General features: G+C 60.7%; 39 protein-coding genes (2 of these 39 cut by a window edge). 11 read left to right on the plus strand and 28 right to left on the minus strand.

The features are described 5' to 3' along the window. Window positions 1–38, plus strand: partial view of an AI-2E family transporter gene (locus P3G59_RS02975; protein ID WP_201230346.1) — the 3' portion only. It extends 976 nt beyond the left edge of the window; the window shows 38 of its 1014 coding nt (coding positions 977–1014); its start codon lies off the left edge, out of view; its stop codon occupies window positions 36–38. Window positions 39–151: 113 nt separating this feature from the next. Here the strand turns inward: P3G59_RS02975 and P3G59_RS02980 are convergent, their stop codons facing one another. Continuing rightward, window positions 152–1420, minus strand: a complete 1269-nt coding sequence (locus tag P3G59_RS02980) for an Hsp70 family protein (protein ID WP_277760399.1) — start codon at window positions 1418–1420, stop codon at window positions 152–154. Window positions 1421–1712: 292 nt separating this feature from the next. Here P3G59_RS02980 and P3G59_RS02985 point away from each other — a divergent pair, with 292 nt between their 5' ends. From P3G59_RS02985 to P3G59_RS02995, 3 genes are all read left to right on the plus strand, one after another. Next, window positions 1713–2663 (plus strand): DnaJ C-terminal domain-containing protein, encoded by a 951-nt coding sequence (locus P3G59_RS02985; protein ID WP_277760400.1) that lies wholly within the window; start codon window positions 1713–1715, stop codon window positions 2661–2663. Between the two features lie 23 nt (window positions 2664–2686). Continuing rightward, window positions 2687–2992: a chaperone modulator CbpM gene (locus P3G59_RS02990; protein ID WP_277760401.1), complete on the plus strand. Its 306-nt coding sequence runs from the start codon at window positions 2687–2689 to the stop codon at window positions 2990–2992. A gap of 198 nt (window positions 2993–3190) precedes the next feature. Then, complete coding sequence (locus P3G59_RS02995) at window positions 3191–4603, plus strand: hypothetical protein (RefSeq protein ID WP_277760402.1); 1413 nt, start codon at window positions 3191–3193, stop codon at window positions 4601–4603. Window positions 4604–4663: 60 nt separating this feature from the next. Here the strand turns inward: P3G59_RS02995 and ureC are convergent, their stop codons facing one another. The 11 genes from ureC to urtA all read right to left on the minus strand — a co-directional run bounded on the left by ureC (window position 4664) and on the right by urtA (window position 15166). Continuing rightward, window positions 4664–6364, minus strand: a complete 1701-nt coding sequence (gene ureC / locus P3G59_RS03000) for an urease subunit alpha (RefSeq protein WP_277760403.1) — start codon at window positions 6362–6364, stop codon at window positions 4664–4666. Between the two features lie 201 nt (window positions 6365–6565). Continuing rightward, the gene (locus P3G59_RS03005; RefSeq protein WP_277760404.1) at window positions 6566–6871 is read right to left on the minus strand and encodes an urease subunit beta; all 306 of its coding nucleotides are present in this window, start codon (window positions 6869–6871) and stop codon (window positions 6566–6568) included. Beyond that, window positions 6871–7404, minus strand: a complete 534-nt coding sequence (locus P3G59_RS03010; protein ID WP_277760405.1) for a GNAT family N-acetyltransferase — start codon at window positions 7402–7404, stop codon at window positions 6871–6873. Before P3G59_RS03010 ends, P3G59_RS03005 begins: the two co-directional genes overlap by 1 nt. A gap of 5 nt (window positions 7405–7409) precedes the next feature. Then, window positions 7410–7943 carry a GNAT family N-acetyltransferase gene (locus P3G59_RS03015; RefSeq protein WP_277760406.1) on the minus strand — a complete coding sequence of 178 codons (534 nt, stop codon included), beginning with the start codon at window positions 7941–7943 and terminating at the stop codon, window positions 7410–7412. Window positions 7944–7951: 8 nt separating this feature from the next. Continuing rightward, entirely contained in the window at window positions 7952–8254 is a 303-nt protein-coding gene (ureA, locus tag P3G59_RS03020; protein WP_007915951.1) for an urease subunit gamma, read from the minus strand. A gap of 228 nt (window positions 8255–8482) precedes the next feature. Further along, window positions 8483–9322: an urease accessory protein UreD gene (locus P3G59_RS03025; RefSeq protein ID WP_277760407.1), complete on the minus strand. Its 840-nt coding sequence runs from the start codon at window positions 9320–9322 to the stop codon at window positions 8483–8485. 43 nt (window positions 9323–9365) lie between these two features. Then, a complete protein-coding gene (urtE, locus tag P3G59_RS03030; RefSeq protein ID WP_277760408.1) occupies window positions 9366–10064 on the minus strand; it encodes an urea ABC transporter ATP-binding subunit UrtE in 699 nt (232 codons plus the stop codon). 57 nt (window positions 10065–10121) lie between these two features. Beyond that, complete coding sequence (gene urtD / locus P3G59_RS03035) at window positions 10122–10964, minus strand: urea ABC transporter ATP-binding protein UrtD (protein ID WP_277762106.1); 843 nt, start codon at window positions 10962–10964, stop codon at window positions 10122–10124. A 23-nt stretch (window positions 10965–10987) separates the two neighbouring features. Next, a complete protein-coding gene (gene urtC / locus P3G59_RS03040) occupies window positions 10988–12067 on the minus strand; it encodes an urea ABC transporter permease subunit UrtC (protein WP_277760409.1) in 1080 nt (359 codons plus the stop codon). Then, window positions 12067–13569, minus strand: coding sequence for an urea ABC transporter permease subunit UrtB (gene urtB / locus P3G59_RS03045; protein WP_277760410.1), 1503 nt, complete (start codon window positions 13567–13569; stop codon window positions 12067–12069). Before urtB ends, urtC begins: the two co-directional genes overlap by 1 nt. Before the next feature lie 331 nt (window positions 13570–13900). Then, the gene (gene urtA / locus P3G59_RS03050; protein ID WP_095047339.1) at window positions 13901–15166 is read right to left on the minus strand and encodes an urea ABC transporter substrate-binding protein; all 1266 of its coding nucleotides are present in this window, start codon (window positions 15164–15166) and stop codon (window positions 13901–13903) included. A gap of 308 nt (window positions 15167–15474) precedes the next feature. Here urtA and P3G59_RS03055 point away from each other — a divergent pair, with 308 nt between their 5' ends. Continuing rightward, window positions 15475–20169, plus strand: a complete 4695-nt coding sequence (locus P3G59_RS03055; protein WP_277760411.1) for a DUF4329 domain-containing protein — start codon at window positions 15475–15477, stop codon at window positions 20167–20169. A gap of 169 nt (window positions 20170–20338) precedes the next feature. Here the strand turns inward: P3G59_RS03055 and P3G59_RS03060 are convergent, their stop codons facing one another. The 9 genes from P3G59_RS03060 to cbiE form a co-directional block, all read right to left on the minus strand. Next, window positions 20339–21718, minus strand: a complete 1380-nt coding sequence (locus P3G59_RS03060; protein WP_277760412.1) for a PepSY domain-containing protein — start codon at window positions 21716–21718, stop codon at window positions 20339–20341. Between the two features lie 122 nt (window positions 21719–21840). Further along, the gene (locus P3G59_RS03065; RefSeq protein ID WP_277760413.1) at window positions 21841–23961 is read right to left on the minus strand and encodes a TonB-dependent copper receptor; all 2121 of its coding nucleotides are present in this window, start codon (window positions 23959–23961) and stop codon (window positions 21841–21843) included. 84 nt (window positions 23962–24045) lie between these two features. Then, entirely contained in the window at window positions 24046–24492 is a 447-nt protein-coding gene (locus P3G59_RS03070) for a DUF2946 domain-containing protein (RefSeq protein WP_277760414.1), read from the minus strand. Window positions 24493–24513: 21 nt separating this feature from the next. Then, window positions 24514–24993, minus strand: coding sequence for a copper chaperone PCu(A)C (locus tag P3G59_RS03075; RefSeq protein WP_277760415.1), 480 nt, complete (start codon window positions 24991–24993; stop codon window positions 24514–24516). A 48-nt stretch (window positions 24994–25041) separates the two neighbouring features. Then, window positions 25042–25440 carry a DUF2946 domain-containing protein gene (locus tag P3G59_RS03080; protein ID WP_277760416.1) on the minus strand — a complete coding sequence of 133 codons (399 nt, stop codon included), beginning with the start codon at window positions 25438–25440 and terminating at the stop codon, window positions 25042–25044. Between the two features lie 47 nt (window positions 25441–25487). Then, window positions 25488–25799, minus strand: coding sequence for a hypothetical protein (locus P3G59_RS03085; protein WP_277760417.1), 312 nt, complete (start codon window positions 25797–25799; stop codon window positions 25488–25490). Between the two features lie 303 nt (window positions 25800–26102). Then, window positions 26103–26831 (minus strand): cobalt-precorrin-6A reductase, encoded by a 729-nt coding sequence (locus P3G59_RS03090; RefSeq protein WP_277760418.1) that lies wholly within the window; start codon window positions 26829–26831, stop codon window positions 26103–26105. Continuing rightward, on the minus strand, window positions 26828–27925 hold the full coding sequence (locus P3G59_RS03095; RefSeq protein ID WP_277760419.1) for a cobalt-precorrin-5B (C(1))-methyltransferase: 1098 nt from the start codon (window positions 27923–27925) through the stop codon (window positions 26828–26830). Before P3G59_RS03095 ends, P3G59_RS03090 begins: the two co-directional genes overlap by 4 nt. After that, on the minus strand, window positions 27918–29129 hold the full coding sequence (gene cbiE, locus P3G59_RS03100; RefSeq protein ID WP_277760420.1) for a precorrin-6y C5,15-methyltransferase (decarboxylating) subunit CbiE: 1212 nt from the start codon (window positions 29127–29129) through the stop codon (window positions 27918–27920). Before cbiE ends, P3G59_RS03095 begins: the two co-directional genes overlap by 8 nt. Before the next feature lie 132 nt (window positions 29130–29261). Here cbiE and cobG point away from each other — a divergent pair, with 132 nt between their 5' ends. The 6 genes from cobG (at window position 29262) to P3G59_RS03130 (ending at window position 48383) form a co-directional block, all read left to right on the plus strand. Further along, a complete protein-coding gene (cobG, locus tag P3G59_RS03105; RefSeq protein WP_277760421.1) occupies window positions 29262–30557 on the plus strand; it encodes a precorrin-3B synthase in 1296 nt (431 codons plus the stop codon). Continuing rightward, a complete protein-coding gene (locus P3G59_RS03110; RefSeq protein WP_115985456.1) occupies window positions 30550–31176 on the plus strand; it encodes a precorrin-8X methylmutase in 627 nt (208 codons plus the stop codon). Before cobG ends, P3G59_RS03110 begins: the two co-directional genes overlap by 8 nt. Further along, entirely contained in the window at window positions 31176–31907 is a 732-nt protein-coding gene (locus P3G59_RS03115) for a precorrin-2 C(20)-methyltransferase (protein ID WP_277762107.1), read from the plus strand. The genes P3G59_RS03110 and P3G59_RS03115 overlap by 1 nt, the downstream gene beginning before the upstream one ends. Then, a complete protein-coding gene (cobJ, locus tag P3G59_RS03120; RefSeq protein ID WP_277760422.1) occupies window positions 31907–33595 on the plus strand; it encodes a precorrin-3B C(17)-methyltransferase in 1689 nt (562 codons plus the stop codon). The genes P3G59_RS03115 and cobJ overlap by 1 nt, the downstream gene beginning before the upstream one ends. Window positions 33596–33902: 307 nt before the next feature. Then, window positions 33903–41039, plus strand: coding sequence for a TcdA/TcdB pore-forming domain-containing protein (locus P3G59_RS03125; protein ID WP_277760423.1), 7137 nt, complete (start codon window positions 33903–33905; stop codon window positions 41037–41039). Between the two features lie 447 nt (window positions 41040–41486). Continuing rightward, entirely contained in the window at window positions 41487–48383 is a 6897-nt protein-coding gene (locus P3G59_RS03130) for a TcdA/TcdB pore-forming domain-containing protein (RefSeq protein ID WP_347276967.1), read from the plus strand. Window positions 48384–48464: 81 nt separating this feature from the next. Here the strand turns inward: P3G59_RS03130 and P3G59_RS03135 are convergent, their stop codons facing one another. The 7 genes from P3G59_RS03135 to P3G59_RS03165 form a co-directional block, all read right to left on the minus strand. Further along, window positions 48465–49061 (minus strand): MarC family protein, encoded by a 597-nt coding sequence (locus P3G59_RS03135; RefSeq protein ID WP_187678526.1) that lies wholly within the window; start codon window positions 49059–49061, stop codon window positions 48465–48467. A gap of 64 nt (window positions 49062–49125) precedes the next feature. After that, window positions 49126–51903 carry a hybrid sensor histidine kinase/response regulator gene (locus P3G59_RS03140; protein WP_277760425.1) on the minus strand — a complete coding sequence of 926 codons (2778 nt, stop codon included), beginning with the start codon at window positions 51901–51903 and terminating at the stop codon, window positions 49126–49128. Between the two features lie 99 nt (window positions 51904–52002). Then, entirely contained in the window at window positions 52003–53298 is a 1296-nt protein-coding gene (gene purD, locus P3G59_RS03145; protein WP_277760426.1) for a phosphoribosylamine--glycine ligase, read from the minus strand. Between the two features lie 190 nt (window positions 53299–53488). Continuing rightward, window positions 53489–55096: a bifunctional phosphoribosylaminoimidazolecarboxamide formyltransferase/IMP cyclohydrolase gene (gene purH / locus P3G59_RS03150; RefSeq protein ID WP_095047355.1), complete on the minus strand. Its 1608-nt coding sequence runs from the start codon at window positions 55094–55096 to the stop codon at window positions 53489–53491. Window positions 55097–55179: 83 nt separating this feature from the next. Further along, window positions 55180–55500, minus strand: coding sequence for a DNA-binding transcriptional regulator Fis (gene fis, locus P3G59_RS03155; RefSeq protein ID WP_003221275.1), 321 nt, complete (start codon window positions 55498–55500; stop codon window positions 55180–55182). Beyond that, the gene (dusB, locus tag P3G59_RS03160) at window positions 55497–56507 is read right to left on the minus strand and encodes a tRNA dihydrouridine synthase DusB (RefSeq protein WP_007914598.1); all 1011 of its coding nucleotides are present in this window, start codon (window positions 56505–56507) and stop codon (window positions 55497–55499) included. The genes fis and dusB overlap by 4 nt, the downstream gene beginning before the upstream one ends. Window positions 56508–56692: 185 nt before the next feature. Then, window positions 56693–57671, minus strand: partial view of a DUF3426 domain-containing protein gene (locus tag P3G59_RS03165; protein ID WP_277760427.1) — the 3' portion only. Its footprint extends 302 nt past the window's final position; only the last 979 of its 1281 coding nucleotides appear in the window; its start codon lies beyond the right edge, outside the window; its stop codon occupies window positions 56693–56695.

Raw genomic sequence — 57671 nt, forward strand, 5'->3', positions numbered from 1 at the left:
ATCTGAAGAGTGAGTTGAAGCTGGGCGGGATGGTTTAACAGCTGCTTCGAGTTGCAAGCTTCAAGCTGCAAGTGAAAGCAGAAGCGAGAGCCGCAGTGGCTCTTGCTTTTGCTCTTACTTGCCGCTTGCAGCTTAAAGCTTGCAGCTGCCGTTAAACGCCATAGCGTTTGCGGGCTTCAATCGCCAAACCGCTACCAATGCTGCCGAAGATATTCCCTTCAACATGCCGCGCATTCGGCAGCATCGCCGAGACGCTGTTGCGCAGCGCCGGAATCCCGCTCGAACCACCGGTGAAGAACACCGTATCCACCTGCTCCACCGACACGCCCGCATCGTTCAACAGTTGCGTGACACTGCCGCGCACTCGCTCCAGCAGGGCATCAATCGCCGACTCAAACAAAGCGCGGGTCAGCTCCACGCTCAGCCCGGCCTCGATGCGGTCCAGCGGCACATGGCGACTGTCGGTGTGGGTCAGCTGGATTTTGCTCTCTTCGACTTCCATCGCCAGCCAGTGCCCGGCACGCTGCTCGATCAATTTGAACAGACGATCGATGCCGCCAGTGTCTTCGATGTCGTAGCGCATGCTGCCCAGCGCCAGGCTGGATTTCTGCGAGTACACCGAGTTGATGGTGTGCCAGGTCGCCAGGTTCATGTGGTGGCTGGTCGGCATGTAGGCGCCGCTCTTCATGCGGCTGCCGTAGCCGAACAACGGCATCAGACCCTGCAGGCTCAGCTGTTTGTCGAAGTCGGTCCCGCCGATGTGCACGCCACCGGTGGCGAGGATGTCGTCGTGACGGTTGTCCAGACCACGGCGCTCTGGCGACAGGCGCACCAGCGAGAAGTCAGACGTACCACCGCCGATGTCGACGATCAGTACCAGCTCTTCTTTCTCGATAGTCGACTCGTAGTCGAAGGCCGCCGCAATCGGCTCGTACTGGAAGGAGACTTCCTTGAAGCCAATCTTCTTGGCCACATCGACCAAAGTGTCTTCAGCTTCCTGGTCGGCCAGCGGATCGTCATCGACGAAGAACACCGGGCGGCCAAGCACCACTTGTTCGAACTCTCGACCGGCGGCAGTTTCAGCGCGGCTCTTCAACTGGCCGATGAACAGGCCGAGCAAGTCCTTGAACGGCATCGCCGTGCCGAGCACGCTGGTGTCGTGCTTGATCAGCTTGGAACCGAGCAGGCTTTTCAGCGAGCGCATCAGGCGGCCTTCGTAGCCTTCCAGGTACTCGTGCAGCGCCAGACGACCGTACACCGGGCGGCGCTCCTCGATGTTGAAGAAGACCACCGACGGCAGGGTGATCTTGTCGTCTTCCAGCGCGATCATCGTTTCCATGCCGGGGCGCAGCCAGCCGACGGTGGAGTTGGACGTGCCGAAGTCGATGCCGCAGGCACGGGCTGGAGAGGCGTCTTTCATGTCTTTCGGTTCCGGTCAAAAAAACGGCCGCGCAGTGTATGTCAGTGCGCGCCAGAATCGAAGGCCGGTCATCTGCTATTTCACGACTAAACTGCCTTGAAACCTCAAGCTTTGCCCCAAACTTGCTGGCATGGGCCGGCAGAACCACCGGCGGTCACAAGAACCGCCGTCCACTGCCGATAAACTTCTGTTGCGCCACCCGGTCACAAACTTGAGATCGGTCAACCTGGCACGCGCGAATCGGCGCATGCTGGCATCGGCGCGAAATCGATAACGGATGGTGATTCCTTCAATGGACTTCAAAGACTATTACAAGATACTCGGCGTGGAGCCGACAGCCGACGACAAGGCAATCAAGGCGGCCTATCGCAAGCTGGCGCGCAAATACCACCCCGATGTCAGCAAGGAAAAAGACGCCGAGGCCAAATTCAAGGATGCCTCGGAAGCCTATGAAGCGCTGAAAAACGGCGAAAAACGCGCCGAATACGACGAACTGCGCCGCTACGGCCAGCACGGTCAGCCGTTCCAGGGGCCACCGGGCTGGCAGAGCCGTGGTGGCTTTGGCGGCGGTGGTGGCGACACCGGCGACTTCTCGGACTTCTTCAGTTCGATCTTCGGCAATCGCGGCCCCGGTTTCGGTGGCGGCGAAGGCCGGCAACAACGCAGCGCAGGGCGCCGAGGGCAAGACGTGGAAATGGAACTGCCAATCTTCCTCGAAGAGACGCTGGCGAACGAGTCGAAGAAAGTCACCTTCCAGGTGCCGCAATACAACGCCAACGGTCAGCACGTCAGCAACACCAGCAAGAGCCTGAACGTGAAAATCCCGGCGGGCGTATCCGACGGCGAGCGTATTCGCCTCAAAGGCCAGGGTGCCCCGGGCGTCGGTGGCGGGGCGAATGGTGATCTGTACCTGACCATTCGTTTCGCGCCACACCCCAAATTCGATGTAGAAGGCGAAAACCTGATCATCACGCTACCGCTGGCACCGTGGGAGCTGGCACTGGGCGCCGAAGTGGCCGTGCCGACCCTGACCGGCAAGATCAACCTCAAGGTCCCCGCCGGTAGCCAGAACGGCCAGCGCATGCGCGCCAAGGGCCATGGCCTGAAAAACAAGGCAGGCGAGCGCGGTTACCTGTTCGTCCAGCTCAAGGCCGTGATGCCGAAGGCCGCTGACGACGAGGTCAAGGCGCTGTGGCAGGAACTGGCGAAGAAAGCCGCCTTCAACCCGCGCGAGAACTTCTAAATTCGACGACGGAGTAGCCCATCATGAGCAGCCCCCTGATCGTTCAACTGGACTTGGCAGAATTCTGTGAGGCGGCCGATTTATCGGACGTCTACGTGATCGAAATTGTCGAACACGGCATCCTCGAACCTCAGGGTGCGCAGCCCCGGGAATGGCGCTTCACCGATTACGAGTTGGCGCTGGCCAAGCGGGCGGCGAAGTTGCGCCGGGATCTGGAGCTGGAGTGGGAAGGCGTCGCTCTCGCGCTGAATCTGCTGGAGGAGGTTCGCGAGTTGCGCGCCGAGAATCGCATGTTGCGCCAGCGATTGGGGCGGTTGGTGGTCGAGTAGGCTATCGGAATTTATCTTGCGTCCGATGGGCCGATTCGCAAGCAGGCCTGGCCTCCTCAGGGTAAATGTTTGCAGGTATTTCTCCCGGTATTAACCGGCCGCACGGTCTGCTAGTTTTCCGGGCGAAGGTCGGCAATGGATGCCGACTGTCGTCGCGCCATTCAGGTCGCGGTGACACTTTGCAAAGGAAGCCTGTTCATGCCAGTCAAACCCAAACCGCCAAAACCGCCCAAACCGGGCACAGCCGATGTAAACACCCCCCCGCGTACGCCCGTGGATGCAACTCCCCACGATTCCGCTCTGTTGCATCTGACATCCGCTCCATTCATGCGCAGGTCACCGCCCGATACGAGCGAGCCCGGCAGTAGCACGCCGCAAATTGAAACGGCGGCAGCGCCGCACAGCTTACAAGTTCACCCGATAGCGTCCACGTCTGCCACTTTTTCTTTGGCCGCAACCCCTTATCTGCAGGATTACCTGATTCCTTCAACAGCCGATTTACCGGAGGCGAATACTCAGGGATTTCGCGTGTTCAACAGCCGCCTCTACGCTGATGTTCAGGGCGGCGGTACTGTGCTGGTCGGCATCGATGGCGAAACCGGCCTGCACCGGGCACAGCTGCACAGCGAGCGGTGGCCGTCCGGCCCTGAACTCGCCTACGATCCATTGCACAATCACTGGTACATGCTGCCGGATGTCAGCGCGTCAGCGGACGGCGGCGCCGTTGTGGCGCGCAAAAGCCGCAGGGTCTCCCGGCAGAGTGACGAGGCCTATGAGTCTGCTCTGGAAGAGCTGCCAGACGATGTCGATACGGCGCAGGAACACTTCTATATGGCGTCTGAATCGATGCCCGTCAAACCTTTCACTAATGACGAACAGATTACGATGCGCAGCGAAACGCGCTTTTCATACCTCGGCAATCAACCTGGGATCTACGACCGCGGCAATAATGGAAAATACCCATTCCGGGACCTGGATGGCAGACCTGTCCGGATAAAGAAGCTGCAGACCCTCGTGCGTTTTGACGACGGCGGCCGATACACCTCCGAGCAGGTCAAGCCCTACATCAAATTTGGCGCATACGAGAGTGTCGCGCGGTTGTATGAAGAAAAGCTGCAATGGCGATTGTTCACAGAGGCCGACATGAGGACGCCCGGAGAGCGGGCCTTGATCGGCCAGTCGTTGGTGGTAGCCAACCGGCGCATCACCCGAGGTGAGGTGGTCGGCGTCTATGCTGGCGCCATCATGCCAGGACGTCTTGTGCCGCTCTCTCAGCAGTCATACACCATGAAGGTCGGCATACGTTATCAACCAGGACCTGGATATTTGATCCCCGAACAACTTGCGTTGGTCGGTGACACGATTATCTCCCGGATCAACACGTACTTCTGGTATGACGCAACGGGCAAGCCGGTTCGTCAGGCTACGGATGGCTATAACGTCGAATTCGTTCCATTCACTGTCGAAGCGCAACAGTGGATAGGCAAGAAACTGGTAACCCGGGACTTCATTCTCAATGCCATATTCGCTACCGAAGACATTCCGGCAGGAACCGAGTTACGCATAAATTACAACTACAGCGATGCGGACATCGCGACGTTGTTCCCGTGATTGCCTGAGCGATCGCTACTGAATACGGACCTGCGTGTCCGTATTCAGCGCGCTCCATCATCAAAACAGAAAGTAGCGCTGTGCCATCGGCAATGTTTCCGCCGGCTCACACCACAGCAACACACCGTCAGCCTTGACCTGATACGTCTGCGGATCGACATCGATATTTGGCAGATAGTCGTTGTGGATCAGGTCGGTTTTCTGCACGTCGCGGCAACCTTTGACCACGCCGATTTTTTTCTTCAGACCCAACGCCTCTGGCAACCCGGCTTCCTGCGCGGCCTGGCTGATAAAGGTCAGGCTGGTGGCGTGCAACGAGCCGCCATAGCTGGCGAACATCGGGCGGTAATGCACTGGTTGCGGTGTCGGAATCGAAGCGTTGGCGTCGCCCATCAGGCTTGCGGCGATTGCGCCACCCTTGAGAATCAGCGTCGGTTTCACCCCGAAAAACGCTGGGCGCCAGAGCACCAGATCGGCCCACTTGCCGATTTCCACCGAACCGACTTCGTGGCTGATGCCATGGGTGATCGCCGGGTTGATCGTGTACTTGGCGATGTAGCGTTTGGCGCGGAAGTTGTCGTTGCCTGCGCCATCCTGCGGCAGCGGGCCGCGCTGTTTTTTCATCTTGTCGGCGGTCTGCCAGGTGCGCGTGATGACTTCGCCGACGCGGCCCATGGCCTGGCTGTCGGAGCTGATCATCGAGAACGCGCCGAGATCGTGAAGGATGTCTTCGGCGGCAATCGTTTCGCGGCGGATGCGGCTTTCGGCGAACGCGACGTCTTCGGCGATGCTCGGGTCGAGGTGGTGGCAGACCATCAACATATCGAGGTGTTCGTCGATGGTGTTGCGGGTGAACGGCCGGGTCGGGTTGGTCGAGCTCGGCAATACGTTGGGGAAACCGCAGGCCTTGATAATGTCCGGCGCATGACCGCCACCGGCACCTTCGGTGTGATAGGTGTGAATCGTGCGGCCCTTGAACGCGCCGAGGGTGGTTTCGACGAAACCGGATTCGTTGAGGGTGTCGGTGTGGATCGCCACCTGCACGTCGAACTGATCGGCGACGCTCAGGCAGTTGTCGATGCTCGCCGGCGTGGTGCCCCAGTCTTCGTGCAACTTGAGGCCGATGGCGCCGGCCTTGACCTGCTCGATCAGCGGCTCCGGCAGGCTGGCGTTGCCTTTGCCGGTGAGGCCGATGTTCATCGGGAACGCGTCAGCGGCCTGGAGCATGCGCGCCAGGTGCCAAGGCCCGGAGGTGCAGGTGGTGGCGTTGGTGCCGGTGGCCGGGCCGGTGCCGCCGCCGATCATGGTGGTAACGCCGCTCATCAGCGCTTCTTCGATCTGCTGCGGGCAGATGAAGTGGATGTGTGTGTCGATGCCGCCAGCGGTGAGGATCATGCCTTCGCCGGCGATCACTTCGGTGCCGGCGCCGATGGCGATGGTCACGTTCGGCTGCACGTCCGGGTTACCGGCCTTGCCGATCGCCGCGATGCGCCCGTCCTTGAGGCCGATGTCGGCTTTGACGATGCCCCAGTGGTCGATGATCAGCGCGTTGGTGATCAGCGTGTCGACCACTTCGGCAGCCAGCAACTGGCTTTGGCCCTGACCGTCGCGAATGACTTTGCCGCCACCGAATTTCACTTCTTCGCCGTAGGTGGTGAAGTCTTGTTCGACTTCAATCCACAGTTCGGTGTCGGCCAGGCGCACCTTGTCGCCGACGGTGGGGCCGAACATGTCGGCGTAGGCTTGACGGGAAATTTTCATGCTGCGTCCTTCAGGAAAATAGTGGTGAGCCATCGACCCTCACCCTAGCCCTCTCCCAGAGGGAGAGGGGACTGACCGTGGGTATCTTTCGACAGGCATCGACCTGAAATAGTGAGTCGAGCTCAGGATCTGAAAAGCCCCCAAATCGGCTCCCTCTCCCTTGGGAGAGGGCTGGGGTGAGGGGCAGCGGTGCACACGGTTTCAGAGATCACCCATAACCCGCCCGGCAAACCCGAACACCCGCCGCTGCCCGGCGTAATCCACCAGTTCAACCTCGCGGCTCTGCCCCGGCTCAAAACGCACGGCGGTGCCGGCCGGAATGTTCAGGCGCATGCCGCGGCTGGCCGCGCGATCAAAGGTCAGCGCGTCGTTGGTTTCAAAAAAGTGATAGTGCGAGCCGACCTGAATTGGCCGGTCGCCGCTGTTGGCGACTTTCAGGCTGACGGTGCGTCGGCCGACGTTGAGTTCGATGTCGCCGGGCTGGATCTGGTACTCGCCAGGAATCATCACTGGGCTCCTTGCAGAATCTTGTAATAGAGGGCGGTCGGCCGATAGTTACCGTTCGGGTCGCAGGCGTAATCAGGAATCTGACCCGCGCGGGTGTAACCCAGCGCCTTGTAGAAATCTTCGGCGGGCGAGCCGGCCTCGGTGTCGAGGTAAAGCATGCCGCGCTTGTGTTTGGGCGCTTCGAGTTCCAGCGCACTCATCAGTTGCTGGCCGAGGCCGCGCCGCCGTGCGTGTTCGCGCACCAGCAGTTTTTGCACCTCGGCGCGATTGAGGCCGTTGGCCTTCTGGCACAGGCCCAGTTGCACACTGGCCAGCACCTGCTCGTCCTTGACCACCACCCAGAGCAGCACGCTGCCCTTGTTGACGTTGTCCTGAACCTCATCGAAATACGCACGCGCCTGCGCCGCATCGAGGTCGGCCATGAAGCCGACGCTGGCGCCGTAACCCACGGCATCGAGCAGCAAATCGATCAGACCCTGACGGTAATGCGCAAAACTTTCAGCATTGACGCGGCGCAGTTGGGCGGCGTTCATCGGTGTCACTCCTTGTTGGCGTCAGGCGGCTCCGCGCCAGGGTTGAGGGTCAGTTGCATGAAGGTCAGGTCGAGCCAGCGGCCGAATTTGGTGCCGACCTGCGGCATCTGCCCGGTGGTGATGAAACCGGCGCGTTCGTGCAGGCGGATCGAAGCGGCGTTGCCACTCTCAATGGCGGCGACCATCACATGTTTGTCGCAGGCCTTCGCCCGCTCGATCAACACGCTCATCAATTGCGGGCCAAGGCCATTGCCGCGCTGGTCGCTGCGCACATAAACCGAGTGCTCGACGGTGTGGCGAAAGCCGTCGAACGGCCGCCAGTCACCGAATGAAGCGTAGCCGAGCACGCTGTTGTCGGCGTTGACGATTACCAGAATCGGATAGGCCTGAGCCTGACGGGCGCTGAACCACGCCTGACGGTTGCCGAGGTCGACGGCTTGTTCATTCCAGATCGCCGTGGTGTTGAGCACGGCGTCGTTGTAGATGTCACGGATCGCCGGCAGGTCGGCATGTAGAGCATCGCGAATGGAGTAGGTCATGGCGCGCCTCAGACGATCGGTTGGTGGACGGTGACCAGTTTCGTGCCGTCGGGGAACGTCGCTTCGACCTGGATCTCCGGGATCATTTCCGGGATGCCTTCCATCACTTGCTCGCGGCTGAGCAGGGTGGTGCCGAAGTGCATCAGTTCGGCCACGGTCTGGCCGTCACGCGCGCCTTCGAGCAGCGCGGCGGAGATGTAGGCCATGGCTTCCGGGTAATTGAGTTTCACGCCGCGGGCCAGACGCCGCTCGGCGACGAGGCCGGCGGTGAAGATCAGCAGCTTGTCTTTTTCGCGTGGGGTCAGGTCCATCGTTTGAAATCCATATGGGCAGATTTGTGTGGTTCTTGCGGTGAGCGCGGTGCCAGTTGGAACCACCCCTCACCCTAGCCCTCTCCCGGAGGGAGAGGGGACTGATCGCGGTTGATTGTGTTAGCCGGTCCAGTCAGCAAAGTTGTTTGAGATAACAAAATTCTTTTCATTCGACTCGGTCAGGCTCCCTCTCCCTCCGGGAGAGGGCGGGGGGGGAGGGTGGGGCCATCAGGTACTCCAAATTCGTGGTGGTCGGGCTTCTCGTCCTAGCAGGGCGGGTCTTAGCAATCGCCATAAATCGATGAGCCAAGCACGAGCGAGCAACGCTTCACTGGCCAGGCATCGGGCGACCAGCAACCCCGGTAACTGGGTCAGATCGCCGCGTACTTCGTGATTCAGCGAGCGGCAACGCTCCAGCAGCTCGGCATCGATTTCCCCGGTAACCAGCAGCGTCGCAAACACCGGATGGCCATCCAGCCCGATTGGCGAATCAAGCAAACCGTCGTCGCCGACAATGCGCTGACGTTCATGCCAGAGCAATCGGCCGTCGCGACGAATATCCAGATGCGCCTGAAAATGTCCGCGATCAAAACGCTCGCCACTGGCCGGGCGACCCAACGCCACCACGTCCCAGTAAAACAGCCGCGCATCCCCCTGCAGATCAATCGAAGTGCTTAGCTCAGCCTGGGCGGCGCTGTAGACGATGGTTTCCTGCGGCAGCCATTCGAGCGTCGCTCCGGCAGCCACTTTCAAGTCGAGCTTCTGGTAGGCCGGCCCGCCTGCGCGATACCACTTGGCCGCGCCTGGGCTGGTGATCTGCGCCCAGGCGTGTTGCTCGACGCACACGTTGATGTCGAGACGATCACCGCCGGCAATGCCGCCCGGCGGGTGGACGATGATGTGCTGGCAGACCTCGGGGCCTTCGGCGTACAGGTGCTTTTGCACGCGCAACGGACCGAGATGGCGGCGCATCACCGGACGCGTGCAGTCGCCGAAACGCGCGTAAGCGAGTTCCAGCTCGGCGTGCCAGCTCGGGGTAAACAGGGCAGGTGAAACAGTCGAATTCATGGTGTGTGATTATCGTTAGGAAGCTACAGATTAGTTCGTTGTACTAGATCGTTACCAGCCCGCGTACACCTTCGGCCTCCATATTTTCACCGCGACCCTGCTGGACGATCTCGCCCCGGGACATCACCAGGTATTGATCGGCCAGCTCTGCGGCGAAATCGTAGAACTGCTCGACCAGCAGAATCGCCATGTCACCGCGCGCCGCGAGTTTCTTGATCACTGCGCCGATCTCCTTGATCACCGAGGGCTGAATGCCTTCGGTGGGCTCGTCGAGGATCAATAAACGCGGGCGGCTGGCCAGTGCGCGGCCAATCGCCAGCTGTTGCTGCTGACCACCGGAGAGATCACCGCCGCGACGCTGCTTCATTTGTAGCAGCACCGGGAACAATTCGTAGATGAAACTTGGCACTTCTTTGGCCTCATTGCCGGGAAACCGTGACAAACCCATCAACAGATTTTCTTCCACGGTCAGCCGTCCGAAGATTTCCCGGCCTTGCGGCACGTAGGCAATTCCGGCGTGAACGCGCTGGTGTGGCTTGAAGCTGGTGATCGGTTTGCCTTCCCAGTTCACCGCGCCTTCCTTGGCCGGCAGCAGGCCCATCAGGCATTTGAGCAGGGTGGTTTTGCCGACGCCGTTACGGCCGAGCAGGCAGGTGACTTCACCGACTTTCACGTCGAACGAAAGGCCGCGCAGGATGTGGCTACCGCCGTAGTACTGGTGCAGCTTGTCGACTTGCAGCATATTCAAATTCTCCCCCGGTGATCGTTCCCACGCTCTGCGTGGGAACGATCTAGGTCGTCAGCGGCCGAGATAAACCTCGATCACGCGCTCGTTTTCCTGCACTTGTTCCAGTGAGCCTTCCGCCAGAACACTGCCCTGATGCAACACGGTGACATGGTCGGCAATCGAACCGACAAAGCCCATGTCATGCTCCACCACCATCAACGAATGCTTACCCGCCAGCGACTTGAACAGTTCAGCCGTGAACTCGGTTTCCGCATCGGTCATGCCCGCCACCGGCTCATCGAGCAGCAGCAATTGCGGGTCCTGCATCAGCAACATGCCGATCTCGAGAAACTGCTTCTGCCCGTGGGACAACAGCCCCGCCTGGCGATTGACCGACGTGGTCAGGCGAATCGTCTCCAGCACGTCGCTGATGCGATCTCGCTGCTCGCCACTCAGCCGCGCACGCAGACTGGCCCACACCGACTTGTCGGTCTTCTGCGCCAGCTCAAGGTTTTCAAACACACTCAGCGCTTCGAACACCGTCGGCTTCTGAAACTTGCGACCGATGCCAGCCTGGGCGATCTGCACTTCGCTCATCTGCGTCAGGTCCAGGGTTTCACCGAACCAGGCCTTGCCATGACTGGGCCGGGTCTTGCCGGTGATCACGTCCATCAACGTGGTTTTACCGGCGCCGTTGGGGCCGATGATGCAGCGCAGTTCGCCGACGCCGATGTACAGATTGAGATTGTTCAGCGCCCGGAAGCCATCGAAGCTGACGCTGATGTCTTCCAGGGTGAGGATCGTGCCGTGGCGGGTATCCAGCCCCGGACCGACGCGTTGGCCCAGGCCAATCGAGTCGCGACTGGTGCCCTCGTCCTTGTTCGGCTCCACGGGAAAAAAGGCCGGTTCCAACATGAATTCAGCGCTCGCCGTGACTCTCATTGTTCACCTCGTTTCTTCAGCAGACCGATCACGCCTTTGGGCAAGTACAGCGTCACGACGATGAACAGCGCGCCGAGGAAGAACAGCCAGTATTCCGGGAAGGCCACGGTGAACCAGCTCTTCATGCCGTTGACCACCCCGGCACCGAGCAACGGACCGATCAGGGTGCCGCGACCGCCGAGGGCGACCCAGACTGCCGCTTCAATCGAGTTGGTCGGCGACATTTCGCTCGGGTTGATGATGCCCACTTGCGGCACATACAACGCACCCGCCAGGCCACACAAAACCGCACTCAAGACCCACACGAACAGCTTGAAACCGCGCGGGTCGTAGCCGCAGAACATCAAGCGGTTTTCCGCATCGCGCAGCGCCGTCAGCACGCGACCGAACTTGCTCTGCGCCAGGCGCCAGCTGATGAACAGACTCGCCACCAGCAACAACACCGTGGCCAGAAACAGCACCGCGCGGGTGCCCGGTTCAGTGATGCCAAAACCGAGAATCGTGCGGAAATTAGTGAAGCCGTTGTTGCCGCCAAACCCGGTCTCGTTGCGGAAAAACAGGAGCATCCCGGCGAAGGTCAGGGCCTGGGTCATGATCGAGAAGTACACGCCTTTGATCCGCGAGCGGAAGGCGAAGAAACCGAACACCAGCGCCAGCAACCCGGGCGCCAACACCACCAGACACATCGCCCAGACGAAGCTGCTGGTGCCGCTCCAGTACCACGGCAATTCGCTCCACGACAGGAAGGTCATGAACGCTGGCAGACCATCGCCGGCAGCCTGGCGCATCAGGTACATGCCCATCGCGTACCCGCCGAGGGCAAAGAACAATCCGTGACCAAGGGACAGCAGACCGGCGTAACCCCAGACCAGATCCAGCGCGAGCGCGACGATGGCGTAGCAGAGGATTTTGCCGACCAGCGTCAGCGTGTATGCCGAGACCGACAGCGCACTTTCCGCTGGCAGCAGTGATAGCAGCGGCAGAGCGATCAGCAGCGCGAGGATCACTGCGCCGACCGCGATCGTGACTTTCGGCCCGGCCTTTTGTGTAGCGGTAACAAGCAGAGGCTGGTTCATCAGTCGATCACCCGTCCTTTCAGTGCGAAGAGACCTTGCGGACGTTTCTGGATAAACAGAATGATCAGCGCGAGGATCAGGATCTTGCCGAGCACCGCACCGATCTGCGGCTCGAGAATTTTGTTGGCGATGCCCAGGCCAAATGCCGCGAGCACGCTACCGGCCAACTGGCCGACACCACCGAGCACCACCACCAGAAACGAGTCGATGATGTAGCTCTGGCCGAGGTCCGGGCCGACGTTGCCGATCTGGCTCAGCGCCACGCCACCGAGGCCGGCGATGCCTGAGCCGAGGCCAAAGGCGAGCATGTCCACGCGACCGGTCGGCACGCCGCAGCAGGCGGCCATGTTGCGGTTTTGGGTGACGGCGCGAACGTTGAGGCCGAGGCGGGTTTTGTTCAGCAGCAACCAGGTCAGTACGACGACGAACAGTGCGAAAGCGATGATGACGATGCGGTTGTACGGCAGCACCAGATTCGGCAGCACTTGAATGCCACCGGACAGCCACGCCGGGTTGGCGACTTCAACGTTCTGCGCACCGAACAGCAGGCGCACCAGCTGAATCAGCATCAGGCTGATGCCCCAGGTGGCGAGCAGGGTTTCCAGCGGTCGGCCGTAGAGGTGACGAATCACCGTGCGTTCCAAAGCCATGCCAATCGCCGCTGTGACGAAAAACGCTACCGGCAGGGCGATCAGCGGATAGAACTCGATGGCCTGCGGCGCATAGCGTTGGAACATCAACTGCACCACGTAGGTCGAGTAGGCGCCGAGCATCAGCATCTCGCCGTGGGCCATATTGATCACGCCGAGCAGGCCGAACGTGATCGCCAGACCGAGCGCGGCCAGCAGCAGAATCGAGCCGAGCGACATGCCGCTGAAGGCTTGTCCGAGGATTTCGCCGATCAGCAGTTTGCGTTTGACCTGGGCGAGGCTGGTTTCGGCGGCGGTGCGCACAGTGGCATCGGCTTCGACGCCGGGCTCGAGCAAACCTTCGAGACGAGTGCGGGCGAGTGGATCGCCGGTTTCGCCGAGCAGTCTTACGGCCGCGAGGCGCACGGCAGGGTCAGTGTCGACCAGTTGCAGATTGGCCAATGCGAGGCTCAGGGCGGCGTGGACGCTTTCATCTTTTTCGCCAGCGAGTTGCTGGTCGAGGAATTTCAGGTGCGCGGGTTTCGCGCTTTTCTGCAATTGCTGCGCGGCGCTCAGACGGATTTTGGCGTCGGCGGCGAGCAATTGGTGGCTGGCCATGGCGGTGTCGATCAGACCCCGCAGGCGGTTGTTCAGGCGCAGGGTTTTTGCTTGGCCGTCGATGGTCAGCTCGCCTTGTTGCAGGGCGTTGATCAGTTCGATACGCGCCGGATCGGGCTGCGCGGCCCAGGTTTCCAGGAGTTTGGCCTGTTGCACGGGATTGGCCGCGACGAAGTCTTCGGCATCGCCGGCGTGGGCCAGCATTGGTAGCAAAAGTGCGATGGCTATGAGAAAGCGGTGTATGGCAGTGGGCATTAGTGGTGTCCTGTTAACCGCCCCCTCACCCTAACCCTCTCCCGGAGGGAGAGGGGACTGACCGAGGTGTTTGGACGATGTGCTGCGACCTGCGAATTCGAGCCGAACTCAGGCTTTGAAAAGCATGAAGATCGGCTCCCTTTCCCCTCTCCCTCTTGAAATTGAGGGGACTGACCGAGGTGTTTGGACGATGTGTTGCGACCTGCGAATTCGAGCCGAACTCAGGCTTTGAAAAGCATGAAGATCGGCTCCCTTTCCCCCTCTACCCCTTGGGGGAGAGGGCTGGGGTGAGGGGGTAGATCTCAAGCCCGCCTCAAAAATTGAATCCGCCTCAGTTGCTCTTCACCGCATAATCCGGCTTCTTGTCGTTGCCCTGAATGAACGGGCTCCACGGCTGCGCACGGATCGGCCCTTCGGTCTGCCACACGACGTTGAACTGACCATCGCTCTGAATCTCGCCGATCATCACCGGTTTGTGCAGGTGGTGGTTGGTCTTGTCCATGGTCAGCGTGTAACCCGACGGCGCAGCAAACGTCTGCCCGGCCAGCGCTTCACGCACCTTGTCGACGTCAGTGGATTTGGCTTTTTCTACTGCCTGCGCCCACATGTGGATGCCGACGTAAGTGGCTTCCATCGGGTCGTTGGTCACGGCTTTGTCCGCGCCCGGCAGGTTGTGTTTCTTCGCGTAGGCCTTCCAGTCATCGACGAACTTCTTGTTCACCGGATTCTCGACGGATTCGAAGTAGTTCCACGCCGCGAGGTTGCCCACCAGCGGTTTGGTGTCGATGCCGCGCAGTTCTTCTTCGCCGACCGAGAACGCCACAACGGGTACGTCGGTAGCCTTCAGGCCCTGGTTGGCCAGCTCTTTGTAGAACGGCACGTTGGAGTCGCCGTTGACCGTCGAGATGACCGCAGTCTTGCCACCCGCCGAGAACTTCTTGATGTTGGCGACGATGGTTTGATAGTCGCTGTGACCGAACGGTGTGTAGACCTCTTCGATGTCCTTGTCGGCCACGCCTTTGGAGTGCAGGAACGAGCGCAGGATCTTGTTGGTGGTGCGCGGGTAGACATAGTCGGTGCCGAGCAGGAAGTAGCGCTTGGCGCTGCCGCCTTCTTCACTCATCAAATATTCAACCGCCGGGATCGCTTGCTGGTTCGGCGCGGCGCCGGTGTAGAACACGTTCGGCGACATCTCTTCGCCTTCGTACTGCACCGGGTAGAACAGCAGACCGTTGAGTTCTTCGAACACCGGCAACACCGATTTACGTGACACGGAGGTCCAGCAGCCGAACACCACGGCGACCTTGTCCTGGGTCAGCAACTGCCGGCCCTTTTCGGCGAACAGCGGCCAGTTGGATGCAGGGTCAACCACCACCGGCTCAAGCATCTTGCCGTTCACACCGCCCTTGGCGTTGATCTCGTCGATGGTCATCAGCGCCATGTCTTTGAGCGACGTTTCGGAGATCGCCATGGTGCCGGACAACGAATGCAGAATCCCCACCTTGATGGTCTCGGCGGCCTGGACTGTCCAGGTCATGCCCATCGCGGCAATGGATGCCGTGAGTGTGAAAGCCTTGATCAAACTGCGACGCTTCATTGTGCGATCTCCATGAATGTTTAATTTTTCTGGTTGGCAGATGCGGACGACTGAAGGTGTGTTTTGCAAGGGCTGTGCCCGGTCGGGATCGGGCAGAAAAATGTCGGTTTAGAGCGGTTGCGTGGCCATGGCCTGCACCAGCAACGGACATCTTGTATGCAGTGGTGCGCAGGCATGCGCCAGATTGGGGCGGCGGGGCGGCTACAGAAGTGGATACAAAAACGATAACCCTGCACCACTTATCTCAAGCATCGGAAGGCGACACTCATTCGATAGTTATCCCGAGCTCTCTCATTAGGATTTTTATCATGACTGACGTGTCAGGCCGTTTCGGCCGTGCACCACTCCCATCGCGCAAGAGCAAGGTGCCGCCACTGAGTCCGCCTTTTCTGACAGATGAGGATGCCGCTTACTGGGTCCACAACCGAATTCCTGCCAATGCCGATCGCGAGTATGGAAGTGTGATTCTGCTTCGAGACGATGGACACTTTTTCGCCAGCTCACCGGTTCCGGGAGAAGAAACCTCCTTCGATTTAGGCACCATCATTGACTTCGATACCTTGGGGTTTCCAGCACCTCCCGATGGGTACCGGTTTGCTGCAAACGTTCACAGCCATCCGCCCATTTACGATGAAATGCGCCGCTCCTATCCATCTTTGGATGACATGAACCTGCGGCTCTTCATCAATTTATTCTCCGATGCCGATTTCATGGGCGATGTGGATGGACGCGCGTACTTTCGCAGCGCCTATCTTTCCGGTCCCGATGGAACATTGCTCAAGTACACGTCCAGCGGTTCGGCGCAGGAACGCAGCTTTTACAACTGGTACGACGCGGGTTCACCGCCAGGCCATCCGGACGGGGCTTATGACGTCCCGAGCATCATCAACAAGATGGCCTCTGTCGGTGAGTTGAAAGTCATTGTGTCCAATGCAGACTGGGCGCATTCCGTAGGTCGCGTGCCGCCGGGCTGGCAGCGCGGTCAGGCATTTGCCACGGGCGTGTCCGGGCTGCCGCTGATGACCCGCGTGTGTGCCAGTGCGGAACGAGCCGTGCTCGCTGCTCTCAAGCCCAAGGGCGCACAGACTTCGGGACTGGTGCTGAAAAAACTCAATGCCGAGGAGTACGTAGCGACGCAGGCGCGCAAGGCCGGATTGGCGGCGTGGGAGCCGGCGAACTACTTTGCCCGAAGTGACGACGGCACGTTGAGCCTGCCGACCGGGTATGGGCTGGAGGGGTTCTATTTCGCGTCCCGACCGGATCCTTCACGGTTTCCTCCCGTTCAACCGTGGCTGTACGAAAACTTTTTCACTCCGCAGGAAATGGCGCATGCCATTGCTTGTCGTGCCAAGAGTCAGCATTTGTCCGCTGCCGGCAAGCCTCTTTCGTTGTACATGCAGGCAAAAAACGCTTCGATGTTGAAGTACACCTTCAGCGGCAATCAGATTGAAGCGGCGCTGAGCATCGAAAAAGCCGACGGGAGCATCGACGACGGTGGCTTGCAAGCCAGACTCCGGGCCGGGACGCTGCGCCCGCGTGAGTTCGTCTCGGCGGTGATTCTGGCCGGACGCCTGGAAGTGTTGCGGGGCAGTCCGCTGTGGGCTCGGCTCGGGCCGGTAGAGATCAATTGGACACCCTTCGCGGACTTCACCTGGCCGGTACTGAGCCGCGAGTTTTTGTCGGCCGAGGATGCCGCCGGATATGCCCATGAACAGATTGGCAACCGGCGCGACCGCCAGTTTGCCGGTTACATCTTCCAGCACGACAATCAGCGTTTCGTGGTGACTGAACCGCTCGAGGGGGGGATGGCCGCGCTCGCGCTGGGGCAGTTCTATCCTCGCGATAATGCCGGGCGTTTCATTTTCCCCGACGAGCATGTCTTGCACGCCCGTTATATATCCCACGAAGCGCTCTCGTGTCTGGATCCAGTGAAAGTGGACGATTTGAAATGGACGCGCCAGGAAGCCGCACTGAGCCTGCAAATGATCAGCGTCGAGGAGATGCGGCAGGTGCTGCTCGATGAAATTCCGCTGTATCTATCAGGCGCCCAGAACAGCCTTGTCGGTTTTGTACCTTCCGAGAATCCTTTTGCCCGGGATCTGGATAAACGTCTGGGCACCCGGCGGCATCCGGGGGTGTTGGCACTGGCGCTGGAAAGTGGTGCCACCCGGCCCCAGGACTTTATCCGGCAGCAGGCGGCGGCGGGTCGACTGACGGTGCTGGCGAACAACAGCGAGTTATGGGGGCCGCGGGGGCCGGTATCGCCTGTCTGGACGATTCCCGCGCAACCGTGGACTTGGAGCCGCCCGGCGCAGGTGGCGTTCGGCGCGGTCTTCTCTACGGCGGATGACGCCGCACAAGATCGCTACTCCCGCGATACACGTTTGCACGATACCGAGAGGGCGTGGTTCGGGTTTATTCTCAAACACCAGGATAAGGAGGCGTATGTCGCCACCGAACTGTTTCCCGTCCTGGAGCAGAGGAACAATGTATTCCAGTTGCAGAGCATGTTCGGACCTCGAAGGACACCGCCCTGGTATCAGTTTCCGGAAGGTTTCAATCGGCATGCGCATTTTTATTCGCGTCAGCGGGTAAAACATCCCGCCAACGGGCCGGACTCCTGGCTGGGGCAGTACTTCATTGCGCCGGACGACATTGCTATTGCAGCGTACTATTCCCGCCGTCGCCCGGTCACGGAACCGGATCAACCTATTGCGCTGTACATGTCGACGCAGGACGGCGCGCTCCTGTCATATAGCAAAAGCAAGGCGAGCAAGCTGTTTGATGACGGCACGCCCGCTCTGACGCTGGACGCTATCAAACGTAATCTGGCTCGCGGAAAGTTATTGCCTGCGGACTTCGTCCGTTTGGTTGCCAACAGTGGTGAACTCAATGTCCTGCGAACGACGCTGTGTTGGGACAGGCCCGGACCAGTGACTGCGTCATGGCAGGCCTTTGCAAATCTGCAACGACGCGAACTCAGCCCGGTTTTTCGCAGTGCCGATGATGCGGCGTCCTTTGCCCGATCCCGCCTGCCCGCCGTTGTGCTCAAAACCTATGGTGGGCTGATTTTGCAGAGGTCCGATTCGCTATATGTTGCGACCGCTCCGATCGAAGTCTCCCAGGAGGATTTCGACGTCACCGAGATCTACCCGGAAGAAAGCCGGAACAGCGGATTATTTCCTGCCGGGTGCCGGATCACCGCGCGCTATCGGTCGAGAGTGGTGAGGGGGCTGTCGGTGCTGTTGTCGGATATCGAGAAACAGACTTACCAGAACATGCTGTCGGTAGACACGCTCTACTCGGCGTTTACTCGCGTGTCGGGGAGGGTGAGTCAAGAGTATCTGTTCGCGCCTGACGGTTCGCTGGTTCGCTATCAGTCGGGGCTCTGGGCGCGCCTGCGCGCCGACCTGGCCAATGCACTGACAGCCTCAAAAACCTTGCCTGCGGATCTCGACGGGAAAAAAATCAAACAGTTCATACGCAGTGGGGAATTGAAACCCAGTGCATGGGTCGACTCGCTGACCAAGGCCGGTCACCTTCAAGTCGTGACCGGCAGTCGTTTGTGGGGATTGCCCCGACTGGTCAGCCGATGGCAGCCCTTTTCTGCGGATCGGCTCCCCGTGACCGACTACACCAGAGCGAGCAGTGCGCCGGTCTGCAGTCCGGTGTTCATTCAGGCAGACGCTGCCGCTCGAAATGTTCATGAGGCCTCCGTCAGCAGAGACAGCCCGACCTTCGGCTTCATTCTGCGCTCTCGCGATGGCCTGTTCATTGCCAGTCTCCCCGTTGAGGTGCAACGTTCGTTGTTAGGACTGGATCGGGTATTCGAGCAAGGACGGCTGCCAGCAGGTTTTATGCTCGATTCTATTTACCTGCGCGCACCACTCCCGCCTCTGGGGGCGCTGGACAATGATTTTCGGCATTTTTTCATCTCGCCCACCGATGTGCAGCAAGCCTGCGCGCGGGCCAATACCCCGCAGGGATACAAGCCGATCTATTTTTCCTGTGCCGATGGTGCGCTGTTGAGACTGGCGCTGCATCCGTTCGAGCCCGGAGCCTTTTATGATGAATTCGGACAGATCCAACTGCGACCCAATTCGTTTGCGTCGCCGCTACAGACGGCGAACGATGAGCGCGACATTGCCAAAGGCACCTTCGACTTTCCCGATTACGTTCGCCGGATGGCACGGGCCGGCATACTTGAAGTCATTGAAACCAGTGCCTGGTGGTCGCGCCATGGCGTGGCTGATGAGGGCTGGCAGCCGCATATGGTCGAAGTTTCCAGCAACGAACGGTGGAAAGCCAATCCGGTCCCGGCGCTGGGGCCGGTCTTTCATCATGGCGACGACGCCGCGCGCCACGCTCAGGCACGAGCAGGCAAAGAGCCAATAATCGACACGGGATATGAGGGGGCGATACTGGCGCGCCTGCCGTCCCGGCGGTTTGTCCCGCTCGAACCGGTTTCCTATTCCGCTTACGATGACAGTCCACTGGCCCGGATATTCCGTGCGGCAAATGATCCTTCGAGCAATTGGCGTAATCCGGCGCCACGTTATCCTGACGGTTACACTTTGGTGGCCAGTCATCAGTTTCACCTGTCGGGCAACACAACGCTTGGACCGGACAAGGAAAAGGTCTATGCGAATTTCGCTTCCCCGGCCCTGGTTCATGCACACACGCATGAACTGAAGAACAAGGGCTTCGACATCCAGAGCTACTACTACTCCACACCCAACGGCGTACTGCTCCAATACATTCCTGTTTACACGCCGGCAGAAAAGGCTCTGCTGTTGACTCGATCTGTGGTGTTCGAAAATGGCAGATGGGTCAGTCGGCTAACCCCGGACGAGTTTGTTTCCAGGCTCATGGAACTCGGCGAGTTCCGAGTGCTGGTAGCCGGGCATTACTGGAGGCAGACCGGGCGAATGGGAAATACCTGGCGAACCCGTCGGCAGCAACCGCCCAGTTTGGGCATTGTCCGGATCAAGGACGAACTTTGACCTGAGGTCATGCGGTTTTTTACGACGGGGTATTGGATGTGCCGCCACAGGGCGTAGCGACAGCTGGCCATACGCCGTGGAAACCTCGGCTGAAGGTTTCCACGGTCAGCAAGTCGTCGATCCTCGACGTACCCCGCGCCTGCAGGTTAAAAAGCGAATCGTGTCTGTTTCATTGTGACGTCGAGGCCGATTCAGGTTGCCCGCCGAATCGCGACAACAGCAGTCGATCCAGCAACCACACCACCACCAGCGAAGCCCCCACCAGCGGGAAAATAACCGCCAGCGCGAGCATGATCAGAACGCCGGTTTTCCACTTTGGCAAATCATGCCGCAGCGGCGGTACGCCGAATTTTCCTTGTGGCCGACGCTTCCACCAGATCACCACACCGCTGACGGCGCTGAGCAGAATCATCAGGCAGATCAGCAGCACGACGATCTGGTTGAAAGTGCCGAACATCTTGCCTTCGTGGAGCATCACGCCGATTTCGGTGGCACGGGCGACGGCGCCATATTGCTCGAAGCGCACATCGGCGAGGACCTTGCCGCTGTATTGATCGATGTGCAGGGTGGCGTCGTTGCGCGGGTCGTCAGCGAACACGGCAATGGTGAACACACCGGTGGCGGTGGTCGGCAGGGTGATGCTGTAGCCGGGTTCGACCTTGCGTTCGGCGGCGATGTCTTGCACATCTTGCAGGCTAATGGTGGGGGCCGCAGGACCCTCATTGGCAGCGCCGTGGGCCATGTGTTCGGCGTGGTCGCCGGACATCGGCATCGGCGTGTTTTCCATCGCCCATGGCACGGTCTGGCGCGTGGCGGTGTTGAGGCTGCGCGCCTCGACATCGGAGGTCGGCACGTTGTCCCACATCGCCGCCGGGAACACGTTCCACACCTGCGCGTATTGCTTGCCCCAGAAACCGGTCCAGGTCATGCCGCTGAGCAACATCACCAGCAGCAACGTCGCGCCCCAGAACCCGGTGACCGCGTGCAGATCACGCCACAGCACGCGGCCGCGACTGTTCAGCCGTGGCCACAAAATCCCTGCGGCCTGACCACGCGGCCACCACAGGAATAGGCCGGACACCACCAGCACCACGCCCCAACCGGCGGCCATTTCGATGAGGCGGTCACCCACGGTGCCAATCATCAATTCACCGTGGGTGGCGCGGGCAATGGCTTGCAGGTTCTGCTTGGCATCCTGCTCGCCGAGGATGTCGCCGTGGTACGGATCGACAAATACGTTGAGTTCGTGGCCGGCGTTTTTCACCACAAACTGTGCGCTGCGTTCGGCGTTCACCGGCGGCAGATACTGGGTGATCTGACCTTGTGGATAAGCGCTTTTGACCCGTTGCAGCAGGTCATCGGCCGAGACAGTGTGATGGCCGGCGGGGACGTTGAGCAGGCTGCTGTACATCAGCGAATCAAGCTGCGGCTTGAACAGATAAATGATGCCGGTCAAGGCCAGCATCACCATGAACGGGGCGACGAAGAGACCGGCGTAAAAATGCCAACGCCAGGCCAGGTTGTAGAAATTCGGTTTGGGCTGTTTCATCACGTGTGCTCCGCTGGGCGAATTTTTTTAGATCAAGAGATCGCAGCCTTCGGCAGCTCCTACAGGGTGAATGCGCTCCCATGTAGGAGCTGGCGCAGCCTGCGATCTTTTGACTTTTCTTGTTAGAAACTCATGTCGACCTTGGTCCAGAGCGTGCGCCCCGGTTCATTGATCGCTTGCGGGTCGTTGGCCGGGTAGCCGAACCCGGCGTTGCCCGCCAGGTTCAGGTGTTCGGCGTAAGCCTTGCCGAACAGGTTGTCGACGCCGCTGCTGACCTTCCAGTGCTTGTTGATCCGGTAGGCACCGTTGAGCGAGAACACGCCGAAGCCCGAACTCTTGTCGTAATCCTTGCCGACCACGTTGCCCTTGTTCTGATCGATACGGTTCTGCGCGGCAACCACCCTCCACAGTGCGCCGGCGCTCCAGTTGTCTTCGCTATAGGTCAGGCCGAAACGCGCATCCAACGGCGGCATCTGCGGCAGAGCCTTGCCATCGCTGCTGTTCTTGCCCCAGGCGTAAGCCAGGGTCGCATCGGCTTTCCAGTGGTCGGTGAATGCGTACGCAGCACCGAGTTCACCGCCCATGATTCGCGCGTCGATGTTCTCGGCGCGCGAGGTGCTCATGCCCATCATTCCCGGGGTGTAGTCGAAGAGGATGTAATCGCGAACCACACCGATGTAACCCGAGGCCCAGGCTTCGAGGTCGGCGCTCTTGTAGTTCACGCCGAAATCGACCTGAGTGGTTTTTTCCGGTTTGATCGAATCGAACGCATTGACCGATCCGGCCGGGCCGGACTGGGGCGAAAACAGCTCCCAGTAATCCGGGAAGCGTTGCGCGTGGCCTAACCCTGCGTACAGCGTGGTCGGGCTGTCGGCCAGGTCATGCTCATAGCGCACGAAACCGCTGGGCAGGGTGTCGGCGCGGGTGTCGTCGGCGGTCGGGTTAGCACGGCTCATCATTCCCGAGCCGGTTGTTTGCCGGTAATCCTTGGCTGAAGCGCGGTCGACGCGGGCGCCAGTGATCAGTCGATCGCGGTCGGCGGCGTACCAGGTCATCTCGCTGAACACGCCGTAGTTATGGAAGTCGGCGTCCTTGCTGTACGGCTGATCCTTGTAGGTATCGACGCCCATGCCGCTGCGCTGGCGGTGCTCGTTGGTCTGCGCGTCGAGGCCGGTGATGAGCTGGATATCAGCCCAACGCCAGGTTGCTTTGATCCGTGCACCGAGGGTGCGGCGTTCGACATTGGATGCCATGGGACCTGCCATCATCCCGGTGCCGGACGGCGTGCGCAGGGTGTAGTTGTCCATGACGTGGTCGGCGTAGTTGTAGTAGACCTGTGCTTCAAGTTTCTCCAGAACGTCGGTGATGTTGGATTTTTCGAAACGCAGGCCGAGGCTTTCACGCAGGAACTGCGAGCCGTCCATGCCGCGCCCGGCGTAGCGCGCTTCGCCGTCGCCCTTGCCGGCGGTGAGTTCGATCAGCGTGTCGGCGTCCGGGGTCCAGCCGACGGCGACGTCGCCGTTCCACTTGTCGTAGCGCGAGGCGACGATGTCGTTGTTGCCGTCGCGGTAGTCGTCGGAATGCGCGGTGTTGCCGATCACGCGCACGTAGCCCAACGGGCCACCGGCAGCGGCGTCGACGACCTTGTCGAAGCGTCCGTGGGAGCCGGCCAGAATGCTCGCGTTCACGCGGGTGCCGAGTTCGCCGAAGCTCTCTGGCTCACGGTCGAACAGCACGGTGCCGGCCGAGGCGCCAGGCCCCCACAGTACCGTTTGCGGGCCTTTGATCACCGTGAGTTTGTCGTAGGTTTCCGGCGAGATGTACGAGGTCGGCGCATCCATCCGCCCCGGGCAGGCGCCGAGCATCATGCTGCCGTTGGTGAGGATGTTCAGGCGTGAGCCGAACATGCCGCGCAACACCGGATCGCCGTTGGTGCCGCCATTGCGCACCAGCGCAAAGCCCGGAATGGTCTTCAGGTAATCGCCGCCGTCGCTGGCCGGCACCGGTTGGCGCGGATCCTTGGGGTTGGTGACGATGGTCAGTGGTGAACTGGGGGCAATCGCGGTAATTACCGTCGGGCTGAGTTCTTCGTTGTGGCCGGTGTGATCATCGGCCAGTACCAGCGGAGACAGCAGGACGCCGCAAAGGACGGCGGTAGCGTGCCTGAAACGAATTCGCGATTCGTTCAAAGCGAAGGACGCCGGGGCAGAACCCGAGCGTGGTACAGCAGCAAACCTGGACATGACAATTTCCATCAAACAGTCGTAAACGACACGGCCGGCAGCCTGAAGCTGTCTTCTCAACCGTGTGCAATCAAAGGTGCGTGTCTACGTTGCGATGGGCGGGGCGCGGCTGCGGGCGCCGGGGAAGAACGTCTGCCGTGCGTGGCCCAGGCGTGGGGAGGGCGGGGTGAAGGTGTTCAGCGGCGGGATGTTGAAGGTGACGAAATCGCCACCGCCGGTCAGTGCCGGACAATTGAACAGCAGGCTGCAATAGCCGCACTTTTCCCAGAGCACGTGGTGCGAGGATTGCGGTGGACAGTGTTCTGCCGTCGGTTGTGCGTCATGGCCGCTGTGATCCATGCCCGGCATGTCCATCGACATGTCCATGCTCATCGGCATCGAAGTCGAGGCGTGTTGATCCATCGGCATCGACTGAGAAATCAGTGGGCCGATGAAGATCATCAACATGGCGAACAGGGCGATCCAGCTGCCGCGAGTCAGGTGTTGAGTCTGACGGCGTTGCCGGGAGGGCCTGGCGCTCAGCGGGCGCATGGGCGGATTCTGCCGTAAGGCTTACTGAGCGTGCGCGTGAGCCTGCGTGGTTTCCGGTGGCTTCTTCTGCACCGAGACTTCGACGGTGACGTCACCGGCCTTCTCGAAATGCAGCGTCAGCGGGAAGCGTTTGCCGTCGCTGAGCAGGCTGCGATCGGTCGGGTTGAGCAGCATCACGTGATAGGCCATCGGCGCAAACGTCACGTTGCCGCCGGCCGGAATCTCCACGCTTTTCACTTGCTGCATCTTCATCAAGTCGCCCTGCATCACGTGTTCGTGCAGTTGTGCTTCTGGAGCGATGGGCGAGTCGACGCCGGTCAGTCGATCGTCGGTCTTGCCAGCGTTGTGAATGATGAAATAGGCCGCGACTGTCGGCGCATTCGGCGGCAGTTCCTGCGACCACGGATGAGCGATTTCCAGCTCGCCCACCTTGTATTCGTGAGCATGGGCAAAGCACGCCGGCAACAGCAGCGCAGCGACGAGGATGAGTTTGTTCAACATGGCAGTTCTCCAGAACGATTTGAAACGCAGGTCAATTGCGCGAACAAATCAAACCAGAGGGGAAGCGCGGGGATTGAGGCTTGGCCATTGCTGGCGCGGCGTGGGTGTTTGCAGAGAGGCGGGTGCGACGCTGCGATTGCTTTCGTAGCGGGCGAAATACAGCTGCGGTGAGTGCCCCGGCAACGCCACCAATGGCGCGGAGCCTGAGCAACACCAGCAATGCTGCATGTTCGAATGAGTGTCGTTGGCCGGGGCTTTTTGATCGGTGGTGCCAATATTGATCGCCACCATCTTCGTCCCGCTGCCGGTGCAGAAACTGCTCCAGAGCAGTTGTTCGGCCGGTGAATTAGCCGCCTGCGCCATCGCTCCCGTCATCGGCATGGCGAGCATGTTGAACAGCACTGCAAAGCAGGCGATCCAGGCAATGGCTAGCCGGTGTCGGTTCATGGGACAGATCCATTGGGTGGGCGATCAGGCGCGGCTATTTAGCCTGATCAGGGCCGATAAGTAAAAAAGCGTCGTGCGGTTTGGTGTCGCAGCGCATCCTGCAAAAGCTTGAGAAGTCTGCGCCCCAGCTCGATTTCGCCGTTATAAATGAGTGTAGCGGCTTCGATTCGCATTGCCTGGGCGAAATTCGAGTCGCTTTCTATTCGTGCACGAATGGTCTGCTTGACGTCTCGGAGCGCTACTCGGTTGAGCTGCCCATCGCCCGGGTCTTCAATCTCACAGCCCTTGATGTATTGGCTGATATCGGCAGGTGTTTTGAGGTGATCCTTTACGTCGAAACGGCAGAATTTTTCTGACATTGGATGTGTACGCCCCTGGAATCAAAGACGGTGAGCGTAAATGTGGACTCTGACTGCCGAAAGTCAGCGATTCGTTAAGTCGTTGTGGGCAGTGTCCGGCGCGTTTGTAGGATTCAAGTCATATGCCGGAGGTCAGATCTTCAGTCGAACCCGTGACATTGTAGGAGTGAGCCTGCTCGCGATAGCGGTGTGTCAGGCAATGAGGTGCTGGCTGTGCTGACGTCATCGCGAGCAGGCTCACTCCTACAATGGGTCTGTGTCGTCCAGATGATCTGCGTACACCGGAGTGACGGTACGAATGATTTAAATACGATTGAAGGTCGCGAGGGCAGCGAGAATTTCGTCGACCGAGGCAAACTCCCGATCAACCCCCGCCAACCCCGGTCGCTTCAACACAATCACCGGCACCCCACGCTCGCGTGCGACTTCCAGCTTCGGCTCGGTCGCGGTGCTGCCGCTGTTCTTGCTGATCAGCACATCGATCTGCCGCCGTTCGAACAGTGCGCGCTCATCCTCCAGCAGAAACGGCCCGCGAGCGCCGATCACTTCGCAGCGTTGGTTGCCGGGGTAGATGTCGAGGGCGCGCAGGGTCCAGAACTGCTCTTCAGGAATTTCATCGAGATGTTGCAGCGGTTCGCGGCCGAGGGTGAACAGCGGTCGGCGAAACGGTTTGAGGGCAGTGATCAGCTCGGCCCAGTCGCCGACTTCGCGCCAGTCATCACCGGGCTGTGGCTGCCACGCCGGGCGCCGCAATGCCCAGCAGGGGATGCCGGCCAGTTGCGCGGCGGTGGCGGCGTTCTGGCTGATTTGCGCGGCATAGGGGTGCGTGGCGTCGAGCAGCAAACCGATGTCTTCGTCACGAATGAATTGCGCCAGACCTTCGGCACCACCATAACCACCGACGCGCACCTGACAGGTCAGGTCGGTCGGCACCCGACCCACGCCGGCCAGGCTGTAAATGTGTTCAGGCCCCAGTGTGCGAGCAATCGCCAGCGCTTCCGTCACACCGCCAAGCAGCAAAATCCGCTTCATGCAAAACCCCCGGCCTGCCCGACAATCCCGCCCTGACGATCAATCGCAAACACCTCGACCTGCACCTGCGCCGGCACCACGCTGCGGGCGAAATTCAACGCATGTCGACAGACTTCATCACCGAGCGCGATCCCCGCCGCACTGGCCATCGCCAATGCCTGCTGACTGGTATTGGCCTCACGAATGCCTTGCTGCAACGCCTCATCCGCGCCAATCGCCGCCGCCCATTGCGCCAGTTGCGGCAGGTCGATACTCGAATGCCGCGAGTGCAGATCCATGTGTCCGGCCGCCAGTTTGCTGATCTTGCCGAAGCCGCCGCACAGGCTGAGTTTATCCACAGGTACTTTGCGCAGATGCTTGAGCACCGCGCCGACGAAGTCGCCCATTTCGATCAGAGCGATTTCCGGCAGGTTATAGACCCGGCGCATGGTGTCTTCGCTGGCGTTGCCGGTGCAGGCGGCGATGTGCAGATAACCGTTGGTTTTCGCCACGTCGATGCCTTGATGGATCGAGGCAATGTAGGCCGCGCAAGAGAACGGCCGGACGATGCCGCTGGTGCCGAGGATCGACAAACCCCCGAGAATGCCCAGACGCGGATTCATGGTTTTCAGCGCCAGCGCTTCGCCGCCCTCGACGTTGACCGTGACGTCGAAGCCGCCGCCATAACCGGTTTCGGCGGCGAGCAGCGTCAGGTGATCGCTGATCATCTTGCGCGGCACCGGATTGATCGCCGGCTCACCGACGCCGAGCACCAGTCCCGGCCGGGTCACGGTGCCAACCCCGACACCGGCGTTGAAACGAATCCCCGGCTCGCTCAGCAGCCGCACCCGCGAGTAGAGCAGCGCACCGTGGGTCACGTCGGGATCGTCGCCGGCATCCTTGATCGTCCCGGCCTCGGCGCCGTCGTCGGTCAAACGACAGAACTCCAGACGCATCTGCACCTGTTTGCCTTTGGGCAAGACGATCTGCACCGCATCGGCCGAGATCCCGCCGAGCAACAGGCGCGCGGCGGCAAGGCTGGTGGCGGTGGCGCAGCTGCCGGTGGTCAGGCCACTGCGCAGGGGCGCGGGTTGTTCGGCGGTTTCGTCACGCATCAAGGGGTTTGACCAGATCAAGCAGAGTAATCGGCAGCGCTTGACGCCAAGTGTCGAACTCGCCGAGCGGCTGCGCCTGCGCGACATGGATGCGCGTCAGCTCGCCACCGAAGCGTTCACGCCAGCTCATCAGGGCCACTTCGCTTTGCAGGGTCACCGCGTTGGCGACCAGACGGCCACCGGGTTTGAGGTGCGTCCAGCAGGTTTCGAACACGCCTTCACGGGTCACGCCGCCGCCGATGAAAATCGCGTCCGGGCGTTCCAGCCCAGTCAAAGCCTGCGGTGCCTTGCCGCGAATCAGTTGCAGGCCGGGCACCCCCAGCGCATCGCGGTTGTGCTCGATCAATTGCTGACGGCCGTCATCGGCTTCGATGGCCAAGGCGCGGCAGCTCGGGTGTGCGCGCATCCACTCGATGCCGATCGAGCCGCTGCCGGCGCCGACGTCCCAGAGCAGTTCGCCGGGTGTCGGCGCGAGGCGGGCGAGGGTGATGGCGCGCACATCGCGCTTGGTCAGTTGGCCGTCATGCTGGAAGGCCGAGTCGGGCAGACCGGCGAGGCGCGACAGGCGCGGGGCGTCGATATCGGCCAGGCATTCGATGGCGATGACATTGAGATCGGCTATCCGTGCGTCGTCCCAGGCGTTGGCGGTGCCTTCGATACGCCGTTCGGCGCTGCCACCCAGATGTTCCAGCACGCTCAGGCGGCTCGGACCGAAGCCACGTTCACGGAGCAATTGCGCGACCGCCGCCGGACTGCTTCCGTCATTGCTCAACAGCAACAGACGCACGCCGCTGAACAACTGCGCATTGATTGCCGCCAGTGGTCGAGCGACCAGCGACAGCGTCACCACGTCCTGCAACGGCCAACCGAGGCGGGCGGCGGCCAGTGAACAGGACGAGGGTGCCGGCAGAATCAACATTTCCTCGCTTGGCACCTGGCGGGCGAGGCTGGCACCGACGCCGTAGAGCATCGGGTCACCGCTGGCCAATACGCAAACTGCTTCGCCACGCTGTTCGAGCACGGGCGCGAGGGAAAACGGGCTGGGCCACAATTGCCGCTCGCCGCGAATACACACCGGCAGCAAATCCAGTTGGCGCTGGCCACCGACGATCCGCGAGGCGCCCAGCAGGGCACGCCGGGCGTTTTTGCCCAGGCCCTTGAAGCCGTCTTCACCGATTCCCACTACCGTCAGCCAGGGTGACATCTATATTCCTCTAAACACGCCGTTCCGACGGGCAGTCTTTTCATGCCAGCGGACAAAGCAGGCATAATACCGCGCCTTCGCCCGCGAAGCGCCTTTCCCACGCAGCCGGTCAGCCCCTTGAACGAACGCCCTATGTCCACCGCCTTACGCCCCTCGGCCTGCCCGGGGTTGCTGCGTATCGTCCAGGCACTGGACGGTGGCATCTGCCGGATCAAGCTCAATGGCGGCTCGATCAGCGCCGATCAGGCCGACGCGGTGGCCGAAGCTGCCGAACAGTTTGGCGGGGCTATCGAAGCGACCAACCGCGCCAATCTGCAAATCCGTGGGATCGGCGAGCAATCTGCGGCACTGATCGAGCGCTTGCTCGCCGCCGGTCTTGGCCCGCGCACGGCAGCCGCTGACGATGTGCGCAACCTGATGCTCAGCCCCGCCGCCGGGATCGATCGGCAGATGCTTTTCGACACGCGCGGCCTCGCCGCGCAGATCCTCGACACCTTGCAAAGCCATCCTCGGTTCCACGAGTTGAGCGCCAAGTTCGCCGTGCAACTCGATGGCGGTGAAGCGCTGGCGATGCTCGAACATCCCCATGACCTGTGGTTGTCGGCGTTCGCGCGTGACGGTGAAACCTGGCTGGCGTTCGGCCTGGCCGGATGCCCGACGGATCAGGTGATAGGCGCGGTGGCGCTGGAGAATGGCCATGCGCTGGTGGTTGCAGTGCTGGAATTGTTTCTTGAGTCGGCGCGTCCCGAGCACACGCGCATGCGTCATTTGCTCGACGAATTGCCGCTGTCGGCATTTCTCGAACAACTGCGCGCGCGTTTGCCGATCAAGCCGATCAGCGATTGGCAGCGCAGCGCCGTGGCGGACGATCTGCACATCGGCGTTCATCGGCAAAATACCGCGGATCTGGTGTACATCGGTGCGGTGCCGGCGCTGGGTCGTCTCGATCCGGCAATGCTGCGCGGGGCTGCGCAACTGTCCCGCCAGTTCGGCAACGGCAGCCTGCGCTTCACCCCTTGGCAAAGCCTGCTGGTGCCGGACGTCAAAGCGAGCGCTGCGGCTCAGGTGCTGGAAGGTCTCGAGCGACTGAACCTGTTTACCCGCGCTGCCGAACCCCTCTCGCGCCTGATCGCCTGCACCGGTGCCAGTGGCTGCGGCAAAGGCCTGGCCGACACCAAGCAGGACGCCCGCCATCTGGCGACCTTGCTGCCCTCGGCCCTCAACGTTCACCTCAGCGGCTGCCCGCGCTCCTGCGCTGCCGCCCACTGTGCCCCGGTGACGTTGCTGGCCGTCAATCCCGGTCATTACGACCTCTATTTTCGCGATGCGACGCTGCCGGGTTTCGGCGCGCTGCACGCACGCAACCTTACTATTGAAGCGGCCGCGACCCTGCTCGCCGCCCGCTCTCGGAGCCCCCTTGATGCTTGATTACATCCGCGACGGTCAGGAGATTTATCGCAACTCCTTCGCGATCATTCGCAGCGAGGCCAATCTGGCGCGCATCCCGGCCGATCTGGAAAAACTCGCGGTGCGGGTGATCCACGCCTGCGGCATGGTCGAAGCCGTCGACGGTCTGCAATTCTCCGAAGGGGCGGGCAAGGCCGGGCGCGATGCGCTGGCCGCTGGCGCGCCGATTCTTTGCGATGCGCGGATGGTCTCCGAAGGCGTAACCCGTGCGCGCCTGCCAGCCAACAACGAAGTGATCTGCACGTTGCGCGACGACAGCGTGCCGGAGTTGGCCCGTGAACTGGGCAACACCCGTTCCGCCGCCGCGCTGGAGCTGTGGCGTCCGCACCTGGAAGGCAGCGTGGTGGTGATCGGCAACGCACCGACCGCACTGTTCTATCTGCTGGAAATGCTCGACGCCGGCGCACCGAAACCGGCGCTGATTCTCGGCTTCCCGGTCGGTTTCGTCGGCGCTGCCGAATCGAAAGCCGCACTGGCCGCTGACAGCCGTGGCGTGCCGTTCGTCATCATGCAAGGCCGTCTCGGTGGCAGCGCGATGGCCGCCGCCGCCGTCAATGCCCTCGCCACGGAGATCGAATGATGCAGGCCAAAGGACGTTTGCTTGGCCTGGGCGTCGGCCCCGGTGATCCGGAACTGATTACCGTCAAAGCCTTGCGCCTGCTGCGCGAATCGCCGGTGGTGGCGTACTTCGTCGCCAAGGGCAAGAAAGGCAACGCCTTCGGCATCATCGAAGCGCACCTGCAAGAGGCGCAGAACCTGCTGCCGCTGGTGTACCCGGTGACCACCGAAGTACTGCCGGCCCCGCTGTCTTATGAACAGGTGATCAGCGACTTCTACGACGAAGCCGCCGAGACGGTGGCCGCGCATCTGGAGGCCGGTCGCGATGTGGCGGTGATCTGTGAAGGTGATCCGTTCTTTTACGGCTCCTACATGTACCTGCACGATCGCCTCGCCAGCCGCTATGAAGCACAAGTAGTGCCGGGCGTATGCTCGATGCTCGGCGGCGCTTCGGTGCTGGGTGCGCCGTTGGTGTATCGCAATCAGAGCCTGTCGGTGCTCTCCGGCGTGTTGCCCCATGAAGAGCTCAAGCGCCGTCTGGCCGATGCCGACGCGGCGGTGATCATGAAACTGGGGCGCAACTTTCCCAAAGTGCGTCAGGTGCTGGAAGAACTCGGGCTGGCCGAGCGCGCGCTGTATGTTGAACGCGCGACCATGGCCAATCAGAAAATCGTGCCGATGGATCAGGTCGAGCCGATGTCGTCGCCGTACTTCTCGCTGATCATTGTGCCGGGCGAACGGTGGCAAGGCTGATGACTCAATCCACTCCCGCCATCGTCATTCTCGGTCAGGGCAGCCTGGCCACCGCGCGGCGCATTCAGCAGGTGTATCCGGCGGCACAGATCCACGGCCTTACCGGGCGCGTCGAAGGCGCCGACCTGACGTATCAGGAATTCGGTGCGACCCTGCGCGCGTTGTATCAGCAGGACACACCGATCATTGCCCTGTGCGCGGCCGGCATCGTCATCCGCACGCTGGCGCCACTGTTGCTGGAAAAGGGCGCCGAACCGGCAGTGCTTGCCGTGGCCGAAGATGGCAGCGCCGTGGTGCCGCTGCTCGGCGGCCTTGGCGGGGTGAATGTCATGGCGCGCAAGATTGCTGCCGGGTTGCAGGTTGCCGCAGCAATCACCACCAGCGGCGAGTTACGCTTTGGTACGTGCCTGCTCAACCCGCCGAGTGGTTATGCGCTGGGCGATCTGGAACTGGGCAAGCGTTTTGTCTCCGATCTGTTGGCCGGCCACAGCGTGCGCATCGAAGGCGCGGCGCCGTGGCTAAATCAGGCGCAATTGCCGGAAGATCCACAGGCGCAGCGCTCGATCCATGTCGGCAGTGCCGCGCGTGCGGCAAGTGCCAACGAATTGCTGATCTATCCGCGCAGCGTCGCGGCAATGGTCAGCGCTGCAGTGACGGACCTGCCCAACACGCTTCGTGCGGCCTTGCACGAGGCGAACCTCGCGGTGCAGTCGCTGGCCTGTCTGGTGGCGATGGACACCGAGATGGCCTCTGCGCCGCTGCGTGAAGCGGCGTTGGAATTGGCGGTGCCGCTACGGTTTGTCGGCGCGACGAGTGACCTCCACGGTTTACCGGGTGTGTCGATCATTGAGGCGGCACACGGCGTCACCCTGGCGGTCGCCGAACAACCGCTGGACGTCGCGCTGATCGGTCGCCCGCGCGGACGTCTGGCGGTGATCGGCCTCGGCCCCGGCGCTGCCGAATTGATGGTGCCAGCGGTGAAGGCCGAACTGGCCCGCGCCACCGATGTGTTGGGTTACGAAACCTATGTGCGCATGGCCGGCCCGTTCCGTGACGATCAAGTGCAACACTGCACCGACAACCGCGAAGAAATGCAGCGCGCCCGTCACGCGTTCAGGCTGGCGGCCGAGGGCCGTTCGGTCATTGTCGTCTCGTCGGGTGACCCGGGCGTGTTCGCCATGGCGGCAGCGGTGCTCGAAGCGTTGCACGAGTCGGATGATCCGGCCTGGCACCGCGTCGATCTGGAAATCCTGCCAGGCGTCTCCGCCTCGCTGGCCACTGCCGCACAAGCCGGAGCCCCGTTGGGGCACGACTTCTGCGTGATGTCGCTGTCGGACAACCTCAAGCCGTGGTCGATCATCGAGAAACGTCTCGACCTGGCCGCCGAGGCCGATCTGGCGCTGGCGTTCTATAACCCCATTTCCCGTGCCCGTCCCTGGCAACTGGGGCGGGCGCTGGAAATTGTCGGGCAGCATCGCACCGCTGAGACGCCCGTGGTGCTGGGGCGCGATATCGGTCGCCCGGGCCAGACCCTGCGCACCACGACACTGGGTGCGCTGACCCCGGACCAGGTGGACATGCGCACCATGGTGCTGATCGGCTCGTCCACCACCTGCACCTTTGCCCGCGCCACGGGTGGTGAATGGGTTTATACGCCGCGTTGGTATGGCGATAAGCCGGTGTCTTGAGCCACTTCCACTGATCGTCGACTGGAAGTTGTAAGTAACTTCAAGTCGGCGAGACATCAGGAAAATACTATTCGCGAATAGACATCGAGAATAAAAACAAGGCCGCGACCCTTCAGGACTCGCGGCCTTGTTCGTTTAAAGATCAGCAAGTTGATGGCTGTAGTTGTTGCCGGATCATACGTTCAACCAGCTTGAATGTTGTTCGATATGTCGACTGACACTGCTTGAGTTTTTTCATGTTTGAGCAGGCCGTATTTTCACAATAGTTTCATCCGCAATTAGAACTGCTTATTAAAGGATGAACGCTATGAAAGTTAATACGGACACGTCCATGTTCCTGTCGGCTGAGGATTATGCCGCGCTGCAAATGGCGTTAAAAAAACATGGTGATTCCGCCGCGTACACGGCGTTGAACGGACACTATCAAGTTGCCAGTCGAACAAAAGATGTGGCGGAAAAACTGCTGTCGGTAAAACTCTTTCAGGAAACACTCGACTCGTTGTTGGAAGGCGGCACAACAGCCGTGTCGGCACCCATCAATCGCATTCAAAGCGGGTTGCAAGACTATGTGGCGAGGTTGTCAGCAACAGTGGACATGCTGACTGGCGTCGCCACGCCTGTGCCGAACATCATGCATTTTGTCTGGGTGGGCGGCAGTGAGGTCGGTGCCATCCAGCGTGATTACATGAATATCTGGCGCACAGTACTGGAACCCGAGGGGTATCGGTTCAACCTCTGGTACGACAGTGACGCGTTGCTGGCATTTGAAATGAATCGGGTGATTCTCGACAGCGTCAGGGCTGATGCGATGGCGTCTGGAGGCGCCGAAGTTGCGCGGCCCAGCGAGTTGGCGCAAATGATTGAAGACCGCGCGCGGGTGCTGAAACACCAGATGTTCGAGTATCTCGAACTTGCGCAGTGGCGCGGCAAGGCGGACGAAGCCCGGATCGACCTGATGGTCCGGGCTTACGGCAAGGATCGGGCGGCTCTGGAAGCCTTTCGCCAACGCTGCCTGGAAACCCACCAGGCAATGGTCGGACCTGACTTGCAGTTGCGTGATGCTCGTCAGGAGTTCGCCGGGCACTTTTTACAAGATGTCTATCAGCGTGAAGTTGCCATGCGCGGTAACTTTGCGGCGGCGAGTGATGTCGTTCGGTTGCAGGCCGAGTACCTGGAGGGCGGTCGTTACAGTGATATGGATTATTTGCCGCCGCTGGCCGAGAAGTTGGGTGGAGTGGATATCAGCGGTTTCGATGAAGATGAGCGAATCGCCACTCTGAAACTGATGCTCGATCACAACGAAGCGTTAATGCCGGGCCGTGATCCAACCCGTTACGCAATGATTGGCGAAGTACCTTCTCGGCATAAAGAAGCGCTGACTGCTTTTGCGCGAAGCAAACCCGCCGCACGAGAGATTTTCATTGCGCCGCCGCTAACGCGGGTACCGCAAGATGGCATTCGTCTGGGGACTGCGCTAAGCGATCCGCAAAGAGGTGAGATGAATGCTCACATGCTGGGTCATTCTGGCAGTGGCATGACCCGCTCGATCATGGAGGTCATCCGCTTCAATTACGACTGTCTCGCTGAAGTCGAACGCCGCATGGTTGCCGCAGGTGCTGATTGGGGAGAGAAGGATCGTCTCTGGTCGATCATTGATGATGTGCTGGGCGAGAAAACTGTGCAGGGCATTGCATTGGCTCACGCCGACGATCGATACATGGTGCTCCTGGATCTGGCGATTCGTCAGTATTACTCGGACGGTATTCGTCCTGAAGCGCGCGGCACGATTGTATTGACCGGACCGAGCGCAGCCAGCGCAGGGCTCGGTCAATACACCGATCGACATTTGCTGCTTGATCAATGGCCGGCCATTCGCAGTGAGCTCAAATTGACGGAGGGCTATAACGTCTTTACCGAAGAGGAGCAACTTAGCGGTTGGACGGTCAACGGCACTGAGGAAGACTGGTTCAACCGTGAGTTGGAGAAGTGGCAAGCCGGCAAACTCAAATCACGCTATGCCGGTGATCTGAATGACTTGCTCAAAGAACAGACCCTTACGTTCAAGAAAGGCTGGCCGGTGATCGAAGGCAAACCGGTGTTGTTGACCTCGGTATTGCAACAGTTGATGGATGATCTGGGGGAACCGTTTATCCGCGCCATGAAGGATAAGCTGAGTGGCGACATCACCTTCACCACGGCTTTTTCCATTGGCGTCGATAGCCGTGAGCAGATACGTGCGCAATCGGTCAGTGCGCTACCGCCGTCCGTTGGCGCCGAGTCCACCAGCAACCTCAATGAACTGTTCACTCGCGTGGCCCATGGCTCGCTCGGCGTTGAACACCTGAGTCCGTTGTTGCGCGTGATGCTCGGTGGCGTGTTCGGTGCCACGACTCTGGACACCGACGGATTCGCCGGGGTCTGGCAAAACGTGGCGAACATCGCTCGAGAAACCGCAGACAGTGGCGTGTTCACTCGTTACAACGCGATCGCAAGGGCTGTGCAGCAGCGGCATTCCGGCGCATTCAAAAGCGCGCTTGCGGGCCAGGCGGTCTCTGGTGCGCATTCGGCCCGCGAGCTCAAGGTGCTGGCGATGACCCAGGCCCTGACATTGAGCCAATGGGAGGAGCACATCGGGCATATCAACAGGACGGCGCAGCGGGAGTATCACAGGCAAATTCTCGAGCGCAGCGCACAGGTACGCGAGGTCTTCACCCAGGCCGGCGCAATCTCTGCCAGGCAATTGCCGCAGGATTTGCTGATGCGCACCCCGGGCGATCCGGGGCGCCATTGTTATCCGCTGGCGCTGCTGATGGGCGCCGCCGTGGTTGACAGTGAATCGGCGGAACGGGCGCTGATCGGGCATGTGGCGACGGCCAACCTGAACCCCGACGAGGTGGGCGCGCGGGCATTACTGACGGCGATGGATGAGCTGCGGGCAGTGCCCGCCAATGCCGTTGGACAGTATCGCGGCAGGCAAGACCTGGACACCGTCATGCAGAAACTGGAGGCAAAAACCGCCCCCGTCGTCTTGCTGCTCGACACCGGTAACCATGCCTTGCTGCTGGCCAAAGTTCGCGTGGGCAAGCAAGCGGTCTACCGTTTCTATGACCCGAACTTTGCGATCTATGCGTTTGCGGCGAGCACGCCAATGAAGGCGGGCATGCAGCGTTATTTGAGCGACGGCGACAACACCTTGGCCAGGCTGTACGGACTGGGTGATGTCGGCACAGCACAGTTCAACGTGACTGAGTTGAACACGGCCGTCATTGCCGAGCGGACGTTGTCGTCGGGTCTGAGGGTGGACAGCTTTTTGCGCAACACCTCGATGAGCGATCCTGGCGCCGGCTCGGCCTGGAACAGACAAGCTGTGGCCCGCACCCGTTCTCTCAGCGAAAACGCGCGCATGGGCGCCAGTCTGGCGCAGCTGGATGGCCGTTACTGGGCGCGCGAATTCGACCAGGCGACGCAGCAACTGCGCACCGGGCACGCTCTGCGCGGTGACTATCTGCCCTTGCTGGACACGCTGGAAAAGCAACCCAATGGCGATTATTCGCTGACGCTGGCGGATGCCCGCAATCCACAAGACACCCTCAAGGTGACCACGGCGGACCCGCGGTTCAGCAAGGTCAGGCAACACCTTCAGCGTCTGGTGCAGGCCGTGGCGGGCAAGGAGGCTGGCCGGGGTGAAGCCGACGGCGGCAGTCGTCTGAGTTTTGCCTTCGCGATCCAGACGTTGATCACTGAAATGCGTCATCGCGAGTATCAGGGCAAGGAAGGTCAGGTGCCGGCGCTGTCGATTGCGCTGCAAGTACAGGTCTACGTCAGCTATACGCAGTTAGGTTTTGGTGTGCTGAATGATGCGGCGCAGATCATCAACGTTGTACGTCAATTCGCCGCCAGTGAACGGACGCTGGCCTTGCGTCAGGCGTCATTGGCCGGCCGGGTGCTGGGCCGCGCTTCCACGGCAGTCGGATTCGGCTTTTCGGCGGCCAATATCGGCTTCGATATTTATGGGCTGGCAGTGGCGGAAAATCAGGAGCAGCGCTCGCGGCTGGCGACGCAACTGGTATTCGACGTGGCAGCGCTGGGGCTGGATATCGCTGCACTGGCCGTGGGCGGAACGGTGGGCGCAGCGGCCTCGATCCTCGCCGTGCCTTTGCTGGGTGTCGGCATCGGGGTGTCGGCCATTGCCAGCAATCTGGGGCAGATCAGCGACAAGGCCAAAGACGTCGGCGCCCATCTGCGCAAGGTGCAGGACGCTTACGGTTCAGGTGTCTACACCCGCAAGGACGGCGTGCTCAGCTTCAAGCCCGAAGCCGTCATCACCGAGCTGGATTTGCAAGGCAATCGGATCGGCTTCGACAGTCAGAAGTTTTTTCCCCTCAGGCCGCGCGGCGGGCTTGAGCTGCCGCAGTTTGACAATGACCCGAAGTTGTTGCACCTGGCGACCGATATCCGCGACGCGCTCGGGCTGCCGCAGGTTGTCAGTCTGATGCGGCCCGCGCCCGCTGACGTGCAGACGGTAGTGCTGCCCTGCACGCCGTTGTGTTACTACGGCTATGAGTATCAGGTGGGAACGGCCGGCTATGCCTATCAGCCACAGCCCGGAGAGTTGGAGAGGGAGCCGAGGCAGGCCAGTGAAACGGCTGGCCCGGGTCTGGTCAACATCTTCTCGCCATTCGGGGCGCTCATACATGAGTTCGCCGGGCCAGCCATGGAGACCTGGTATCCGAGCCTGCGCAACAGCACCGTGGAAAAGCTGGAGTTCGGCAAGGATGGCAAGCAGCGTTTCTACTTCTTCGCCAATTCGCCGTTCCCGCACATTCTCTACAAACTGTACCCGTTCAATAAGCCCACGCAGATCGTCGTGACACTCGACGAGCAGGTGCGCCAGTTACTGGTGCCAGCGTTGCCGAATGAATGGAAACAGTGCATTTCCTACGAGATCTTCACTCGTTCGCCCGGCACCCGCCAGCTCTGGCTGACGCCTGGCCTCGTTGCCGTTTCCCTGCACAATTACGCGGCGGCCCAGTGGATTCTTCATGCGTCCTGGGTCAGCGAAGCCAAGGTTCGGTTTGAAGAGACCTGCTTGAGTGTCGACGGGATTCGCATCGAAGGTCGGGTGGACTTTATCGAACTGGCCAAGGGTGAGTTGTTCAGGGTCGATCGGCAGACAGAACGGCTGATGCTGATGTCCGTCACTCTGGACGATTCGCGTGCGCAGGCCGGTACGTCGGGGATCAGTGTTTCGATCGGCGAGGAAACTTCGCCGGTCGCCGTGCTGGCGCGGATTCGAGCGCTGGCCGCAGAGAAACGCCTCGCGTCGGCCCATGTGCCACTGCACAGGTTTGCGCTGCCGTTGAATCCGGCGCCTCAAGCGGTTTTCGTCACGGCCTGGTACGACGTGGCGCAGGACCGATTGTTGTATGCGCGCAACCTGCCCGAGGCTGTGAATGACGGCCTCGTACTGGGCGCCGCCAGCGCTGAGCACGCCTGGTTCTATCACCCCGAGCATGCAACGGTCTGGCGGGTCGATGCGATCACCGGCACGGTTAACTATCGCTACCGGCTGATGAACCCTGCAACCGGCTCAAGAATCATTGGCTGTGAGCAAATTGCTGATCGCCTACGGGTCCGGCAAGCGATGCTTGAAGTCGAAAGCGGAGTCGAGGTGACGTTCGAGTATCAGCTGTTTAAAGGGACGGTAGCGCTCGACAGTATCAGCACCTCGGCCGCCTGGAGTGATTACACCCCCCGGCGTTCGGCGAATTATTGGCGGTCTCTGGTTGATCGCTTCAAAACGCCGCGTGCCTATGCTGACAAGACGCCGGGCATGGCGTCTAGCCTGGCCTCGTGGGGGCCGCATCAGTTTGTCCGGCTACGCAGTCATGTCCAGCAAACGCTGCGGGATCTGGGCTGGATTCGTCTCGCGGACCGCATGTTTTTCCAGCTGGATCACGCCAGTGGTTTGCAGCTGGATACGGTCATGCTGGTGTGGGATGACGGCCCGGGCGATCTGCCGCTGTTGTTCAGTAAACAGGCCAGATTGCTACTGCGCGGCGCAGCTGCGGGCGCTGCGCAAATCATCGCCAGCGATGTCATCGATGTCAGCCGGTTCGGTATGGGGTACATCGTGACCCGTGAAGACGGTCGGCTGTTCGAGATCGACAAGCAGGGCGTACTCAAGTTTGTTGGCATCGGCCCGCACTGGCTGCGGGTCAACCCTGATTGGCAGGGTGCATTGCCAGCGCTTGCGAAAAATTATCGTGATGCACCGTTCACGATGATCGGCCTGGTCGATGTTTCGGGCCGGCATGCCGTGGCAGCCTGGTGCATCGATGAGCAGGTGGTGCTGGCCGAAGGGGGCGAGCGCAAGGAACTCGCGTTGGTGGGCCTGACCCCGGACCGACAGGCCGTGTGGCTACTCGATGTCTTTGCAGGGCAACTGTTGCGCCAACCACTGATCAGAATCGACGCGTTGCGTCAGGCGTTCGGCAACGGCAACCGGCTGCTGTCCGACCAACGCCTGCCAGTTGCGCAAAAAGTCTGGTCGCAATGGGCGTTTGTCGAGGTCGTACCCCATGGGCAGGGGCTGCTGGGGCGCACCCGCGAAGGCGTGAATGTGCAACTGCTGGATCAGCAACCGGCGCGTATCGTCGGCGTCGAGAAACAATGGTTGCGCCGCCATGGCCAGACGCCCGGGCAGTTGCAGAGCCAGCTTAAAGCACTGCTGGACGGACAGGCTCATGTGCCGGTTCTGCAAGTCGAAAACACTGCGGATCACTACCGGTATTACGTGCCGCAGCGCGATCGCCTGTTCGATGTGCCTGGACGGGACGACGGGCAATGGCCGCTGTTCCTCGGCACGCGCGACGCGTCGGAGGCGCTGCTGTTCGACTCGATTGATGGCCTGATCTTCAGCACCGGCGCTGCCGGTCCTTTGCACAATCGCGCCAGCCATGCGCAACGCGAGGACGACATCCTGACGCTGGAGTCGAGGGCCGAGGTCACGGAAGTCATGGCATTGTTGCCTGACGGGGTCGACAAACTGATCCTTGCATTCGGCGCTCAGGCGTTGAGCTATCGGGTCTCGGATGAAGCCTGGCAGCGCCTGGACTGCATCGTGCTCGAAACTCGACGGCCGTTGGGCGCCGAGGCGCCGGGCATGGGCACGCTGGTGTTGGGCATGGTCGCTGCCGAACACTTGCTGATGTCGCTGGACGATGGGCATCTGGTTCTCACTGACCCGGACAATGCCCACAGTCTGATCGTGCGCAATGTCATACCCGAGGAGGGCGAGCCGGGCGCGCCAGTGCAGATCAGCGTCAACCTTTCTGGTGAGCTCTACACACTGCCCATCGAGCAGTGGCTTGAGGCGTTGTCGCAGGTCAGGGGCAGCCAAGGCGTTGCCACACTGCAAGCGGTGATAAACCAGAGTCTCTGACATATCAGGCCAAACTAAAAAACCTGGGTCGTGAACGTCAGTTTGCGACCCTTCTTTACTTTTAAATGATTCTGACGGGTTTGTGTCTGCTCAATGTTTATTGTTTTTTATGCGTATTTAGTTGTGGCGGAAATATAGGGTCATCGTTTGATTGAACAAGTTAGAACTGCGCTGTGTGGTGTTCGGTTAACACTGATAAAGATTGAATCTATTCAAGTTTGAGTTTGCGATGCTCAGTGATTAGCTTGATCTTCTGATAATCAAGCTGATGAGAAGCATATGCAGAATAATGAAAGGGTGAGTGACGAAGGAAACTACGTCAGGTTTATAACACTTGTGCAGTTGGCGGAACTTGAGCGAGCGCTGTTTCCTTACAGAAACAGCAAACATTATGAGGCTCTGCTGCGATATCACGCGGCCTGTGTCGCGGCGATGGATTCGCCCCGATTGCTTGAACCCCTGGGCCTGTTCAAGCAGACGCTGGAGCAAGTGCTGGGTGATGGTCGTGTCCGGCGCAATGTGCAACCGTCACCGTCGCAAAACCCTGGGGCGGATCTTTCACACATTTACGACAGGGTCGAAGAACTGCAGTCGCGGATGCAATCCAGTGCGGCGTTAATTAAAACCAAAGCGGTCCCTGTGCCGAAGACTCTGCACTTTGTCTGGCTCGGCGGCGGGGGCGGCGATATTCAGCGTGATTACCTCAATGTCTGGAAACAGGTGCTGGGGGGGCAGGGTTATCACTTCAATCTCTGGTACGACAGCGACGCACTGCTGGCTTATCAGACCAACAGGATCATCGTCGAAGCGGCGAAAGCCGATGCGCTGGCACAGGCAGCAACAACCATCACGGAAGACCAGTTGGCCACGCGTTACGAAGAGCGCGCGATTGTTCTGAAACAGCAGATGTTTGCGCACATCAATGCCGCCGTGGCGAAGGGTGAATCAGCTGACGCGGCGCGTATTGACTTGCTGGTGAGTGGTTACGGCCAGGATGCCGCAGCACTGCAAGCGCTCAGGCAAAACAACCTTCGCTCGGTGCAAGGCATGGCTGGCGGCGCTCTGCAATTGCGTGATCTTGAAGGTGCTGCCGCACCGGTGCAATTGCAGGATATCTACCAGCGCGAAATGCGCTTGCGCGGCAACCTGGCGGCGGCGTCCGACGTGGTGCGGGCAGAAGCCCTGTATCAGGAAGGGGGCAGCTATGCCGATGTCGATAACTTGCCGCCGCTGGTGAGTCACCTCGCCGGGATCGAACTCGAGACGCTGGGCGGCGATGCCCGACTGGGCATTTTGCAGGTGCTGCTCAATCACAATCCAGAGTGGATGCCGAGTCGTCAGCCTTCGAGCAGCTACTTCGAACGCATTCCGCTGGAGCACCGGCCGGCCGTGGAAGCCTTCGCCAAAACCCGTCCGGTGCTGAGTCAGGTTTTCCAGGCGCCGACCGATCTACTGGCCCGGCCGTTTGAGCTGCGCGCAGTTGCTGAACGCAGTTCGATATCCAATGCTTTCTTGATGGCGCATGCCGGATCCGAAACGCTGCAAGCCTTCATCGAGCGCATTCGCTTCAATTACCAGTTGGTCGATGCCACGACGCATCTGGCGGTGCAGCGCGGCATCGCCTTGACGGACGCCGACGCCTTGCTGCCGCTGGCGCTGGCCGTTCTGGAAAAAACCTACGGAGCGCTGAGGGACCTGCCCGAAGAGGAAGAGATTCTCGCAGGCTCTCTCGCCGGTGCCGCTGCGAGTTACTTCAGCGACGGCATCCGGCGTCAGAGCGAAGGCACCATCTACCTGACCGGCCCAAGCGCAATGCGCGATGGTATGCGCGATTACGCGAAGGCACATTTGACCCCCGCGCACGCCGAGAGGGTGCGCGCCGAGGCAGCCATCGCGCGCTATGCCTCGGTCAATCGGGCCACCGAAGAGGAACTCGATCACTCCTGGAAAGACAACGGCAACGACCCCTTTAAATGGGTCGAGGACGAGCAGGCACGTTGGCAACAAGGGCAATACAAGGCCCGTTACCAGGGCGATATGGCGCAATTGCTCAAAGGCTCGACCATTGAGTTCGAGCAGGGCTGGCCGGTGATCGAAGGGCGTGCGGTGCTGCTGACCGACATCTTGCAGCGTCTGGTTGATGGACTCGGCGAGCGCTTTGTGCAGGCAATGAACCAGGGGCATGAAGGGGCAATCACCTTTGAACAACCACTGCCGCTGAGCTTCGCCGACCGCCAGTCGATCAGGCATCAGGCGGACGATGTGCTGGCGCCGGCGTTTCTCAGTGATGCGCGAATCCAGACCCTGGGCCTGGACGAAGTCCTGGTCGCGCTCGGCCACGGTGAACTGGACATTGTCCAGACAACCCCATTGCAACGCCTGTCACTGGGCCTGTTGACCGGCATGGACTCGTTGCACAGCCAGAACTTTGTGCAATTGAGCGGTGAGCTCGACAACTTGGCCAACAGCGTTCGTGACCTGGGCGCTTCGAGTCGATATGCGGTCATTGAGCGGCGTCTGTACACGCGTATGGACCCGGCCTTTCTCGAGGGGCTGGCCAGCGACCTGGCCGAGCCAGCCGCCGCCCTTGGTGCGCTGGATCTGAAAAAAACCGCGCTGATGAAGGCGCGTACCCTGCAACAGTGGGGCCGCTATGTGACGCAGATCCAGCAGGTCGCCACCCTTGAGCATCGCTTGCGTATCGGTGAGCAAGTCCACCGGGTGCTTGGCCAACTGGAAGTGAGCAGGGTGTATTCGGTGCCGCAGGATTTATTGCGCGGCGGCATCGGCGAGACGCTTGGCGGCCGCTGTTACCCCTTGACCCTGATGATGAGCGCAGCCATGACCCAAGGCGAAACGGCCTCCCGGCGCTTGCGTGAACGCTTTTATCTGGCCTCTCTGGAACCGGCGCAAAGTGATTCGATCGCCTTTGTGCAAGCGCTGGAGGAGATGCGCGGCACCCCGTTGGGGGAAGTGGGCACGTCGTTGAATCGCGCCGATCTGGCGCAGGTCACCACCGCGCTGGAGGGCCACACCACAACCCGGACGCTCATGCTCAATTCCGACAACCACTCGATGCTGGTGGCCAAAACTGTCGTCGGCGAACAGATTGCCTATCATTTTTATGACCCCAATTTCGGCGTGTTCGAATTCGAGAATGCGGCGATGTTCAAGCGCGCGCTGGAGCACTTTTTCCGCAATGTGGGCATGGCCAAGTATTACGCCGCGTACGGTGCCGCCACCCGGCCGACGTTCGACCTGATCGAACTGCACGGCGCACGGATTGCTGCCTTGCCCCTGTCCGGTGGATTTGATGTGGCGAAGGTCCTCTCGCAGGAGGCATTGGCGGGGCAATCGTCACGCCCGTTGCGTCAGCGCCTGAACAGCGCTCATGGCCGATCGCTTGTCGAAAACGCGCACCTGGGCCGAAGCCTGCTGGGGCTGGACGGTCACTGGTGGGGGCAGCAGATCGCCCACGCGACGGCGGCGTTGCAAGAGCTGCATGCTTCGGCCACGCCGCTGGTGCCCTTGTTCGACACGCTTGAGGTCACGACCGAAGGCAAATACCGGTTGAGTCTCATTGATCCTTCAAAGCCTGAACGCGTGGTTGAGGTGCTCAGCGAAGACCATCGCCTGTTGCGCATCAAAGCCTGGTTGTCCGAGCAGTTCTCCACCCTGGCGCGTAAACCGCCGTCGCCCACGGGTGTGGTGGACCCGACCGAAGCCGGCAGCGTGCATACCCTCAACGCCGGTTTCACCATTCAGGCCTTGATGAATGCGTTGCGTGGCCGCGAAGGCGACGACCGCAGCTTGACCATTGCCGTGCGCCTGCACGCTTACGTCAACTATGCGCAGTTGGCCCATGGCAACGTGATGGATGTGCTGGGACTTATTAAACTGGTGCGCATCGCGCTGAACGAAGAAAAGCTCATTGCACGCACCGTTTCCCCGGTCGTTGCCGAAGCGTTGGGGCATGTCGCCAACGAAGGGGTGGGGGCATTGCTGGGGCTGGCCAATGTCGGTTTTGATGTCTATCAACTGTCGACCGCAGAAAACGCAGTCGAGAAAGCCCAGTTCGGTACTCAACTGGCCTTTGACGCCGCCAGCCTGGCCTTGACGGCAGGTGGTGTCGGGGCGGCATTGGTCGGCGCGTCCACCGCTGCCGCCGTGCTGGGCGGTGCCGGGGTGATCCTTGGCGGACTGGCCGTGGGTGTTGCGGCACTCGCTCAAGGGTTTGCCGGCATCGCTCGTGATGCGCAGGCCGTGGGGCAGTTTTTCGCTGACATGGAGCGCGTCTATCGCGGCGTCGGCTACCGCCTCGATGCCACCTTCGACGCGTGGACCGTACCGCCATCGCTGCTGGTGCAAAAGATCGACCTCAACGCCGCTACATTGTTGCTCGACAGCCCGAAACTCTACCCGCTACGCGACCACTTCGGCGTTGCGGATTACGACCTCGACTATGCCCGGGCAATTGATATTCGCCAGCAGTTGGGACTGCCCGGGCGGATCGGCTTTGCGCCACCTGCCGGAAAAGCCATCGTCCTGCCCTGCACACCGCAGACCTGTTACGGCTATGAGTACAAGGCGTTGCCGTTTGCCAGCTCGCGCCATGACCACGGGTTTGACACGGCCCGACGTCTGGAGAAAAAGCAGGCGGACGACCAGTGGCTGTTTCTGTTTTCGTTCTACTCGTTTCCTTCCCATTACATCCTCCAACGGCTGCTTCCCGATTATCGCGCGACGGTCATTGAGGTCGAACTTGACCCCGTCGAACGCACCTTGGTGGTGCCGACGCTGCCTGGTGCCTGGAAAGGCAAGGTGTCGTACAGGATTTCCGGGGGTGGGGCATCCTGCACGCTGGTTCTCAATCCCGGTGCGAACATCGAATTGCTCGCGCCGAGCCTGCAGCAGTGCCGCTGGGTGTTGCAGGCAGGCAAGGTCCATGAGCGTGACATTCGCATCGAGCGTTTCGGCGAGGTGCATATCGGCGATGTACACGTGACGCTGACCGGGCAGGGGCGCCACTCGCTGTTGATTCACACGGCAGACCAGCAACTGTTCAGCGTCGATCTCGCCAGGCAACAGTTGGCAATCATCGAACAGAGCGCCCCTGTAGGACTGGATGAACAGGCACTGCTCAGGCATTACCAGGCGTTGGCCCGGGAGCATCGTCTGGCGCTGCCTTATACCGCGATCCATGACTGGCTGATTCCGTTCGAATCGCCGCAACACCCGCGTTACACCACGGCCTGGTATGACGCGCAGGAGGACCGCTTCCTGTACATCCGCAACGACAACGTCGGTGATACCGAAGAGGCGCAACTGGCGCTGGTGACGGGCGGTTTTGCTTATTTTTATGTGCCGGACAGCTACGACATCTGGCAGGTCGATGCCGTCAGCGGGTTGCTCAAGTATCGATACCGCCTGGTCCTGGCCGAGGGCGAAAGTACCCTCGGCGCCCTGCAAGTGGACAGCCAGGGCGTGATTCATTTCGTGCAATCGGTCAACGATGCCCACGGACCTCGGCAACTCGGTTACCTGATTCATGACGGGCAGCTGTTTTTGAGTTCGGTGACCCATGATCTGCAGCGCGAGCTGCAGGCAAGCCTGTTCGCCCGGCCGACGCTGAGCGATTGGAGCGTGGTGCTGGGCAAGTATCTGACGCCTCGTCCCGTCCCCGACATGGACGGCTTCGCAACCGTGGACTGGCAACCGGCGGCTTACGTTTCGGTCAGTTGGAAGTTCGAAGCGGACAAACGCGAGATCGCCTGGGTACGCCGTCACGATCAACTGCTGATTCATCCACAGCCTCTGCCGCATCACGTGCGCGGCTGGAGCGATTCGATCAAGAACCTGAGCGATCTGGTACTGATGCCGATGACGGATGAGGGTGAGGGTGAGGTGTTTTTTATCTACAACCGTCTCGACCAGACACTTTGCCGGCAACAGCGAACCGTTGTGCAGGGCCAGGCGCAATGGCTGCATCGTTGGGTAACACCCGAGGGGCTTGCGCAGGTGGTGGCCGTCGAGGGCGGCTATCTGATCCTGGATAACGAGGGACGTTTCTTTAACCTGACGGCGCAAGGTGACGTGCAGTTGGCTGGCCTCGGCGAGCAATGGCTCAAGGATCGTCCTCAGTGGTGGCGGGCGCTGGAGCCGATCGCCAAGCGATACCCGGTGAACAGTTTTGCAATCGTCGGGCTACGTAACCTTGCCGGTGACGGCAACCTGAGTGCCTGGTTCGTGAATAACCGCTTGCTGCTGTGTGACCTGGGACACGACAAGGAAGTGCGCTTGCTTGGGGTAACCCCGGATAACCGCTCGGTGTGGTTGTTTGATGTGTCGAGCGGCGAGATCTGGAGCCAGGCGTTTGTCGAGCCGCAGAGCCTCGACCAGGCCTTTGGCAAGGGCGTGCAGTTGTTGCGCAGTGATTTGTTGCCGATACCCGCACAGCCGTGGAGCGACTGGCGGTTTGCCAACGTGGCCATTGACGGCTCGGGGTTGGCAGCAACCACTGTGGCTGGAGTGACCCTGAAGTTGCGCGATCAGGTGCCGGTGGTGGTCAGCGCGGTCAATCGGAACTGGGTGAAAGCACAGGGCGAGCCGCTGGTCGAGCGTCTGCAAGCCTTGTTGAAGGGTGTGGAGCACGAAGATTTCGTCAAAGTGGCGTCGGCGCCGCAAAGCCTGCAATGGTACGACGCACAAAACGCTCGACTGCTGAGCATCAAAGACAAGATTCTGCCCAGCGACTTCGCCATGCTCGGCACTCAAACCCAGGCCAAGGTGCTGCTGCACGCGCGGCAGGAGAGCAAGGTCCAGATTTATCCAGGCCGCCAAAGCCTTGGCCCGTTCGACTACGTCCAGCGCGATGCGCAAGTCTTGAGCATCGAAGGCCGTAACCGTCTGGATGATCTGATGCCGTTGATCCCTGATGACGTCACTACGCTGGTGTTGCGACTGGGTCAGGGGCACGTGACGTGTCAGTTGTCGAAGGCGGCCTGGCGACGGCTCGATTCGCTCATCGTCGACTGCCGGCATGTTTTGGGTGAAGGGCCGACGGTTCCCGGCAAGTTGATCTGGGACTTCGATGCACCGGACGATCTGTTATTCGAAGTCATTGGCGATCATCTGGTGATCATCGATCCGGAGACTGAACACAGCCTGATTTTTCGCGATGTCTGTTCCACTGATCCGGCGTTGCGTGGGGAAGTGTTCCTCGCGTTCAAAAAACAGCAATCTCACGCGATATCGTCGTGGGTGCAACGGTTGCAGGCAGCGACACCGCGTTCGGCCAGCGTGACGTTCAAGGCGCTGATGGCAGAGCCTGCCATCGCGGGTTAAGCCGCAGCCCGCACACAGCAAAACGCCGCGAACGATACCGTTCGCGGCGTTTTGCTGTGCAGTCATTGTCGGCGATGCCACTCAGGGCACTAGATAGCCTTTGACCCCGGTAAAAATGATCTGCGCCGCCAGTGCGCAAACGAACAAGCCCATCAAGCGACTGACAATCTGCAAGCCCTGATCACCGAGAATCCGTTCGATCCGGTTGGACAGATACAGCACCACCCCAACGGTAAAACTGGCCAGCGCAATGCTCATGATCGCCGTGAGTTTGTCATCCCAGTGTGGCTGGCTGACGCCCATCACCAGCAAGGCACCGATGGTGCCGGGGCCGACGGTCAGCGGGATGGTCAGCGGCACGATGGTCACGTCCTGCTGCACGTTGTCGCTTTGCACCACCGACTTGCCTTGGGCCATGCCCAGCGCCGAGATGAACAGCACGCTGCCGGCGCCGATCCGGAAAGCATCCACGGTAATGCCGAACACATCGAAAATCACTCGCCCGAACAAATACAGAAGAACGCTGGAGACCAGCGTGGCGATCGCGACTTTCCAGGCCAGCCGTCGTTGCTCCTTGCGCGAATAACCACGGGTCAGGCTGATAAAGCAGGACAACACGAAGAACGGGCTGTAGAGCACCAGCATCTTCAGGTAAACACTGAATAACACGTGGAGCATGGTGCAAGCTCACTGGCGAGGGAAGTCGTGGGGGAGTCTATCAGGCACTACGGGGTCTGTCGGCTTACGAGGTCGGCGTTGTGGCGCGATTCTGCTGGTCGCGCTGCGCCACCCAGTGTTCGATCAACTCGCGCAATTGCGATAGCTCGACGGGTTTGGACATGTGCCCGTCCATACCGGCCTGCCGCGCGCGTTCCTTGTGTTCAGCGAGAATATGCGCCGTCAGCGCCACGATTGGCGTGCGGATGCGCTGGTTGCTGACTTCCCACGCGCGCAATTGCTGCGTCGCCGAGAACCCGTCGAGGATCGGCATTTCGCAGTCCATCAGCACCAGATCGTAACGCTGGGCTTTCATCGCTTGCAGTGCTTCTTCGCCGTTGGCGGCGGTGTCCGGTTGCAGGTTGAGCTTGCCGAGCATGCCGCGAATCACTTTGGTCGAAATCGTGTTGTCTTCGGCGACAAGGATGCGGAAGTCACTTGGCACTTTGGCGGCGGTGGCCGGGGTGACCACTTGCGGCTGGAACACCACCTGGCCTTTGTTGCGCTGATTGAGTTCGTCGGCCAGGGTAGTCTTGAGGGTGTAGCCGGCCACCGGTTTGGCGAGGATGCGTTTGATCCCCGAGTTGCGCGCGATGATCTTGCTCGGTGCATTGCTGATGCCGGTGAGCATGATCAACAGGATGTCGTGATTCAGGCTCGGGTCTTCCTTGATCTTGGCCGCGAGCTGCATGCCGGTCATGCCTGGCATGTTCTGATCGAGCAACACCACATCAAAGTAATCTCGCAGGTGCGCCTTGGTCCGCAGTAGAGCCAACGCTTCCTTGCCCGATGGCACGGCGCTGACATTCAGCCCCCACGCGCTGCATTGCTGGACCAGCACCTTGCGGCAGGTGTCATTGTCGTCGACCACGAGGACCCGCGCGCCCTGCAGCGGACTGTCGAGATCGGAGGTCGGGTGTTCGAGGCGATCGGGATCCAGTGGCAAGGTCAGCCACAATGTGCTGCCTTGGTTGGCGCCGCTCTTGATGCCGAATTCGCCATGCATCAAACGGATCAGTTGCCGGGCGATCACCAGCCCCAGATTGCCACCCAGGCGATTGGCCGACAGGAAGTGCTTGCTGTGCAGTTCGGCATGCATCAGCGCGTCGCGTTCTTCCTGCTCCATTGGCGCGCCACTGTCCTGCACGGCGATGCGCAGACGTGGCTTGCTGCTGCGTTCGTCGAGGGCGACGACGATCAGCACTTCACCTTCATCGGTTTTCTTCAGGGCGTTTTCCAGCAGGCTCAGCAGCGTCTGGCGCAGGCGGGTCGGGTCACCGCTGATCACTCGCGGCACTTGCGGCTGGATGAAGCTGATCAGTTCGACGTTCTGCTGTTCGGCCTTGGCGCGGTAGATGCTCAGACAATCGTCGATCAAGGCATTGAGGTCGAACTGCACGTCGTCCAGCTCGATCTGTCCGGATTCGAGCTTGGAGATGTCGAGGATCTCGTTGATCAACGTCAGCAGTTCGTTGCCGGCGCTGTGGATGGTCTGCACGTAGTCGCGTTGCTTGACTGACAATGGCGTGCCCAGCAGCAGTTCGGTCATACCCAGCACGCCGTTCATGGGCGTGCGGATTTCGTGGCTGATCTTGGCGAGGAATTCGGCTTTGGCGTTGATCTCGGCATTGCTTGCGGCGAGGTCGCGGCTGACGCTGAAGCGGCTTTCGGTGATGCTGCGCTGACGCTCACCGAGGGCGATGCTCATCAACAGGCCGCTGATGCAGATGAACGCCATCAGGGTCATGATCAAGCCTTGCGGCGACACCAGCGTCAGCCCCAGCAAGGCCGGCAGAATGATCAAGGTGCCGATGTTGAACACCACCATCGCGGCGACGAACAAACGCGCCGGACGGTAACCTTTCTGCCAGTGATAGAACGCGACGAACAACATGCTCAGGCCGGCCAGCGCCACCAGTGCATAAGTGATGATGTTCAGTGGCAGGGTGTTGACGAACAACAGCAACAGGCTGCAGGTCACGATAAACAGGATGTCGCCGATCAACAGCTTGTTCAGCGGGTGTGGGCCGAGCGGGGCGAAGAAGCGATAGGCGAACATCAATCCGGCTGGAGCCGTTAGCAGCAACGCCAGATAGGCGCCCGGCGTCTGCACCGCATGCCAGTTCGGCAACCAGGGGCCGGCGAGGTTCAGCAACAACAGCAGGCTCAGGCCCAACAGGCCTTCGCAGACCGCCAGCCATAAGCTGCTGCGCGAGCGGGAATAGGCGTAGCGCACCAGGTTGTGCAACAGCAGCATGCCGAGGCAGCCGAACAGTAAACCAAAGACCAGCGTCTGATTGTGATTGGCCGCGCTCATCACCGCTGATTGCAAGGTGACGTGCGGGCGCAACTGATGGTCGGACACCAGGCGCAGATAGACATCGAGGGTTTTGTCGCTCTGCGGCAACGGCAACATGAAGTCGCTGCTCGGCAAGGGCCGTTCGGCCTGTGGCTGGTCGGTGCCGGTGTTGCGCTGCTCGATCAACTGGTCACCGTCGAGCACGTAGAGATTGAGCTGTGACAGGTCGGGGGCAAAGACGCGCAGCACTTGTTCGTGCTTGCCCGGCGCCAGCCTGAAACGCAGCCACAAGGCGCCATCGGGCTCGGACGCGGTAAGGCGATCAAGTTCGATGGGGCTGAATTGATTGGTGTAGCGAGCGGAGCGGATATCGCTCAGTTGCAGATTGCCCTGATCGTCGAGCAATACCGACCAGCCACTGCCTTGCGCGGCCTGGGCCGGGAGCATGCAGAGCAAGGTCAGCAACGTGACGGTGAAGCTTATGGCAATCCTGAGCCAGCGCACGGCGAAATCCCTTCGTAGGTTGATGCCAGAATATAACGATGCGCCGCGGTGGAACAGCCCGGCGAGGAACGGTATCCCTCGCCGGACGTGATCGACAGCTTATTCCTGGGTTTCGCCACGTTCACGGGCAATGGCGCGGTAGCCAATGTCCTTGCGGTAGAAGCAGCCTTGCCAGTCGATCGCCGCTGCCAGCTTGTAGGCTTGCTGCTGCGCTTCACCGACGCTTGCGCCCATTGCGGTGGCGCAGAGCACGCGACCGCCGGCGGTGACGACGTTGCCGTCTTTGAGTGCCGTACCGGCGTGGAAGACTTTGCCTTCCAGCTTCGCCGCAGCATCGAGCCCGTTGATCGCTGCGCCCTTGGCGTAGTCGCCCGGGTAGCCGCCAGCGGCCAGCACGATGCCGACGCTCGGGCGTGGATCCCACTGTGCTTCGACCTTGTCCAGCGCTTGCGCCAGCGCCGCTTCAACCAGCAGCACCAAGCTCGACTGCAGACGCAGCATCACCGGTTGGGTTTCCGGATCGCCGAAGCGGCAGTTGAACTCGATGACCTTCGGGTTACCGGCCTTGTCGATCATCAGACCGGCATACAGGAAACCGGTGTAGACGTTGCCTTCCTCAGCCATGCCGCGCACGGTCGGCCAGATCACCAGGTCCATCACGCGCTGGTGCACGTCAGCGGTAACCACCGGGGCAGGGGAGTACGCGCCCATGCCGCCAGTGTTCGGGCCGCTGTCGCCGTCGCCAACACGTTTGTGGTCTTGGCTGGTAGCCATCGGCAAAACGTTTTTGCCGTCGACCATGACGATGAACGAAGCTTCTTCGCCGTCGAGGAATTCTTCGATGACCACGCGCGAACCGGCGTCACCGAAAGCGTTGCCAGCGAGCATGTCACGCACGGCGTCTTCGGCTTCAGCCAGAGTCATGGCGACGATCACGCCTTTACCGGCGGCCAGGCCATCGGCCTTGATCACGATCGGTGCGCCTTTTTCACGCAGATAAGCCAGGGCTGGCTCGATCTCGGTGAAGTTCTGGTAGTCGGCGGTCGGGATCTTGTGGCGGGCCAGGAAGTCCTTGGTAAAGGCTTTGGAACCTTCCAGCTGCGCGGCACCGGCGGTCGGACCGTAGCAGTCCAGCCCACGGGAGCGGAACAGGTCGACGACGCCAGCGACCAGCGGCACTTCCGGACCAACGATAGTCAGGGAAACGTTTTTCTCGGCAAAGTCGGCCAGTTGCTCAAGGGCCAGCACGTCGATGGCGACGTTCTCGCACTTGGCTTCAATTGCCGTACCGGCGTTGCCCGGCGCGACGAACACCTTCTGCACGCGCGGATCCTGAGCCACTTTCCAGGCCAGGGCGTGTTCACGGCCACCGCTGCCAATGATCAAAACATTCATTTCAAAAACCTCGGATGACGCTAATTCTGTTTTTAGAACCTAAAGCGCTTCACGCTATAGGAGGTCGCAATGAAGTCGGTAGATGCAAGGCGGAGTCGACCTCGATGAGCGGAGTTGCCTTTTGGCAATGAGCATCATCGAGGTCGGCTCCAACGCAGCAGATGCCGGCTTCAGTGCGGCCGTCGACTAGTTAGTGACGGAAGTGGCGCATGCCGGTGAATACCATGGCGATGCCAGCTTCATCAGCCGCAGCAATCACTTCGGCGTCACGCATCGAGCCGCCCGGCTGGATCACCGCAGTGATGCCGACCTTGGCCGCGTTGTCCAGACCGTCGCGGAACGGGAAGAACGCGTCCGAGGCCATCACCGAACCGGCCACTTGCAGGCCGGCGTGCTCAGCCTTGATCGCAGCGATACGCGCCGAGTTTACGCGGCTCATCTGGCCGGCGCCGACACCGATGGTCTGACGGTTCTTGGCGTAGACGATGGCGTTGGACTTAACGTACTTGGCGACTTTCCAGGCGAAGATCAGGTCGTGGATTTCCTGTTCGGTCGGTGCGCGTTTGGTCACGACTTTCAGGTCATCGGCGCTGATCATGCCGATGTCACGGCTCTGTACCAGCAGGCCACCGTTGACGCGCTTGTAGTCCCAGGCAGCGGCGCGGTCAGCCGACCACTCGCCGCAGGCCAGCAGGCGCACGTTGGCTTTGGCCGCAACAATGGCGCGGGCTTCTGCGCTGACGCTTGGCGCGATGATCACTTCCACGAACTGACGCTCGACGATCGCCTTGGCGGTCTCGGCATCCAGTTCACGGTTGAAAGCGATGATGCCGCCGAACGCCGATTCAGTGTCGGTGGCGTAAGCCAGTTCGTAGGCCTGACGGATGCCGCCTTCGGCGTCCGGGCTGACCGCCACGCCGCACGGGTTGGCGTGCTTGACGATCACGCAGGCAGGCTTGACGAAGCTCTTCACGCATTCCAGCGCGGCGTCGGTGTCGGCCACGTTGTTGTACGACAGCTCTTTGCCTTGCAGTTGGGTTGCGGTGGCGATGCCGACTTCGGCAGGCTTGGCTTCAACGTAGAACGCCGCGCTCTGGTGCGGGTTCTCGCCGTAGCGCATTTCCTGGGCCTTGATGAACTGGCTGTTGAAGGTGCGCGGGAATTCGCTGCGACCTTCGGTGCTCAGGGTTTCAGCGGCCTGATTCACGGTGCCCATGTAGTTGGCGATCATGCCGTCGTAGGCGGCGGTGTGTTCGAACGCCTTGAGCATCAGGTCGAAACGCTGAGCGTAGGTCAGGCCGCCGGCTTTCAGGCCTTCCAGCACGCTGGCGTAATCGCTGGCATTTACCACGATCGCTACGTCTTTATGGTTTTTCGCTGCCGAACGGACCATGGTCGGGCCGCCGATGTCGATGTTTTCGATCGCGGTCGGCAGGTCGCAGCCTGGCTTGTTGATGGTGGCTTCGAACGGATAGAGGTTAACGGCAACCAGATCGATCGGCTTGATGCCGTGCTCGCTCATGATGGCGTCGTCGATACCGCGACGACCGAGGATGCCGCCGTGGATTTTCGGGTGCAGGGTTTTCACCCGACCGTCCATCATCTCGGCGAAACCGGTGTAATCCGCGACTTCCACTGCGGCAACACCGTTGTCGCGCAGCAGCTTGAACGTCCCGCCGGTGGAGAGGATCTCGACACCCAGGGCTTCAAGCTCCTTGGCGAATTCGAGGATCCCGGTCTTGTCGGAAACGCTGATCAAGGCGCGGCGGATCGGCAGGCGGGTAGTCTGGTCGGTCATCTCAATTTCCATCAAAAGCAAAGGAAGTCAGCAAAAAAGGCGACCGTTTTTTACGCGGGCGCCTTTCTGGTTTGATTGAATGCTTACAGCAGATCGTACTGCTTGAGTTTCTTGCGCAGCGTGCCGCGGTTAAGTCCCAGCAGCTCACTGGCCTTGGTCTGGTTGCCCTTGACGTAGTTCATCACGCTTTCGAGCAGGGGAGCCTCGACTTCGGAGAGCACCAGGTTGTACACATCCGTGACGGACGCGCCCTCAAGGTGGGCGAAATAATTGTGCAGCGCCTTCTCGACACTCCCGCGAAGGGTCTGGCCTTCTTCGCTCGGGGTATTGAGGTGCTGTTTCAAATTCACGTTGTCGCTCACGGGTGCTGTTCCACTCACTAAAGTCTCGGTCATCATCGTCATGCGGCCACCCCTTCTTCGTCCCCTGTCAGGCTCTTGTAATGCTCGGCGAAGAACTCCCGAACATTGGCGCATTGTGTTTCCGTACCATCCAAACGATTGAAGTGGGCGCGGAACTCCCTGGCGCCCGGCAAGGTTGCGAGATACCAGCCCACATGCTTGCGCGCAATGCGCACGCCCATCACGTCCCCATAGAAAGCGTGAAGTGCGGCCAGATGCTCCAGCAGTATGTGTTCCACTTCGATCAGCTCCGGCGCCGGCAATTTCTCGCCGGTACGCAGGAAGTGTTCGATCTCGCGAAAAATCCATGGCCGCCCTTGGGCGGCACGGCCTACCAACAGGCCATCGGCACCGGTCGCGTCAAGCACGTAACGGGCCTTTTCCGGCGAATCGATATCGCCATTGGCGAACACCGGGATCGACACGGCCTGCTTGATCGCGGCAATCGTGTCGTACTCGGCTTCACCCTTGTACAGATCGGCGCGAGTGCGGCCATGCACTGCCAGCGCGGTGATCCCGGCCTGCTCGGCGATCTTCGCCACGGTCAGGCCGTTCTTGTTGTCGCGATCCCAGCCGGTGCGGATCTTCAGCGTGACCGGCACATCAACCGCAGCCACAACGGCCTGCAGGATCTCGGTGACCAGTGCTTCATCTTTCAACAACGCGGAACCGGCGGCCTTGTTGCAGACCTTCTTTGCCGGGCAACCCATGTTGATATCAATAATCTGTGCGCCCAGTTCGACGTTGGCTCGCGCTGCGTCCGCCAGCATCTGTGCATCACCACCGGCAATCTGCACCGAGCGTGGCTCGGGATCGCCTTCGTGGATCATGCGCATGCGCGACTTGCGGGTATTCCACAGGCTCATGTCACTGGTGACCATTTCCGAGACTACAAGCCCTGCGCCCAAACGCTTGCACAGCTGACGAAAGGGCTGGTCGGTGACGCCCGCCATCGGGGCGAGAATCAAGCCGTTCTGTAATGTATATGGGCCGATGCGTACCGCCGACATAGGACTTCCCTGAGGTGGGGCCGGATCATGAGAGTTCGAAAAAGGGTTGGCATGATACCCGCTCTCGATGACTGGATAAAGGCTGAATTGAACAAAATCTGAACAGTTATTCTGTTATCGCCAGCGGTTTGGTCGTGGCTGGCAAAGTCAGAAAACCGCCGTCAATTCAGAAACGATGAAGCGATTCACTCGGGTGAGTGGAAACTCAGGCTGTAGTTCACCGCTTTGGGGCCTGGATCGAGAATATCCAGCGCAATGTGGATCGGCGTCTGCGGCGGCATTTCCGCCAGGCCTTCGAGATCCCCTTTGAGGTATTCGCCAGGTTTGAAGCGACGACTGGCGATCAGGTGGCCATTGAGGTCGGCGAAGCGCAGTTCCAGTAATGGAAAGGGCTGAGAGAATGTCGCACGGTTATAAATGATCGCGTCGACCACCAGTGCGCCGCTGAACTCCGGGTGACTGCGCACCACCAGATTGCTGCTCTTGATCCGGGCGATGTCGACCTTGGACGGCACCGTGCAGCCGATCTGCGGGCAGATTTGCTGGAACCATGGACGGTATTGATCCTGACGGGCCAGTTCATCGAAATGATAAGCGATGTACTGGGCAGCCAGTCCACCTGCCGCCAGCAGGACCAACAACAGCCACAGCAAGCGGCGTCCCCACGGTGAGCGGCGTTTCTGCCAGTCCAGTTGCAGTGGGTCGTCAGTCAAGTCTTGCAGGACTTCGGCGCGTACGCCGGGTTCTGCGCGCTCGCGCTTTTTGCGCAGCGGTTCAATCGATGGCAGGTCAGCATCGGCTTCGTCACTGGCCGACAAGCGTTCGCGGCGGGTATCGGGGTCGATCGGGTCGTGCAGGCGCAGATGCGGAATCGCCGGCTCGTCATCCAGATCTACCGGTTCCAGCGACAGCGAGGGCTCGGTGCGTTCATAGGTGAGCGGTTCAATGTCGTCGGCTTGTGGCTCGTCGTCCGGCTCCGGAATCCGCTCATCGGCGGGTTCGCTGAACAGGCTGCCAGGCCACGCGGCGTCATCGGGCTCGGGGCTGTCGCGACGGGCACTCAGGGACTCTTCGCGCGGGCGGCCGAGTTCGGTGGCGGGCTGGATTTCCCGTTGTTCGAGACGGGCCAGTTCTTCGTCCAGATCGAGGCTGTCGAGATCAAGC

Origin of the sequence: Pseudomonas sp. A34-9, assembly GCF_029543085.1 — a bacterium.
Taxonomy (GTDB): Bacteria; Pseudomonadota; Gammaproteobacteria; order Pseudomonadales; family Pseudomonadaceae; genus Aquipseudomonas.

Coding starts and splice junctions, on each gene's coding strand:
- P3G59_RS02980 (WP_277760399.1), bottom strand. CDS start 1,420: ATGAAAGACGCCTCTCCAGCCCGTGCCTGCGGCATCGACTTCGGCACG.
- P3G59_RS02985 (WP_277760400.1), top strand. CDS start 1,713: ATGGACTTCAAAGACTATTACAAGATACTCGGCGTGGAGCCGACAGCC.
- P3G59_RS02990 (WP_277760401.1), top strand. CDS start 2,687: ATGAGCAGCCCCCTGATCGTTCAACTGGACTTGGCAGAATTCTGTGAG.
- P3G59_RS02995 (WP_277760402.1), top strand. CDS start 3,191: ATGCCAGTCAAACCCAAACCGCCAAAACCGCCCAAACCGGGCACAGCC.
- ureC (WP_277760403.1), bottom strand. CDS start 6,364: ATGAAAATTTCCCGTCAAGCCTACGCCGACATGTTCGGCCCCACCGTC.
- P3G59_RS03005 (WP_277760404.1), bottom strand. CDS start 6,871: ATGATTCCTGGCGAGTACCAGATCCAGCCCGGCGACATCGAACTCAAC.
- P3G59_RS03010 (WP_277760405.1), bottom strand. CDS start 7,404: ATGAACGCCGCCCAACTGCGCCGCGTCAATGCTGAAAGTTTTGCGCAT.
- P3G59_RS03015 (WP_277760406.1), bottom strand. CDS start 7,943: ATGACCTACTCCATTCGCGATGCTCTACATGCCGACCTGCCGGCGATC.
- ureA (WP_007915951.1), bottom strand. CDS start 8,254: ATGGACCTGACCCCACGCGAAAAAGACAAGCTGCTGATCTTCACCGCC.
- P3G59_RS03025 (WP_277760407.1), bottom strand. CDS start 9,322: ATGAATTCGACTGTTTCACCTGCCCTGTTTACCCCGAGCTGGCACGCC.
- urtE (WP_277760408.1), bottom strand. CDS start 10,064: ATGCTGCAAGTCGACAAGCTGCACCAGTACTACGGCGGTAGCCACATC.
- urtD (WP_277762106.1), bottom strand. CDS start 10,964: ATGTTGGAACCGGCCTTTTTTCCCGTGGAGCCGAACAAGGACGAGGGC.
- urtC (WP_277760409.1), bottom strand. CDS start 12,067: ATGAACCAGCCTCTGCTTGTTACCGCTACACAAAAGGCCGGGCCGAAA.
- urtB (WP_277760410.1), bottom strand. CDS start 13,569: ATGCCCACTGCCATACACCGCTTTCTCATAGCCATCGCACTTTTGCTA.
- urtA (WP_095047339.1), bottom strand. CDS start 15,166: ATGAAGCGTCGCAGTTTGATCAAGGCTTTCACACTCACGGCATCCATT.
- P3G59_RS03055 (WP_277760411.1), top strand. CDS start 15,475: ATGACTGACGTGTCAGGCCGTTTCGGCCGTGCACCACTCCCATCGCGC.
- P3G59_RS03060 (WP_277760412.1), bottom strand. CDS start 21,718: ATGAAACAGCCCAAACCGAATTTCTACAACCTGGCCTGGCGTTGGCAT.
- P3G59_RS03065 (WP_277760413.1), bottom strand. CDS start 23,961: ATGTCCAGGTTTGCTGCTGTACCACGCTCGGGTTCTGCCCCGGCGTCC.
- P3G59_RS03070 (WP_277760414.1), bottom strand. CDS start 24,492: ATGCGCCCGCTGAGCGCCAGGCCCTCCCGGCAACGCCGTCAGACTCAA.
- P3G59_RS03075 (WP_277760415.1), bottom strand. CDS start 24,993: ATGTTGAACAAACTCATCCTCGTCGCTGCGCTGCTGTTGCCGGCGTGC.
- P3G59_RS03080 (WP_277760416.1), bottom strand. CDS start 25,440: ATGAACCGACACCGGCTAGCCATTGCCTGGATCGCCTGCTTTGCAGTG.
- P3G59_RS03085 (WP_277760417.1), bottom strand. CDS start 25,799: ATGTCAGAAAAATTCTGCCGTTTCGACGTAAAGGATCACCTCAAAACA.
- P3G59_RS03090 (WP_277760418.1), bottom strand. CDS start 26,831: ATGAAGCGGATTTTGCTGCTTGGCGGTGTGACGGAAGCGCTGGCGATT.
- P3G59_RS03095 (WP_277760419.1), bottom strand. CDS start 27,925: ATGCGTGACGAAACCGCCGAACAACCCGCGCCCCTGCGCAGTGGCCTG.
- cbiE (WP_277760420.1), bottom strand. CDS start 29,129: ATGTCACCCTGGCTGACGGTAGTGGGAATCGGTGAAGACGGCTTCAAG.
- cobG (WP_277760421.1), top strand. CDS start 29,262: ATGTCCACCGCCTTACGCCCCTCGGCCTGCCCGGGGTTGCTGCGTATC.
- P3G59_RS03110 (WP_115985456.1), top strand. CDS start 30,550: ATGCTTGATTACATCCGCGACGGTCAGGAGATTTATCGCAACTCCTTC.
- P3G59_RS03115 (WP_277762107.1), top strand. CDS start 31,176: ATGCAGGCCAAAGGACGTTTGCTTGGCCTGGGCGTCGGCCCCGGTGAT.
- cobJ (WP_277760422.1), top strand. CDS start 31,907: ATGACTCAATCCACTCCCGCCATCGTCATTCTCGGTCAGGGCAGCCTG.
- P3G59_RS03125 (WP_277760423.1), top strand. CDS start 33,903: ATGAAAGTTAATACGGACACGTCCATGTTCCTGTCGGCTGAGGATTAT.
- P3G59_RS03135 (WP_187678526.1), bottom strand. CDS start 49,061: ATGCTCCACGTGTTATTCAGTGTTTACCTGAAGATGCTGGTGCTCTAC.
- purD (WP_277760426.1), bottom strand. CDS start 53,298: ATGAATGTTTTGATCATTGGCAGCGGTGGCCGTGAACACGCCCTGGCC.
- purH (WP_095047355.1), bottom strand. CDS start 55,096: ATGACCGACCAGACTACCCGCCTGCCGATCCGCCGCGCCTTGATCAGC.
- fis (WP_003221275.1), bottom strand. CDS start 55,500: ATGACGATGATGACCGAGACTTTAGTGAGTGGAACAGCACCCGTGAGC.
- dusB (WP_007914598.1), bottom strand. CDS start 56,507: ATGTCGGCGGTACGCATCGGCCCATATACATTACAGAACGGCTTGATT.